At 68.7% G+C, this 48,136-nt stretch carries 48 protein-coding genes; 25 read left to right on the top strand and 23 right to left on the bottom strand.

What is annotated here, in order from left to right:
• The 7 genes from ABZW96_RS33820 to ABZW96_RS33790 all read left to right on the top strand — a co-directional run.
• Positions 1–945 (top strand): lytic transglycosylase (locus ABZW96_RS33820; protein ID WP_355080426.1); only part of this gene is annotated, 945 nt, incomplete at its 5' end.
• Positions 946–1,059: 114 nt separating this feature from the next.
• Positions 1,060–1,920: a lytic murein transglycosylase gene (locus ABZW96_RS33815; RefSeq protein WP_355080424.1), complete on the top strand. Its 861-nt coding sequence runs from the start codon at positions 1,060–1,062 to the stop codon at positions 1,918–1,920.
• 19 nt (positions 1,921–1,939) lie between these two features.
• Positions 1,940–3,076, top strand: coding sequence for an Mrp/NBP35 family ATP-binding protein (locus ABZW96_RS33810; protein ID WP_355080423.1), 1,137 nt, complete (start codon positions 1,940–1,942; stop codon positions 3,074–3,076).
• A 48-nt stretch (positions 3,077–3,124) separates the two neighbouring features.
• The gene (locus tag ABZW96_RS33805; RefSeq protein WP_039800550.1) at positions 3,125–3,445 is read left to right on the top strand and encodes a DivIVA domain-containing protein; all 321 of its coding nucleotides are present in this window, start codon (positions 3,125–3,127) and stop codon (positions 3,443–3,445) included.
• A complete protein-coding gene (locus ABZW96_RS33800; RefSeq protein ID WP_355080421.1) occupies positions 3,442–4,035 on the top strand; it encodes a DNA-3-methyladenine glycosylase I in 594 nt (197 codons plus the stop codon). Before ABZW96_RS33805 ends, ABZW96_RS33800 begins: the two co-directional genes overlap by 4 nt.
• A 139-nt stretch (positions 4,036–4,174) precedes the next feature.
• A complete protein-coding gene (locus ABZW96_RS33795; RefSeq protein ID WP_011211259.1) occupies positions 4,175–4,342 on the top strand; it encodes a DUF3117 domain-containing protein in 168 nt (55 codons plus the stop codon).
• Between the two features lie 63 nt (positions 4,343–4,405).
• On the top strand, positions 4,406–5,218 hold the full coding sequence (locus ABZW96_RS33790; RefSeq protein WP_355080432.1) for a putative RNA methyltransferase: 813 nt from the start codon (positions 4,406–4,408) through the stop codon (positions 5,216–5,218).
• A gap of 9 nt (positions 5,219–5,227) precedes the next feature.
• Here the strand turns inward: ABZW96_RS33790 and glgA are convergent, their stop codons facing one another.
• Positions 5,228–6,382, bottom strand: a complete 1,155-nt coding sequence (glgA, locus tag ABZW96_RS33785) for a glycogen synthase (RefSeq protein WP_355080430.1) — start codon at positions 6,380–6,382, stop codon at positions 5,228–5,230.
• Between the two features lie 137 nt (positions 6,383–6,519).
• Here glgA and glgC point away from each other — a divergent pair, with 137 nt between their 5' ends.
• Positions 6,520–7,734: a glucose-1-phosphate adenylyltransferase gene (gene glgC / locus ABZW96_RS33780; protein WP_355080419.1), complete on the top strand. Its 1,215-nt coding sequence runs from the start codon at positions 6,520–6,522 to the stop codon at positions 7,732–7,734.
• A 16-nt stretch (positions 7,735–7,750) separates the two neighbouring features.
• On the opposite strand, the gene ABZW96_RS33775 is transcribed toward glgC, so the two are convergent.
• The 3 genes from ABZW96_RS33775 to ABZW96_RS33765 all read right to left on the bottom strand — a co-directional run bounded on the left by ABZW96_RS33775 (position 7,751) and on the right by ABZW96_RS33765 (position 9,155).
• Positions 7,751–7,981, bottom strand: a complete 231-nt coding sequence (locus ABZW96_RS33775; protein WP_355080418.1) for a hypothetical protein — start codon at positions 7,979–7,981, stop codon at positions 7,751–7,753.
• Between the two features lie 225 nt (positions 7,982–8,206).
• Complete coding sequence (locus ABZW96_RS33770) at positions 8,207–8,407, bottom strand: hypothetical protein (protein ID WP_355080416.1); 201 nt, start codon at positions 8,405–8,407, stop codon at positions 8,207–8,209.
• Positions 8,408–8,516: 109 nt separating this feature from the next.
• Positions 8,517–9,155, bottom strand: a complete 639-nt coding sequence (locus tag ABZW96_RS33765; RefSeq protein ID WP_355080428.1) for an O-methyltransferase — start codon at positions 9,153–9,155, stop codon at positions 8,517–8,519.
• Between the two features lie 282 nt (positions 9,156–9,437).
• Here ABZW96_RS33765 and sigE point away from each other — a divergent pair, with 282 nt between their 5' ends.
• The 8 genes from sigE (at position 9,438) to ABZW96_RS33725 (ending at position 15,530) form a co-directional block, all read left to right on the top strand.
• Positions 9,438–10,097, top strand: a complete 660-nt coding sequence (sigE, locus tag ABZW96_RS33760; protein ID WP_355080414.1) for an RNA polymerase sigma factor SigE — start codon at positions 9,438–9,440, stop codon at positions 10,095–10,097.
• Between the two features lie 61 nt (positions 10,098–10,158).
• Positions 10,159–10,557 (top strand): hypothetical protein, encoded by a 399-nt coding sequence (locus tag ABZW96_RS33755; protein ID WP_355080412.1) that lies wholly within the window; start codon positions 10,159–10,161, stop codon positions 10,555–10,557.
• 10 nt (positions 10,558–10,567) lie between these two features.
• The gene (locus ABZW96_RS33750) at positions 10,568–12,106 is read left to right on the top strand and encodes a trypsin-like peptidase domain-containing protein (protein WP_355080411.1); all 1,539 of its coding nucleotides are present in this window, start codon (positions 10,568–10,570) and stop codon (positions 12,104–12,106) included.
• Positions 12,107–12,219: 113 nt separating this feature from the next.
• A complete protein-coding gene (locus ABZW96_RS33745) occupies positions 12,220–12,435 on the top strand; it encodes a hypothetical protein (RefSeq protein ID WP_355080409.1) in 216 nt (71 codons plus the stop codon).
• 124 nt (positions 12,436–12,559) lie between these two features.
• The gene (gene tatB, locus ABZW96_RS33740; RefSeq protein WP_067804157.1) at positions 12,560–12,976 is read left to right on the top strand and encodes a Sec-independent protein translocase protein TatB; all 417 of its coding nucleotides are present in this window, start codon (positions 12,560–12,562) and stop codon (positions 12,974–12,976) included.
• 51 nt (positions 12,977–13,027) lie between these two features.
• Positions 13,028–13,885 (top strand): hypothetical protein, encoded by an 858-nt coding sequence (locus ABZW96_RS33735; protein ID WP_355080407.1) that lies wholly within the window; start codon positions 13,028–13,030, stop codon positions 13,883–13,885.
• 340 nt (positions 13,886–14,225) lie between these two features.
• Entirely contained in the window at positions 14,226–14,579 is a 354-nt protein-coding gene (locus ABZW96_RS33730; protein ID WP_355080405.1) for a hypothetical protein, read from the top strand.
• 615 nt (positions 14,580–15,194) lie between these two features.
• Positions 15,195–15,530, top strand: a complete 336-nt coding sequence (locus ABZW96_RS33725; RefSeq protein ID WP_355080404.1) for a hypothetical protein — start codon at positions 15,195–15,197, stop codon at positions 15,528–15,530.
• Positions 15,531–15,558: 28 nt separating this feature from the next.
• Here the strand turns inward: ABZW96_RS33725 and ABZW96_RS33720 are convergent, their stop codons facing one another.
• The 6 genes from ABZW96_RS33720 to dapE all read right to left on the bottom strand — a co-directional run bounded on the left by ABZW96_RS33720 (position 15,559) and on the right by dapE (position 22,308).
• Positions 15,559–16,497: a glucosyl-3-phosphoglycerate synthase gene (locus tag ABZW96_RS33720; RefSeq protein ID WP_355080402.1), complete on the bottom strand. Its 939-nt coding sequence runs from the start codon at positions 16,495–16,497 to the stop codon at positions 15,559–15,561.
• Complete coding sequence (gene folP, locus ABZW96_RS33715) at positions 16,494–17,378, bottom strand: dihydropteroate synthase (RefSeq protein WP_355080400.1); 885 nt, start codon at positions 17,376–17,378, stop codon at positions 16,494–16,496. Before folP ends, ABZW96_RS33720 begins: the two co-directional genes overlap by 4 nt.
• A gap of 229 nt (positions 17,379–17,607) precedes the next feature.
• Complete coding sequence (locus ABZW96_RS33710) at positions 17,608–19,377, bottom strand: long-chain-acyl-CoA synthetase (protein WP_355080398.1); 1,770 nt, start codon at positions 19,375–19,377, stop codon at positions 17,608–17,610.
• 4 nt (positions 19,378–19,381) lie between these two features.
• Positions 19,382–19,948 carry a TIGR00730 family Rossman fold protein gene (locus tag ABZW96_RS33705; RefSeq protein ID WP_355080396.1) on the bottom strand — a complete coding sequence of 189 codons (567 nt, stop codon included), beginning with the start codon at positions 19,946–19,948 and terminating at the stop codon, positions 19,382–19,384.
• Complete coding sequence (locus ABZW96_RS33700; protein ID WP_355080394.1) at positions 19,945–20,754, bottom strand: TIGR00730 family Rossman fold protein; 810 nt, start codon at positions 20,752–20,754, stop codon at positions 19,945–19,947. Before ABZW96_RS33700 ends, ABZW96_RS33705 begins: the two co-directional genes overlap by 4 nt.
• A 450-nt stretch (positions 20,755–21,204) precedes the next feature.
• Positions 21,205–22,308, bottom strand: coding sequence for a succinyl-diaminopimelate desuccinylase (dapE, locus tag ABZW96_RS33695; protein WP_355080392.1), 1,104 nt, complete (start codon positions 22,306–22,308; stop codon positions 21,205–21,207).
• Between the two features lie 347 nt (positions 22,309–22,655).
• Between dapE and dapD the strand changes: the two genes are divergently transcribed.
• Complete coding sequence (gene dapD, locus ABZW96_RS33690; protein ID WP_355080390.1) at positions 22,656–23,603, top strand: 2,3,4,5-tetrahydropyridine-2,6-dicarboxylate N-succinyltransferase; 948 nt, start codon at positions 22,656–22,658, stop codon at positions 23,601–23,603.
• A gap of 45 nt (positions 23,604–23,648) precedes the next feature.
• Here the strand turns inward: dapD and ABZW96_RS33685 are convergent, their stop codons facing one another.
• Positions 23,649–24,035, bottom strand: a complete 387-nt coding sequence (locus ABZW96_RS33685; RefSeq protein ID WP_355080388.1) for a PPOX class F420-dependent oxidoreductase — start codon at positions 24,033–24,035, stop codon at positions 23,649–23,651.
• 45 nt (positions 24,036–24,080) lie between these two features.
• Positions 24,081–25,499: an acyl-CoA synthetase gene (locus ABZW96_RS33680; protein WP_355080386.1), complete on the bottom strand. Its 1,419-nt coding sequence runs from the start codon at positions 25,497–25,499 to the stop codon at positions 24,081–24,083.
• A gap of 137 nt (positions 25,500–25,636) precedes the next feature.
• Here ABZW96_RS33680 and ABZW96_RS33675 point away from each other — a divergent pair, with 137 nt between their 5' ends.
• Positions 25,637–26,488: an oxygenase MpaB family protein gene (locus tag ABZW96_RS33675; RefSeq protein WP_355080385.1), complete on the top strand. Its 852-nt coding sequence runs from the start codon at positions 25,637–25,639 to the stop codon at positions 26,486–26,488.
• A 111-nt stretch (positions 26,489–26,599) separates the two neighbouring features.
• Entirely contained in the window at positions 26,600–27,319 is a 720-nt protein-coding gene (locus tag ABZW96_RS33670) for a hypothetical protein (protein WP_355080383.1), read from the top strand.
• 2 nt (positions 27,320–27,321) lie between these two features.
• On the opposite strand, the gene ABZW96_RS33665 is transcribed toward ABZW96_RS33670, so the two are convergent.
• Positions 27,322–27,954, bottom strand: coding sequence for a TetR/AcrR family transcriptional regulator (locus tag ABZW96_RS33665; protein WP_355080381.1), 633 nt, complete (start codon positions 27,952–27,954; stop codon positions 27,322–27,324).
• A gap of 171 nt (positions 27,955–28,125) precedes the next feature.
• On the opposite strand from ABZW96_RS33665, the gene ABZW96_RS33660 reads away from it, so the two are divergent.
• Positions 28,126–28,989, top strand: a complete 864-nt coding sequence (locus ABZW96_RS33660) for an oxygenase MpaB family protein (RefSeq protein WP_355080379.1) — start codon at positions 28,126–28,128, stop codon at positions 28,987–28,989.
• On the opposite strand, the gene pruA is transcribed toward ABZW96_RS33660, so the two are convergent.
• The 4 genes from pruA to ABZW96_RS33640 all read right to left on the bottom strand — a co-directional run bounded on the left by pruA (position 28,990) and on the right by ABZW96_RS33640 (position 35,106).
• The gene (gene pruA, locus ABZW96_RS33655) at positions 28,990–30,624 is read right to left on the bottom strand and encodes an L-glutamate gamma-semialdehyde dehydrogenase (RefSeq protein ID WP_355080377.1); all 1,635 of its coding nucleotides are present in this window, start codon (positions 30,622–30,624) and stop codon (positions 28,990–28,992) included.
• Positions 30,625–30,741: 117 nt separating this feature from the next.
• Complete coding sequence (gene dapC / locus ABZW96_RS33650; RefSeq protein WP_355080375.1) at positions 30,742–31,863, bottom strand: succinyldiaminopimelate transaminase; 1,122 nt, start codon at positions 31,861–31,863, stop codon at positions 30,742–30,744.
• Positions 31,860–32,183, bottom strand: coding sequence for a ferredoxin (gene fdxA, locus ABZW96_RS33645; RefSeq protein WP_014987978.1), 324 nt, complete (start codon positions 32,181–32,183; stop codon positions 31,860–31,862). Before fdxA ends, dapC begins: the two co-directional genes overlap by 4 nt.
• Positions 32,184–32,490: 307 nt before the next feature.
• A complete protein-coding gene (locus tag ABZW96_RS33640) occupies positions 32,491–35,106 on the bottom strand; it encodes a bifunctional FO biosynthesis protein CofGH (RefSeq protein WP_355080373.1) in 2,616 nt (871 codons plus the stop codon).
• Positions 35,107–35,533: 427 nt separating this feature from the next.
• Here ABZW96_RS33640 and ABZW96_RS33635 point away from each other — a divergent pair, with 427 nt between their 5' ends.
• Genes ABZW96_RS33635 through ABZW96_RS33625 form a run of 3 tightly spaced genes read left to right on the top strand, consistent with a single transcriptional unit; the run spans position 35,534 to position 39,525 of the window.
• Complete coding sequence (locus tag ABZW96_RS33635) at positions 35,534–36,031, top strand: PH domain-containing protein (RefSeq protein WP_355080371.1); 498 nt, start codon at positions 35,534–35,536, stop codon at positions 36,029–36,031.
• Entirely contained in the window at positions 36,028–37,632 is a 1,605-nt protein-coding gene (locus ABZW96_RS33630; protein WP_355080369.1) for a PH domain-containing protein, read from the top strand. The genes ABZW96_RS33635 and ABZW96_RS33630 overlap by 4 nt, the downstream gene beginning before the upstream one ends.
• A 48-nt stretch (positions 37,633–37,680) precedes the next feature.
• Positions 37,681–39,525, top strand: coding sequence for an amino acid permease (locus tag ABZW96_RS33625; protein WP_355080367.1), 1,845 nt, complete (start codon positions 37,681–37,683; stop codon positions 39,523–39,525).
• A 1-nt stretch (position 39,526) separates the two neighbouring features.
• Here the strand turns inward: ABZW96_RS33625 and ABZW96_RS33620 are convergent, their stop codons facing one another.
• The 6 genes from ABZW96_RS33620 to typA all read right to left on the bottom strand — a co-directional run bounded on the left by ABZW96_RS33620 (position 39,527) and on the right by typA (position 47,250).
• Positions 39,527–39,964, bottom strand: coding sequence for a hypothetical protein (locus tag ABZW96_RS33620; protein ID WP_355080365.1), 438 nt, complete (start codon positions 39,962–39,964; stop codon positions 39,527–39,529).
• The gene (locus tag ABZW96_RS33615; protein WP_169332723.1) at positions 39,961–40,119 is read right to left on the bottom strand and encodes a hypothetical protein; all 159 of its coding nucleotides are present in this window, start codon (positions 40,117–40,119) and stop codon (positions 39,961–39,963) included. The genes ABZW96_RS33620 and ABZW96_RS33615 overlap by 4 nt, the downstream gene beginning before the upstream one ends.
• A 36-nt stretch (positions 40,120–40,155) precedes the next feature.
• Positions 40,156–41,625, bottom strand: a complete 1,470-nt coding sequence (locus ABZW96_RS33610) for an amino acid permease (protein WP_355080363.1) — start codon at positions 41,623–41,625, stop codon at positions 40,156–40,158.
• A 189-nt stretch (positions 41,626–41,814) separates the two neighbouring features.
• Complete coding sequence (mshB, locus tag ABZW96_RS33605) at positions 41,815–42,699, bottom strand: N-acetyl-1-D-myo-inositol-2-amino-2-deoxy-alpha-D-glucopyranoside deacetylase (protein ID WP_355080361.1); 885 nt, start codon at positions 42,697–42,699, stop codon at positions 41,815–41,817.
• Positions 42,696–44,423, bottom strand: a complete 1,728-nt coding sequence (locus tag ABZW96_RS33600; RefSeq protein WP_355080359.1) for an ABC transporter family substrate-binding protein — start codon at positions 44,421–44,423, stop codon at positions 42,696–42,698. The genes mshB and ABZW96_RS33600 overlap by 4 nt, the downstream gene beginning before the upstream one ends.
• A 928-nt stretch (positions 44,424–45,351) precedes the next feature.
• Entirely contained in the window at positions 45,352–47,250 is a 1,899-nt protein-coding gene (gene typA / locus ABZW96_RS33595) for a translational GTPase TypA (protein ID WP_355080358.1), read from the bottom strand.
• Between the two features lie 230 nt (positions 47,251–47,480).
• Here typA and ABZW96_RS33590 point away from each other — a divergent pair, with 230 nt between their 5' ends.
• Positions 47,481–47,657, top strand: coding sequence for a hypothetical protein (locus ABZW96_RS33590; protein ID WP_355080356.1), 177 nt, complete (start codon positions 47,481–47,483; stop codon positions 47,655–47,657).
• Positions 47,658–47,709: 52 nt separating this feature from the next.
• Positions 47,710–47,997, top strand: a complete 288-nt coding sequence (locus ABZW96_RS33585; protein WP_355080355.1) for a 4a-hydroxytetrahydrobiopterin dehydratase — start codon at positions 47,710–47,712, stop codon at positions 47,995–47,997.
• Positions 47,998–48,136: the final 139 nt, after the last annotated feature.

The following is a 48,136-nucleotide window of genomic DNA, read 5'->3' as shown; positions in this document are numbered from 1 at the left end:
ATGCAGTTCTTGCCGGGGACGTGGGGGGCTTATGCGGCGGATGGTAACGGGGACGGGGTGGCCGATCCGCACAATGTGTTCGATGCGGCGTTGGCGGCGGGGAAGTATTTGTGTTCGGGGGGTTTGGATCTGCGGGATCCGGCGCAGGAGTTGCGGGCGGTGTTGCGGTACAACAACTCGATGGCGTACGCGGCGAATGTGTTGAGCTGGGCTCGGGCGTATCGGTCGGGTGGTTCGCCGACGCAGGTGCGGGTGTCGCCGGATCTGGTGGCGCCGGGGTCGTTGCCGCCGGTGGGGCCGGGCACGGACATGACCGCGGTGCGCACCACCACCCCGACCACGGATCCGGCCGGACAGTATCGAGCGCCCCGGCCGCGACCGCAGCCGACGCAGGTGATGATCACGCTTCCCGGTCTGCCGCCGATCCCGTGCGGGATCTTCTGCCCGGCTCCAGCGCCGGTGAATCCCTGTGTCGGGCAATCGGTTCCCGCTCCGATGCCGTTCCCGGACCTACCCGGAACCGCCCGCGTACCGCTCGCACCGCAGCAGCCTTACAGCGCCACACCGGCCGAGCCGCGCAACCCGGGTTCCACCGATCCCGCCGGGGCGGACAAACCCGCGGAGGCCGCTACAGCGGGACAACCCGGCACCGCAGGACAGCCCGCTCCCGCAGGACAACCCGGCACACAGGACCAGCTCGCCGCCGGATGCGGACAGCCGGACACCACGCTCGCCACCGCCGAACCTGCCCCCATCCCGGGCGACCTACCCGCCCGCGACAACGAGTCTCGCCGCGAATCCGAACCCGCCGCCACCACCACACCACCCGCACCGGAACCCGAATCGGCGACCGCCGCCGAACCCACACCCACGCCGCCGCCCGGAATCACCCTGCCGTTCGGCATCGTCATCCCCCTTCCCGCGCCACCCGCGCCCCAGCAGTGATTCAAACCTGGCATCAGATCACGAAGCAGTAACAAAAAGATCTCGGATGCGGTACCCTTCCTCTTGGTTCCGTAACAAAGGGCTCACAGCGAGCCATGGGAGGGTCACCACACCGTGGGGCGTCATCGAAAACAACCGCCTGCCACCGTTCGACGGAGTTCCGTCATCGCGTTGACCGGATTGGTTCCCGCAGGGCTCGTATCCGTCACGGCCGCCTCCGAGGTAGGCGAGGCAGCGCCGCTCGCGACCGCCGTCCATACGCCGGAGGGCCAGGACGTTCAGGGCGCCGCGCAATCGATGGTCGAGCCTGTCGCCGGGACCGAATTCCTCGCTCACGCAATGGCCAAGGCCGCGCCCACGGCGACGCCCGTGGTGAAAACCGTTGCGCTGCCCAGTGGTCGGCAGGCCGCCGCCATGCAGGCCGGGCCGCTCGGCGTCCCCGGCATCGCCGTCGCCGCCTATCAGAACGCGGAACGGGTCCTGGCCGCCGAGAACCCCGTGTGCGGCATGCCGTGGTCGCTGCTGGCCGGTATCGGCCGGGTCGAGTCCACCCACGCGTACGGCGGCAAAGCCGACGCCGACGGCAACCCGCTCAGCCCCGTCTACGGCCCCGTGCTGGACGGTTCGCTCAACGGCAACCACGTCGTCCGGGATTCCGACGACGGCGCGCTGGACGGCTTGGACAGCTACGACCGCGCGATCGGCCCGATGCAGTTCCTGCCCGACACTTGGAAGCGCTACGGGGCCGACGGCAACGGCGACGGCATCGCCGATCCGCAGAACCTCTTCGACGCCGCGCTGACGGCGGGGAGGTACCTCTGCGACGGCGGCCTGAACATGCGCGACCTGGCGCAACAGTCCAAGGCGATCCTGCGCTACAACCACTCCATGGCCTATGTCGCGAACGTCATGGCATGGGAGACCTCCTACAGCACGGGGGTCGCACCCCGGGCCGGAGACCTGCCCAAAATTTGACACGCCTAAAATTCCGGCCATGCCAGTGGTTACGGAATCGGATGTGCGGGGTGCCCTCGCGAAGGTCGACGACCCGGAGATCCGCAAGCCGATCACCGAACTGGGCATGGTGAAAAGCGTCGTCATCGGCGCTGATAGCGATGTCCACGTGGAGATCTATTTGACGACGGCGGGCTGCCCCCTGCGCACCGAGATCACGCAGCGGGTGAGCAAGGCCATCGCCGACGTGCCTGGTGTGGGCGCCGTCAGCGTCGACCTCGACGTGATGGACGACGAGCAGCGCACCGCACTGCGCAAGCAGCTGCGCGGCGACTCCGCCGATCCGGTCATCCCCTTCGCCCAGCCCGGCTCGCTGACCCGCGTCTACGCCGTCGCCTCCGGAAAGGGCGGCGTCGGCAAGTCCAGCGTGACGGTCAACCTTGCCGCGGCCATGGCCGCGCGTGGCCTGTCGGTCGGCGTGCTGGACGCCGACATCTACGGTCATTCCATCCCGCGCATGCTCGGCACCGACGCCAGGCCGACGCAGGTGGAGCGGATGATCATGCCGCCGGTCGCGCACGACGTGAAGATGATCTCGATCGCGCAGTTCACCCAGGGAAACACCCCCGTGGTCTGGCGCGGCCCGATGCTGCACCGGGCGTTGCAGCAGTTCCTCGCCGACGTGTTCTGGGGCGACCTCGACATCCTTTTGCTGGATCTGCCGCCGGGCACCGGCGACGTCGCGATCTCCATCGCACAGCTGATCCCGAACGCCGAGATCCTGGTCGTCACCACCCCGCAGCCCGCCGCCGCGGAGGTGGCCGAGCGAGCGGGCGCGATCGCGTTGCAGACCCGGCAGCGCATCGCGGGCGTGGTGGAGAACATGTCCTGGCTGGACCTGCCGGACGGCACCCGGATGGACCTGTACGGCTCCGGCGGCGGGCAGGCCGTCGCCGACCGGCTCACCCGCGCCGTCGGTGCGACCGTGCCGCTGCTCGGCCAGATCCCCATCGAACAGGCGCTGCGCGAAGCGGGCGACGAAGGTACTCCGATCGTGCTGCGCGATCCGGAGAACTCGGCCGCCAAGGCCCTGCTGGAGGTCGCCGACAAGCTCGCCGTCCGACGTCGCGGCCTCGCGGGCATGTCGCTCGGCATCGACACCACCCGGCATTTGTAGGGCCACGCGCGAGCCCGACTGTCGGTGCTCGCTAATAAGCTCGGTCCCATGCTCACCATGCTGTTGTACGTGCTGATCGTCGGCTTGGTCGCCGCGGTGCTGTTCCTACTGGCCAGTGCGGTGTTCGGGCGGGCAGAGGAACTCGGGCCGCTGCCGGAGGGTACGACGGCCACCGTGCTGCCGGTGGAAGGGATCACCGGGGCGGACGTGCGCGCGTTGCGATTCCAGCAGGTGGTGCGCGGCTACAAAGCCGGAGAGGTGGATTGGGCGCTGGCCCGGCTGGCCGCGCGGATCGATGAGCTCCAGCACCAACTGGCCGAGGCGCAGGCCGCGCGATGGCAGACGCCGATCGCGCCGGAGTCGAAATGAGCGCCCTCGCCGACGACGGACTGATCCGCTGCGCGTGGCCGTTGGATTCCCAGCTCTACCGGGACTATCACGACTACGAGTGGGGCAAGCCCCTGCACGGCGACGACGCGTTGTTCGAACGGCTCTGCTTGGAGGCGTTCCAATCCGGGTTGTCCTGGCTGACCATCCTGCGCAAACGCCCGGCCTTCCGCGCGGCGTTCGCAGATTTCTCGATCGCGCGAGTCGCGGAGTTCGGTGACGACGACGTCGCCCGGCTGATGGCCGACGCCGGCATCGTCCGCAACCGCCTCAAGATCGACGCGGCCATCGCCAACGCACGCGTCGCGCGTGACCTCGACGTCGGCTTGGACGCGTTGCTCTGGTCGTTCGCCCCGCTGCCGCGCCCGCGCCCGCGCTCCGGCGCCGACGTGCCCGCCACCACGCCCGAATCCACCGCCATGGCAAAAGAATTGAAACGGCGTGGATTCCGGTTCGTCGGACCGACCACGGCGTACGCCCTGATGCAGGCGACCGGAATGGTCGATGATCATGTGGCCGACTGCTGGGTGGGCAGCGCCCGGCCCGAGACGGGCCGACCGGTCACTTTTTGAACTCAGCTATCCGTCCCTATCGGCGATAGGGAAGAATGGGACGGGTGTAGCTCGCCAAACGCCGGCGAGCTCGCTGGTTGGTGACAACTGGAGTTCCAAAAAGTGCGCAAGGACCGCGCAGATCTGGAGGGAGCAGAGGATGGCGGCCATGAAGCCCCGTACCGGGGACGGTCCCCTCGAGGCAACCAAAGAAGGGCGTGGAATCGTCATGCGGGTTCCACTCGAGGGTGGCGGGCGTCTGGTCGTCGAGCTCACGCCGGACGAAGCAGCGGCGCTCGGTGACGAACTGAAGAGCGTCACGAGCTGAGTGGCCCCGGCTGAGCACTCGGCCCTCGCCGACGCGGCCGACGTCCTGGCCTGCCCGGAATGCCTGCGGGCGCACCGGGACGCCGCGTCGCTCGCGCTCGAACCGCGGGATCGAGCACTGCGCTGCGGTCGCGGCCACAGTTTCGACGTCGCCAGGCAGGGTTACGTCAGCCTGCTGACCGGTGCGTCGACCAAGATGACCGGGGACACCGCGGCCATGCTCGACGCCCGCGCCGCCTTCCAGAGCGAGGGCCACTTCAGGCCGATCGCGGACGCTGTGGCGCGCGCCGCCACGGCGCGCCGGACGGACGGTCCGGTGCTGGAGGTCGGCGCGGGCACCGGCTACTACCTCGCTCGGGCACTCGACGCCGCTCCCCCGGCTGTCGGCATCGGGCTGGACGTGGCCAAACCCGCCGTCCGGCGGTGCGCCCGCGCGCACCCGCGCGCCGCGGCGGTGCTGGCCGACGCATGGCGCGGGTTACCGATCCGCGACGGCGCGCTCGCCTGCGTACTCTCCGTCTTCGCCCCGCGCAATCCCGGCGAGATCGCCAGGGTGCTCACCGAGGACGGTCGCTTCGTTGTAGCCACACCCACCGAGCGCCACTTGGGCGAACTGATCGAGCCGCTGGACATGGTGCGGGTCGACCCCGACAAGAACAGCAGGCTCGACGCCGCGATGACGGGACATCTCGAACCCGTGGACCGGACATTGATCGAGTATCCGATGACGCTCGCCAGAACCGATGTCGAACATGTGGTCGGCATGGGTCCGTCCGCGCATCACGCGGCCGCCGGAGCGGAGCGTCTCGCGCGGCTGCCGGAGACCGTCGAGGTCACCGCGTCGGTCGTCGTCGGCACCTACCGCCGAGCGGCCTGATCGCCCGGCTCAGCCTTTTCTGACCTCGTCGTAGACCGCGACCGTGCGCGCCGCGATGCGTGACCAGTCGAATTCGGAGATCGCGCGCTCGCGCCCCGCGGCGCCCAGCCGAGCGGACAGCTCCGGATCACCGGCCACTTCGTTCACGGCGGCGGCGAGTCCGTGCTCGTAGTCCTCGGCTGCGCCCGCGTCGTAGTGCACCAGTCGGCCGTTGCGGTCGTCGACCACCTCGGGGATGCCGCCCACGTCGGAGGCGACCACCGCGGTCGCGCAGGCCATCGCCTCCAGATTGACGATGCCCAGCGGCTCGTACACCGACGGGCACACGAACAGTGCCGACGCGGCGAGAATCTGCCGGATCCGCTCGGTCGGCAGCATCTCGCGCACCCAGAACACCCCACCGCGCCGCTGTCGCAGCTCCTGGACGGCCGTGGCGACCTCGTGCTCCAGCTCCGGCGTGTCCGGCGCGCCCGCGCACAGCACGAGCTGGATGTCGGGGTCGAAGTCGCGGGCGGCCGCCAGCAGGTGGCCGACGCCCTTCTGGCGCGTGATGCGGCCGACGAAGGCGACGAGGGGAAGGTCGGCCCGCACGCCGAGTTCGGTGAGCACCGACGGCTCGCCGCCCGCCGGGGGGCCGGGATGCCAGACCGCCCCGTCGATGCCGTTGTGCACCACATGCACGCGGTCCGGGTCCACCGCGGGGTAGGCGTCGAGCACGTCGTGGCGCATGCCCTCGCTCACCGCGATGACGGCGTCGGCGTGCTCGACGGCGTTGCGCTCCGACCAGGACGAGAGCCGGTAGCCGCCGCCGAGCTGCTCGGCCTTCCACGGCCTGCGCGGCTCCAGGGAATGGGCGGTCAGCACGTGCGGGACGCCGTAGAGGGCCGCGGCCAGATGGCCGGCCAGGCCGCTGTACCAGGTATGCGAGTGCACCACGTCCACATCGCCCACCGCGTCGGCCATCCGCAACTGGGCGGACATCATCTGCAGCGCGGCGTTGGCGGCGTAGAGCGACGGATCTGGTTGGTGGACCACGGCATCGGCGCGGTCGACACCCATGCAATGCACGGTCACCTCGCACAGTTGACGCAAATGCGCCGTCAACTGCGTGACGTGCACCCCGGCCCCCCCGTACACCTCGGGCGGATACTCACGGGTCAGCATCGCGACGCGAAGCCGGTCCCGTTCGCCGGAATCCACCGGCGAACGTCCGCCATCCGTGCCGAAACTCACCGATCCAAACTAAACGTTCGCGTCCGCGGCGGCCACTCACGGGCGCTTCACCCGGTAGTTTGGCAGGTGTGAGGAGCCAGCCGCACGTACTCGGAATCGTGCTCGCCGGTGGTGAGGGCAAGCGACTCTTTCCACTCACGGCCGACCGCGCCAAGCCCGCCGTCCCGTTCGGCGGCGCCTACCGTCTCATCGATTTCGTACTCAGCAATCTGGTCAACGCGGGTTTCCTGCGGCTGTGCGTGCTCACCCAGTACAAGTCGCATTCGCTCGACCGGCACATCTCGCAGACCTGGCGGTTGTCCGGTTTCGCGGGCGAGTACATCACCCCCGTGCCCGCCCAGCAGCGGCTGGGACCGCGCTGGTACACCGGCAGCGCGGACGCGATCCTGCAATCACTGAACCTGATCTACGACGAGGACCCGGAATACATCGCGGTTTTCGGCGCCGATCACGTCTACCGGATGGACCCGGAGCAGATGGTGCGCCATCACATCGATTCCGGTGCCGGTGTAACCGTGGCCGGCATCCGGGTGCCGCGCAGCCAGGCGAGCGCGTTCGGCTGCATCGATAGCGACGAGTCCGGCCGCATCACGCAGTTCCTGGAGAAGCCCGCGCATCCGCCCGGCACCCCGGACGACCCGAACGTCACCTTCGCGTCCATGGGCAACTACGTCTTCACCACCAAGGTGCTGGTGGACTCGATCCGGGCGGACGCGGACAACTCCGACTCCGACCACGACATGGGCGGCGACATCATCCCGGCCCTCGTCGCGGCGGGGCAGGCCGGTGTCTACGACTTCGCCGACAACGACGTGCCGGGCGCCACCGACCGCGACCGCGGCTACTGGCGCGATGTCGGGACCATCGACGCGTTCTACGACGCGCACATGGACCTGGTCTCGGTGCATCCGGTGTTCAATCTCTACAACCGTCACTGGCCGATCCGCGGGGCGACCGAGAACCTTCCGCCCGCCAAGTTCGCCCAGGGCGGCCTGGCGCAGGAATGCATCGTGGGCGCGGGCAGCATCCTGTCGGCCGCCACCGTCCGCAATTCGGTGCTCAGCGGCAACGTCATGGTCGACGACGGCGCCACTGTCGAGGGGTGCGTGCTCATGCCCGGCGTGCGGATCGGGCGCGGCGCGGTGGTCCGGCACGCCATTCTGGACAAGAACGTCGTCGTCGGCGAGGGCGAGATCATCGGAGTGGACCTGGCGCGCGACCGCAGCCGCTTCGCCGTGAGCAACGGCGGTGTCGTCACGGTCGGCAAGGGTGTCTGGGTGTAGTACCGCCTGGATCGGGCTAGGGCGCGCCCTGCTCGGGCGCGGGCGAATTGATGCAGAACGGCGCGCAAGGGCCCGGGGTGCGTGGCACGGTGGATTTCGAGGCGCCGCCGAAATCGGCGGTACTCACCAAATAGACCACCAGCACGGCGAACAACAGCACCGCGGCGAAAGCGATCATGGTCCGGCCCCAATGAATCGGCTTCGGACGACGCTCGTCTTCGTCCCAGAGAAACATCATCATCACCATGCCGCACCCGCCTCCGGATCCACTCGGAACATGACTTCCACCAGTATCGGGGATCTTCGGTCTTTCGCGGCATCATGCGCCGAACCGTGCTCGTTCGGTGGCTGTTTCGCGAACGCCGGCGGGTGGTGCGGCTGCGATGAAGAAACGGCACGGCGGCCAGGAATTCCGGAAAAACTTCGGCGGCAGGCCTATTCGGCCGGAGTACGCGCGCGGTCGACGGCGGGATTACGGGGCGGGCGGGGCGACGTTCTGGGTGCAGAACGGCTCACAGGGACCGGGGGTAGGCGTGGTTTTCGCCGGGCCGGTGTCGAAATCGGTGTTGCTCACCACCACCATCACCAGCACCGCTCCCAGAATCACGAGCAGCAGGGCCATCATCGTCGGCCGCAACCAACTCGTGCGCCGTTCGGTCACGACTTCCCCCATAGCCGCTACTTCGAGGGGTGTTAGTTCACGCATAACTGTTTTCCTCACTGAGTTCTTTCTCAGCGCATACCCCGGATTCCGGGGTGGAATCAGACTGCTCCGCGAATCGCTAACCGCGTGAGGCGCAAAGCAATCCGTCGCCGACCGGAATCAGCACGCAGGTGAGTTCCGGATTCTCCGCGATGGCGCGGGTGGCGGCGCGCACCGCCTGCGTGGCCGGATCACGTTGCGCCGGATCGGGTACGCGCCCGCCCAGCAGCGCGTTGTGCAGCAGGATGGCGCCGCCGTCGCGCAGCAGCCGCACGGCCTGAGCGACGTACTCCGGGTGCTCCAGCGGCGCGGCGTCGATGAAGACCAGGTCGTAGGCGCCGTCGGCCAGCCGGGGCAGCACGTCCAGCGCCCGCCCGTTGATCAGGCGGGTGCGCGCGGGCGGGATGTCGGCGGCGCGGAACGCCTCCTTGGCCGCGCGCTGGTGTTCCGGCTCCGAATCGATGGTGGTGAGCGTGCCGTCCTCGCGCATGCCGTCGAGCAGCCACAGGCCGCTGATGCCCGCGCCGGTGCCGACCTCGACCACCGCGCGCGCACCGAGCAACTGCGCGTACATGCTCAGCAGCGCACCCACCGAGGGCGGCACGGGTATCGCGCCGAGTTCGGTGGCCCGTTCCCGCGCGCTGACGAGGATTTCGTCTTCCACGACGGATTCCTCCACATAGGCGAGATTCCGCTCCAGATTCGATGCCACGGGTATGAGGCTAACGCCGGGCGGGTGATCTCGGCGTTCCGGACAACACGCGCCGCCCGCCATTTCCGCCGCCGGTTTTCTCAGGTGACCCTCAGCATCTCCATAACCCGGCCATATCAGGACCAGAAAGAGTATGGGCATCGCAAGACCACCGACCGTGCCTTAACACGGGACGCGGGAACAACGACATACCGGTTGTCGGTTGTATCCGTACGTGACGGACCGTAGACCCGGCCCCGAGCGAGTTCCCGACGTTTGCGGTCCCTAGTAGGAGGTAGCCCCATCCACATGGTCGATGCGGCGCGCGAATACGCCACCCTGCCCGAGCAGATCCTGCCGGTCGAGGCCGAGTCCGCCGAGGACGCGGTCGAGCTGACCGGGACTGCTGCCTTCGATGCCACCGGCGACCGGTCGGCGATGCCCACGTGGGACGAACTCGTCCGCGAGCACGCGGACCGGGTCTATCGCCTGGCCTACCGACTCTCCGGCGACGCACAGGACGCGGAGGACCTCACCCAGGAGACGTTCATCCGGGTGTTCCGTTCGCTGTCGAATTACCAGCCGGGCACCTTCGAGGGATGGCTGCACCGCATCACCACCAACCTGTTCCTGGACATGGTGCGCCGCCGCAACCGGATCAGGATGGAAGCGCTGCCCGAGGACTACGACCGGGTGCCCGCCGAGGGCCCGGGGCCGGAGCAGGCCTACCACGACGCCCGGCTGGATCCCGACCTGCAATCGGCTCTGGATTCGCTCGCGCCGGAGTTCCGCGCGGCCGTGGTCCTGTGCGATATCGAGGGGCTGTCCTACGAGGAGATCGGCGCTACGCTCGGCGTGAAGCTGGGCACTGTGCGCAGTCGGATCCACCGTGGACGCCAAGCCCTGCGCGACTACCTTGCGCATAATGGAAGTGAGCAGCGGTTCGCCGCTGACGCGAACATAGGGTGATTCGTCGGAAGCCGGCATCGCCCGAACATCGGTCGATGTCGGTTGGAAGGGTGAGCACCGAATGAGTGGCGACTTCAGCACGTCCGGTCGTCGTCCGCCCCGTTTTCGCCCCACCGAGCATCTGGCGAGCGAGGCGATCGCGGCGTACGTGGACGGTGAGTTGCGGATGAACGCCTACCTGCGTGCCGCTCAGCACCTCTCGCTGTGTCCCGAATGCGCGGCCGAGGTCGATGCCCAGCAACAGGCGCGCATCGCACTGCGGCACGCAGGCCAGGTCGCGATTCCGACCGGGCTGCACGACAGCCTGACCAGGATTCCCCTCGCGGAGTTGCCCGGCGGCACGTCCAGTGGCCGGACGCCGTCCTCGACCTCCGGTCAGTCCGGGCGTAACGACGCGGTTTTCGGGTTTCTGACCGATTCGTTCACCGCGACCCGGTGGACCACGTGGTGGCGCAAGTAGAGTTTCCCGAGTGACCACCGAATCGACGAATTCCGGATCGGCCGACACCTCGGATTCGGCGGCCAACCGCGGGAATCTCCGTCCTCCGGACGCACCCGTGCTCGGTCCGCGCCCGGTCTACCGGCCCCATGTCGACACGCACACGGCGCGGGCCTTCCGCAGACCGTCCGGCCTGTCCGGTTCGTTCGCCGAGCCGCTGCCGCTCCGTAAGGCGGGCGCGGCGCCGCAATCCGGTCCCGAACTGCAGAACCGTCCGCCCGACGCGGTGCTGGCCGAGGCTTTCGGCCGTCCAGAAGGCTCCAGCGAACTCCTGCAGCGCGATCCCGACGCGGCCGGTGGCCAGGCTCCCGCTGCCGGACCGGCCGATCCATGGCGCGACCCGGAGGCGGTCGCCCGCCTCGGAGCCCCCGCGGTGCCCACACCCAAACCGCAGGCGCTGCCGCAGGCCGAGAAGCTCAGCGCCCGCGAAGTGCTGTTCGGCTCTCGAGTCGCGCCCAAGGCGCTGGCCCTGCTCGCGCTCGTCGCACTCGTCATCGGCCTGCTCGGCGGGCTGGTCGGCCGCCTGACCGCGGAAACCGCCTCGACGCTCACCTCCCGCAAGGTGGCCCTCGAACAGGGCGGCGACGGCAACCGCCCGCACGGCCTGATCGCACAGGTCGCCAACGCCGTGTTGCCCTCGGTCGTCTCCATCCGCGTGACCGTCGGTGAGAACGGCGCCACCGGCTCCGGCGTGGTGATCGACGGCGGCGGCTACGTCGTCACCAACAACCACGTCGTCTCGATGGCCGCCCAAGACAAGACCAACCGATCCGCGATCCAGGTGCAGTTCTCCGACGGCACCAGGGTGCCCGCCCAGATCGTCGGCCGCGACCCGAAGACCGACCTGGCCGTCCTGAAGGTCGATGTGAAGAATCTCACCGTCGCTCAGCTCGGCAAATCCGGCAACGTACAGGTCGGCGACGACGTGCTGGCCATCGGATCGCCGCTCGGCCTGAGCAAGACCGTCACCTCCGGCATCGTCAGCGCCTTGCACCGCCCGGTGAAACTGGAGGGCGAGGGCAGCGACACGAAGGCCGTGATCGACGCCGTGCAGACCGACGCGTCGATCAACCCCGGTAACTCCGGTGGCGCTCTGGTGGACATGGACGGCCGGGTCATCGGCATCAACACCGCCATCCGCAGCGAGACCGGCGGCTCGGTCGGCCTCGGCTTCGCCATCCCGGTGGACAAGATGACCGAGGTCGCGCAGACCTTGATCCGTGACGGTGTGGTGCACCATCCGACCATGGGTCTGTCCCTCCGCACCAAGACGGTCGCCAATGACGTCATGAGCGGAGCCGCGGTGGCCGACGTGTCGCCGAACGGCCCGGCCGCGCGGGCGGGCATCGTCGAAGGCGATGTCATCGTGCGCGTCGGCGATCGGGAGGTCACCAGCTCCGACGAGTTCACGGTGGCCGAACAGTCCAGCAAGATCGGCCAGACCGTGGTCGTCCAGCTCATCCGCGACGGCCGCCGAGTCGACGTCCCGGTGACCCTGGAATCCGACTAGCAGTTCCCTGCGCCAACTAATAACGCAGAACCCCAATTATTTTCGCTAGACGCCGCAAAACCGCGGCGGATAGAGTCACGCTGTCGAAATCCAGCAGCACGGGGAGGGCTGTGATGCGTCATCTCGCCATTTTCATTCTCGGATCCACTATGGCGGCGGTCGCCACCGTGGGGCTGTCCGCGGCACCGGCCGGCGCTACCACGAACGACACTTACGTCGACTGGTTCGACTGCCGCCCGGGTGGAGGGCACACCGCGGTCGCGACGGACGGCGTGGAGTACTGCTACGGCGGAATACACAACGGCAAGATTGTGATCTACCCCACATAGATTCCTTTTCTTGTACGTGCGGTGGGTGCTGCACGGCCTGGAAAAGCCCGGACAACACCCACCGTTCATTTCCCGGTCGGCTATCAATGGACGACCCGCTGACCGGGCCAGGTAGCCTGGTTACGTGTTCAGCAACATCGGCTGGAGCGAGATGGTCATCCTGCTCGTCGCCGCCCTCGTGATTCTCGGCCCGGAGCGCTTGCCCGGTGCCGTGCGCTGGACCACGCGCAGCCTGCGGCAGGTGCGTGATTACGCGAGTGGCGCCACGTCTCAGCTGAAAGAGGAATTGGGGCCGGAGTTCGAGGATCTGCGTAAACCGCTGGCCGACCTGAACCAACTGCGCGGTATGACGCCGCGGGCGATGGTGACCAAACATCTTCTCAACGGCGATGATTCGCTGTTCCGGGATTTCGACAGCGCGCTGCCCGATCCCAAGGACCTGTACAGCACGAACAGCGGGATGCCGGACTATCCGATGCCCAAGTTGGATAAGCCGTTGGAGCGCAACGAACGTCCTCCGATCGACACCGACGCCACCTGAACGTCAAGAAGACTAGACACATTGAGCTGTTCAGCTGTCTAGACTTCGCACATGTCGGCCGATGACGTGGCGCGCGTGTTCGCGATCGAGGACAAGGTCGAGCGACTGAAGGCGGCCACCGACGGGGTGGCGGCGGCCCAGCAGACCATCAACGAACTGACCAGGATTCGGCGTGCCGTGATCCGGGAGCTCCATGCCGAAGGCTGGACGTTCGCCAGAATCGGTGCGGCGGCCGGGCTTTCCCGGGCCCGTATCCACCAGGTGAGTACGCAGGGACCCGCGCCGGAAGGACTGTTCTTCGGGCACGGCTCGCTCACCGTGCTCGTCCCGGAGGTGCGCGCAGGGCGGGTGATCGGCGCGCCGGATCCCGCGGCGCCGCAACGATTGGCCGAGCTGCTACGCGAACTCGGTTTCAGCGTGGCGGTCGAGCATTTCCTACCGGGCCGTCCGGTCGATTTGCGGCGGGACGGCTTGATCGTGCTGGGCGGGCCGGAACTGTCCCCGAGCTTGCGTCAGTTGGTCGCCGCAGACCCACGATTGCGCCGCGCCGTAGCCAGAATGGGTGACGCGCGCCGGGGCATCGAGGACCGGGCGGCCCGACGGGTCTACCGGCCGGGCGGACCCGAACCGCACGACATCGCCTACCTGGGCAGGCTTCCCAGGCCCGACGGGCGGGGCAGCGTATTGATGATCGACGGCATGCATCCGCCGGGCTCGCTCGGCGCGATCCGGCTGCTCGCCACCCGGCTGGCCACCCTGCACGAACGAGCGAGCAATCACCTGTTCTCCGTGCTGATCGCCTGTCGCTTCGACCGTGCCACCGGCGAACCGCTGGAGGCCGAGCTGCTCACGCCGGTCTACCGCCACGATCCCGAGAACAGATCGCCCGCAACGGGTCTGCGCCGCTGAGCCGCGACCCGGGTGAAGGCGCTGCGGATCCGCCCCGAGATGCCCGGCGCGTCGGACATACCGAGACAACGGATTTCAGCAAATATCTGGTCATCATGACCGAGCGCAGAACGCGCGCAATCAGCGCAGCAGAAAAATGACTCGAGCCGCCGAACGGGCACCACTAGCTCCGCTGATCACCTGTTCACAGCGACTCTCTCGACTTAAAAAGCAGCCGCACATTATGTGCCCCAGGTCACCACCCCTCCCCCGAGTGCGTTCATACGCGGATGATTGAATAGCTGGACGATAACCGCTCTCCGAGAAACGGCCGCGTGAGGCGTCCGGCAAGGAGGAAATCGTGAATCCGCTATTGCTGATCGGCGGGGCCGTCCTGGCGGTGGGCCTGGTCGGCCTGATCATCAGTGTGCTGCTGCGGCCGACCGGGTCGAAGGCTCATGTGACCGTCGCCGATCTCCAGGCCCGGCTCGCGCGGGAGCAGTCGGCTCCGTCGCCCGAGGCGGACGGCCCGGTGGACGGTGAACCGGAATCCGGCTCGCCGAATACCGACGCCGAGTCGGTCGATCCCGGGCGCGAGGAACGCGAGCAATCCGGCACCGAGGCCGACGAGCCCCGTGACGCTGCCGCGGATTCGGCGACCGAGGACGATGCGAACCAGGTACTGCTGCCGGATCATCGTCGCCGCAACCAATAGCCTTCGGTTAACCAGCGGCCGACACAGCGGAAATTCACCGATTTCTCGGGCTCAACGCGCTGCGGCCGGACCCGATGCGCGAAGCGCCGGCGCCAAGCGCGCGGCACTCGGGTAATTGCTCACCCTGCTGTCACACGAGTCGGTCACGTCGGCACACGTGGTGGAACGGACCCCGTTCGAAGCCGCGTTGACCGGTCCAGCGCCCACGGCCACAGGCCGTCGGATACGCCGAGGCAGTCGTCCTGACGTCGGGGCATACAGTGCGGAACAGCGACGGGGACTCGGCGCGGACGAGACGGCCATCTCCATCGTCGCCCAGATTCCGGCCGAGCGCGGCGGCACTCCACTTCCCCGATGCAGCGGATCGAGGGGACCCATTCACCGGCTGATCAGCTCGAAGTTCGTACGTGGGGCGGATTGGACCGCCGGTCGGCGGGAATACCGGCCCCAGAGCCGCAACTACCGGTCGGCGGCGCGTCCAATCCCACTTGCACGACGCGCTCACTCGGCCCACACTTGATTTGCTGAAAATTAACTGCACGTTGGTGACGGTGCGTTGCGCTTCGGCCCCGCCACGTTCTGCCCGGCCCGCCCCACCGAGAGGAGAAATGCGCCGTGACCGCCACCCAGATCGCCGTCCTCTGCTCGCTCGTCGGCGCGGCGAGCCTGCTCGCCACCATCGGGTTGCTGCACGGACCGGCGAACCGGCGGCGCCGGGTCGGCGTCACCGAGCACGTGATCGCGGAACAACTGCCCGCCCCCGCGCTCCCGGTCTGTCCGATCGGCAGGCCGCAGCGACTACCCGTCGAGCCCTTGACGGTGGCGGAGGCGCACGAACTCATGCAGCGCCACCGGATCTGTGAACCCTCCGAGTGCGTCTACAAGTACGCGGCCTTCCGGACTCTGATCGAGGCGGGATACATGCGCGACCCGCATGCGGAAGGGGCCTGACCGCATCCGCATGCGGCGCGAGAACGGATCAGGCCGCAGCGCAGGCCGGCCGGAGGGTGTTCATCGGCGGGCGGTCCAGCAGGGAGACCTCGGTGCGGTGCGCGGTGAACTCGTCGCCGATCAGCGGGAACTGGGTCAGCGCGGCGCCGGAGTCCTGGATACCGCTGCGACCGAGCACGGTGCCGAGGATCTGGCGGCTCATCACCCCCAGGTCGGCCAGCGGACGGTTGCGATGTGTGCGCACACCCAGGTTGACCTGGCCGATCGCGGACATGCCGAGCCGGTCGTAGGTGTCGAGCAACAGCCCGATCTCCACCCCGTAGCCCGGGGCGAACGGCACCGAGGTGAGCAGTTCGCGGGTGCCCGCGTACTCGCCGCCGAGCGGCTGCAACACCTGCGACAGCTCCGGTCGCAGCGCGGCCAGGAGGGGCCGGGCGACCAGTTCGGTGACGCGGCCGCCGCCATGCGCGTCCACCGCGCCGCCTTGCCGCAACGGCCTGCGGTAATACGCTTTGGCCAGGTGCATGTCGTCCACCGTGAGCAGCGGACCGAGCAGCTTCGGCACGAAGGCGGGATCCGGGTCGATGAGGTCGGAGTCGACGAAGGCGATCAGATCGCCGCTGGTCACCGCCAGCGAGCGCCACAGCACTTCGCCCTTGCCCGCAACCGGCTCCAGCTCCGGAACCGCCTGCTCGCGGCTGATCACCTCGGCGCCCGCGGCGCGGGCCCGCTCCGCGGTGGCGTCGGTCGAGCCGGAGTCCAGCACGATCAGCTCGTCCACCAGTGTGCCGAGCAGCGGCCGGATGCTGGCCACCACGTCGGCCACGGTCCGTTCTTCGTTCAGCGCGGGCAGCACCACCGACACGGTGCGCCCGGCTTTAGCGGAGACGAGTTCGTCCACGCGCCAGTTCGGGGTGTCCCAGGTATTGGTCGTCGCCCAGGCGGGCTCACGGTGTTGAAATGTCATGCCAGACCTCGCAAGGTTCGTGCGGGGGGCCGGATGCCCTGGATAGCGGCGATCATGTCCACGACCCGCCGGGTCGCTGCGACTTCGTGGACACGAAAAACTCTGGCGCCTGCCGCCGCCGACCACGCTGTCGCCGCCAAAGTGCCCTCCAGCCGTTCGGAAAGACCGACACCTAGAGTCTCCCCGATGAAATCCTTGTTGCTCAGCGCCATCAAGACTGGCCATCCGGTTTTTACAAGAACGTCGACTCGGCGCAACAGTTCGAGACCGTGATAAGTGTTTTTGCCGAAATCATGCGTCGGATCGATCAGGATCGAATCCCGGCGCACTCCCGCGGCGAGCGCTTCCTCGGCGGCCCGCACCACGGTTCCGGTGACCTCCTCCACCACGTCGGTGTAGCGGACGCGGTGCGGCCTGGTGCGCGGCACCGCGCCACCGGTATGGCTGCACACCACACCCGCACCGTGCGCGGCGGCCACCGGAACGAGATCGGGGTCGGCGCCGGCCCAGGTGTCGTTGATCAGATCCGCCCCCTCGCCCACCGCCGCCAACGCAACATCGGCGCGCCAGGTGTCGACGCTGATCAGTAGCTGCGGGTACTTCGCGCGAATGGCCGCGACGAACGGCACCACCCGGCGCGTCTCCTCGGCCGCGTCCACCGAATCACCCGGCCCGGCTTTCACCCCGCCGATGTCGACGAGATCGGCGCCCTCGTCCACCGCGCGCGCCACGGCATCCATGGCCGCCGCATCGGTGAACGTGGCGCCGCGGTCGTAGAACGAGTCCGGGGTGCGGTTCACGATCGCCATCACGAGCGCCCGATCCGTCGCCACCGGCCGCCCGCACAGCGTGGGAAGCGGGGCCGCGGTCGAGCTGAACATGTCGCTCTCCCGCCTCTCCGCGAATCAGGCCGTACAAATCAGGAGACAGGGATCGCGGACAGGTCGTGTCGCCGGGGCTTGGGCGTACCCCACGAGTGACCCGTGTGCTCACGAAAGCAGTGGTCTCCTAATTCTCAGACCGTACCAGTCGAGTGCCACAAGATCAGCCAGCAGTCCTCTGGCGGAGGTGGGGGAACCACCGCCACCAGCTCTTTTCCGCAGATGGCCGTCAGTTCTTCGGGGCGCGGCCCGCGGCTACGTCGGCGGCGTAATCGGCGTAGGCGGGGATGTATCCCTCGGTGCGGCCCGCGAGCACGTACAGCGTGCTGTCGGGATCGTCGGCGTAGCCCTGCTTGCGCAGGTCCACCTTGCGGCTCTTGAACGTCGAAGTCTGTTCCAGCTCGTGCACGATGCGAATGAACAGCGGCACGGCGTAACCCGGCAATTGGTCGTAGGCCAGCTTCGCCACCGCCGCACCGTCGAATTCCGCGCCCGGATGCAGCGTCACCGCGGCCATGCCCGCCTTGCCGTCGGTTCCGGGGATGTCCACGCCGTAGACCACCGCCTGCTCGATCGACTCCGCCTTGCTCAGCGCGCCCTCCACTTCGGTGGTCGCCACGTTCTCCCCCTTCCAGCGGAACGTGTCGCCGAGCCGGTCCACGAACGCGATGTGGTGCCAGCCCTGGTCGCGCACCAGGTCGCCGGTGTCGAACCAGACGTCCCCGGATTCGAAGCCGTCGCGCACCAGCTTGGCCTCGGAGGCGGCCTTGTCGGTGTAACCATCGAACGGGGAGCGGTCGGTGACCTTGGCCAACAGCAGGCCGACGCCACCGGCGCCGACCCGGCGCAGGCGGCCGTTCTTGTCGCGCTTCGCCTTTCCGGTCTCCTCGTCGTACTCCACGACGGCATACGGCAGCGGACCGAAACCCGCCGTCCGGTCCACGCCGAATGCGTTGACGAAGGCGATGTTCGCCTCGCTCGCACCGTAGAACTCCACGATGCGCTCGATGCCGAACCGGGACTTGAACTCGTCCCACAATTCCGGACGCAATCCGTTGCCGACGGCGAGCCGGATCAGGTGCTGCCGGTCGGTCGGCTCGGCCGGCTGGTTGATCAGGTAGCGGCACAGTTCGCCGATGTAGATGAACGCCGTGGCCTGTTCGCGAATGACCTCGTTCCAGAACCGGGACGCGGAGAAACTCCGGCCGAGGGCGAACGTGCCGCCCGCGGCCAGGACCGCGGACAACGCGACCGTGAGCGCGTTGTTGTGGTACAGCGGCAGGCAGCAGTACAGGGTGTCGTTGCCGCGCAAGCGGATTCCCAGGCCACCGAGTCCGCCCATGCTCTTGGTCCAGCGCAGGTGGGTCATCACGCTGGCCTTCGGCAGTCCGGTGGTGCCGGAGGTGAAGATGAGGAACGCCCGCTCGCGCGCGGTGACCTCCGCACAGCTCGGCGGGTCGCCGTCGTCGGCGTCGCGGGCCGCGTCGCGGAGTTCGTCGGCCGCGAGCACGTTGGCGGGCGGTTCGGGCAGCGAGTCGATCGCCTCGGCACACTCCGCGCCCACCACGTTCAGCACGCTGTCGAGCAGGCCGAGGCTGTGCGCCAGCACCTGGTCGCGCTGATGATGGTTGAGCAATCCGACGGTGGCCCCGAGCTTGACCGTCGCCAGCACGACGAACAGGGTTTCCGGCCGGTTGGTCATCAGCACGCCCACCACGTCGCCGCGCCGCACCCCGCGCGCGGCGAGCACGCTCGCGTACCGGTTCACCTCCGCGTTGGCCTCGCCGTAGGTGTAGCTCGCGCCCTCGAACCGCAGGAACAAGCGGTCCGGATGCCGGTGGGCGTTGCGCTGGAAATACAGCCCGACCGACGACTTGGAATCCGGCGTCACGAGCATGTTCAACGCGTTGCGGAGCATGCCGGGCGCGTCAAGGGCCATCGCGGGGAGATGCCGGGCGAGGTCGATCAAACTCACCGTCGAGCGGGCATCGGTGCTCACGTCTTCAGCTCTCCTCACGGGGTAGGCGCGCCTCCAACGCCGCGAAAGCGGACGGGAGATCGGTCACCACGGTAATCCGGGACAACGCTGTCTGGGGCACGAACTTCCGCTCGTACAACTCGTCCAGCCAGGAGAACAACCCGCGGAAGAATCCATTGGGATCCAGCACAACAACGGGTTTCTCGTGCTGTCCCAGATATCCGCCGGTCCAGGTTTCGAAGAACTCCTCGAGTGTGCCGATGCCGCCGGGCAGGGTGAGGAAGGCGTCGGCGCGGTCCTCCATCACCTGCTTGCGCTGGCGCATGGTGTCGGTGACGACCAGTTCGTCGGCGTCGACGTCGGCGACCTCCCGGTGCACCAGGTGCTTGGGGATCACACCGATGGTGTTCGCGCCGCCTGCGCGCGCCGCGGTGGCGATCGCGCCCATCATCGAGACGTGACCGCCGCCGGACACCAGTTGCCAACCGCGCCGGGCGATCTCGGTGCCCACCCGGGCGGCCAGCGAAAGATAGTCCTGGTCGGTCGTGCTCGCCGAACAGTAGACACAGACGGCGAAAGGCCGCTCGCTCACCACTGATCCTCCGTCCCGATCGCGTCCTCGGCGCCGCCCGCTATCGCGGCCGCCTGAATGATGTTCACGACCTCCTCGACGCTGTCGGTCACGTGCAGCAGTCCGAGGTCGCCCGGAGAGATCTTGCCGGACCCGCCCAGCGAATCGCGCAACCAATCGACCAGCCCGGACCAATACCTGGTGCCGAACAGGATGATCGGGAACCGGGTGATCTTGTGGGTCTGCACGAGCGTCAGCGCCTCGAACAACTCGTCGAGCGTGCCGAAGCCGCCGGGCAGGCAGATGAACGCCTGCGAGTACTTCACGAACATCGTCTTGCGGACGAAGAAGTACCGGAAATTGATGCCCAGGTCGACCCAGTCGTTGAGGCTCTGCTCGAACGGCAGCTCGATGCCGAGACCGATGGAGTAGCCGCCCGCCTCGCATGCTCCTCGGTTGGCGGCCTCCATCGCGCCGGGACCGCCGCCGGTGATCACCGCGAAACCCGCCCGCGCCAGCGCGGCGCCGATGGCGAGTCCGGCCTGGTACTCCGGGTGGTCGGCGGAGGTGCGCGCCGAACCGAAGACCGTCACCGCTCGGGGCACCTCGGCGAGAGCGCCGAAGCCCTCGACGAACTCGGCCTGGATGCGCAGCACGCGCCATGGATCGGTGTGCACCCAGTCCGTGTCGCCGCGCTTGTCCAGCAAATTCCGGTCGGCGGTGCTGACACCGTCGGCACGGTCGCGGCGGAACATGATCGGCCCGCGGAACTTCGGTCTCGACTTCGGTTCGGGGGCGACCTCACGGTCCGCGGCGTCGGTGGACATGCGTTCCACGCTACCGCCCGGCAAGAGGGACTCACGGGCCGGACGAGAGAAGTCGTCCGACGTTCAGCCGGACGCAGGCAGGGCGAGACACCATCGCAATCTCGGCGCTCGAGGCGCACGTCACCGTGCGAATCAGGCGGGCGGCGAGTCGGAGTCGGGCACCCGCGATCGCGGCCATCAGCGGGAATCGGGCCGCGTGGCCGGGTCGGCAGCAGCCGAACCTCCAGCCGCGCCGCTGCGCGCCCGAAGCCATCCAGGTGCACTCGGACGGGCTCGCCGGACCTCTTCGACCTCTGATCGACGCCGTCGCGGAGATCGCCACGAACGAGATCACGCGGACGGACGGGCGCGGGAAGTTCGTGCCCGGTCGATCACGCGCGCGGCGGCAGTACGGCGGTCGCGACGATCCCGGGCCGGATGCGGCGGCACCCGCGGCTTCGCACCCGCCGTTCAGTCCGGAGTGCCGCTCAGGTAGCCGCGCAGCATGGCGGTGACCGCGGTGATCTGGTCGACGGGAACGTGTTCGTCGCGCTTGTGCGCGAGGTTTGGATCGCCCGGACCGAAGTTGACGGCGGGGATGCCGCGGGCCGCGAAACGCGAGACGTCGGTCCAGCCGTACTTCGCGCGCACACCGCCGCCGCCGTGGCGCTGTACCGACGCGATCAGGTCCTTGGCCGCCGGAGCGGTCAGCCCCGGCAACGCGCCCGGCGCCGAGTCGGTCACTTCGAAGGACAACTCGAGCCCGGCGAAGACCTCGCGCACGTGCTCGACGGCTTGGTCGACGGTGCGGTCGGGCGCGAAACGGAAGTTGACGTCCAGTTCGGCGGCGTCCGGCACCACGTTGCCCGCCACGCCGCCGGCGACCCGGACCGCGGACAGTCCCTCGCGATAGACGCAGCCGTCGATGTCCACTTCCCGGGCGCGGTAGTCGGCGAGCCGCTGCAAGACCGGGGCCAAGCGGTGAATCGCGTTGTCCCCCAGCCATGCTCGCGCCGAGTGCGCGCGCACGCCCGAGGCGCTCAGCCGCACGCGCAGCGTGCCCTGGCAACCGGCCTCGATCCAGCCGCCGGACGGTTCGCCGAGCACCGCGAGGTCGCCGCTGAGCCAGTCGGGCAGGTCGCGTTCGATGTGCCCGAGGCCGTTGAACTCGGCGGCGATCTCCTCGCCGTCGTAGAAGATCAGGGTCAGGTCGTGCACCGGATCGGCGACGGTGGCGGCCAGATGCAGGAAGACCGCGTCGCCGGATTTCATGTCCACCGAGCCACAGCCGTAGAAGACCTGTTCGCCTGTCGGGCCCACCGCGAACCGGCCGGGCACGTTGTCGGCGATCGGCACGGTGTCCAAGTGCCCGGCCAGGATCACCCGGGTCGGCAACCCGCGGTGGGTGCGTGCCAGCACCACGTTCCCGTGCCGGAGGATCTCGAAGCCCGTCGTCTGCTCCACCAGTGCCCGCTCCACCGCGTCGGCGATGGCGGCCTCGTCGCGCGAGACGCTCGGGATGTCGACGAGGGCGGCGGTCAGTGTGATCGGGTCCGCATGCAGGTCGATGGTCACGCGCTTCACCCTACGACCGGTCACCCGCGAGGCCCGCCGGTACCGGTCGGTGTGCCGCCGCATCGTCCGGGACCGTCATCGTGCGCCGGCATCTCGCCGGAGTCGTCCAGGCGATGGTGCGGTCATTCTCGGCCCAGACACTGTTCGGCGTGCGACAGTGCGGCCACCGTTGCGCGTATCTCCGGTCGGCGCAGTGGTCTCGTTGATCGGGCGATCGAGCGTCGGCGCGACTGCTGACCAGCGCACTCGGCCGACCGGTTCTGGAGCTGGAGGCGTATCGAGCCTGGTGATCGCGCTCTCCGGAGCAGCCGCACCATTGCCGGTCGCGGGTCGGTAACCTCTAGGCCGTGAGTATCCAGGGAGCAGCAGCAATCGGTATCGCCAACGTGACCGCGGACGGGACCGTGCTGGACACGTGGTACCCGAACCCGCAGCTGGGCGAGTTCGCCGAGACCGGCAGCAAGCGGCTGGACGAGGCGCCCGCGGAGTACGCGGCTCTGCTCGGCTTCGACGACGCCCGCGGGGTCGACGTGATCGCGGTGCACACCACGATCGCCGACCTGTCCGCCGCCCCGGTGGACGCGCACGACGTCTACCTGCGCCTGCACCTGCTCTCGCACCGCCTGGTCAAGCCGCACGAGGTGAGCCTGGACGGCCAGTTCGGCCTGCTCACCAACGTGGTGTGGACCAACCACGGCCCCGCCGCGGTGGATGGCTTCGAGGCCACCCGCGCCAAGCTGCGCGCCCGCGGCCCCGTCACGGTGTACAGCGTGGACAAGTTCCCGCGCATGGTCGACTACGTGCTGCCCTCCGGCGTCCGCATCGGCGACGCCGACCGGGTCCGCCTCGGCGCGCACCTGGCCTCCGGCACCACCGTCATGCACGAGGGCTTCGTGAACTTCAACGCGGGCACCCTCGGCGCGTCCATGATCGAGGGCCGCGTCTCCGCGGGCGTCGTGGTCGGCGACGGCTCCGACATCGGCGGCGGCGCGTCCACCATGGGCACCCTCTCCGGCGGCGGCACCACGGTCATCTCCATCGGCGAACGGTCCCTGCTCGGCGCGAACTCCGGGCTCGGCATCCCCCTCGGCAACGACTGCGTCCTGGAGGCCGGCCTCTACCTCACCGCGGGCACGAAGGTCACCACACCCGACGGCACTCTGGTCAAGGCCGCCGAACTCGCAGGCCGCGACAACCTCCTCTTCCGCCGCAACTCCACCACCGGCGCCGTCGAAGTAGTCCCCCGCAAGGGCACCGGCATCGAACTCAACGCCGACCTCCACGCCAACGACTGAACGTTCCGCGAGTGGCACATGGTTGTGCCACTCGCGAAGTTCGGATCAGGCCGAAGGCGCTTCCGAGAGCCCGAAGGCGATGACTCGGTGGGGATGGATGCGGATCATTTCGCGGGAGACGCCGGGGATGTACGGGTCGACGTCGGTGAGTGCTTCGGCGGTGCCGCGGATCTCGAGGCAGCGGACGCGCCACGGTTGGACCGACGCGACGTCGTCGACGACGAAGGCGACGTGGTCGTTGGTGGCGAGGTTGCGGAATTTCCACGAGTCGCCCATGTTCCAGCCCGCGATGTCGATGGTGCCCAGGTCGGCGTTGTAGCGGAAGCCGACGGGGTTGTTCTGCGGGGTGCCGTCGGGCCGGACGGTGGCCAGCCGGCCCAACCGCTGGGTGTGCAGGTAGTCGATGTGTTCGGTGGTGAGAGTCGCAGTCATGCGCCGACCGTAGAACCTCTACCTAACTCGAGGTCAACCCCGCGGTCAGCCCAGCTTCTTCTTCTGCACCTTGCCCATGGCGTTGCGCGGCAGCGCGTCGACCACGCGGATCTCGCGCGGTCGTTTGTGCACCGAAAGTTCTTCGGCCACATGGTCGATCAACTCACGCTCGGTCGCGGCGACGCGCAGCACGACGAAGGCGGTGATGCGCTGGCCGAGATCGTCGTCGGGCAGGCCGACCACCGCGGCTTCCGCGACCGCGGGGTGACCGAGCAGCACCGTCTCGACCTCGCCCGCGCCGACCCGGTAACCACCGGACTTGATCAGATCCACCGATTCCCGGCCGACGATGCGATGAAAGCCTTCCGGGTCGATGGCGGCGACGTCGCCGGTCCGGAACCACCCGTCCTCGGTCCAGGTCCGCGCGGTCGCCTCCGGGCGATTCAGGTAACCGTCGAAGAGCATCGGTCCGGACACTTCCAAGCCCCCGATGCTCTCGCCGTCGTGCGGCACCGGAGCACCGGACTCGTCCCGGATCCGGGTGCGCACACCACGCACCGGCAATCCGACCCAGCCCGGTCTGCGCTCACCATCGGCCCGGGTGGACAGCGTGATCATGGTTTCGCTCATGCCGTAGCGCTCGACCGGCGCGTGTCCGGTCAACTCGCGCAATCGCTCGAACACCGGAACCGGCAGCGGCGCGCTACCGGAAACCAGCAGCCGCGCGTCGGCCAATTGCTTCGCCGCGTCGGGGTCGTCGACCACCCGCGACCACACGGTGGGCACGCCGAAGTACAGCGAACCCTTGGCCGCCGCGTACGCCTGTGGCGTCGGCTTACCGGTGTGGATCAGCGGACTGCCCACCCGCAGCGGACCGAGCAGGCCGAGGATCAGCCCGTGCACATGGAAAAATGGAAGCCCGTGCACCAGCGTGTCCCTCGCGGTCCAAGCCCATGCCTCGGCCAGGGCGTCCAGACCCGCGGCGATCGCGCCGCGACTGAGTAGCACGCCTTTGGGCAGGCCGGTGGTTCCCGAGGTGTACAGCACGAAAGCCGTGGTGGCCGGGTCGGGTTCGGGGTAGGTGTGCCATGACCTGGCGTGCCGCCGCACCGGCACCACGGGTAGGTCGGCGCCCTCCGGCGCTTTCCCCAGCCACGCCTGAGCGCTCGAATCGGCCAGGATGTGCGCCCGTTCCGCGGTTCCGGAGTCCGGGGGCACCGGAACCACCGTGACGCCCGCGATCAGGCAGCCGACCACCGCGAGCACGGTTTCCACGGTCGGCTCGGCGAACACCGCCACTCGTTCCGCGCGCGCGACGCGTTCGGCCACCGAAGTGGCGGCGCCCAGCAGATCGCTGCGGGAGAGGGTGGCGCCGTCGATGGTGACGGCGTCGGGGATGTCCGCTCCGCCTGCGACGGCGAGCGGGTTCAGGGAGCTGAGCAGCAGCGGCGGACCGAACGGCATTCGCTCACGCTACTTCGCCGGATCAGCGGCGGTGTCGCGGCATCCCGCGCCAGCCGGCGTCGAATGTGACGGTTGACACTCCCGCTGACGTGGTGAGAACGTTGGTGCATAGCTTTCTCAGCACTGCGAGGTCGACGATGACGAGGCCACTTTCCGCGACGCATCGTCCCGAATCGCCGGACTCCTTCGACATCGGGCGACACCTCGACGGCGTGGCCGGCCTGTTCGGCGGCGTCGCGAACGTCATCATGCAACTGAGCGCCCCTCCGGTCGGTTACGGCGTGCTGGAGAGCACCGTCGACAGCGGAAACGTCATGTTGCATCCGGTCAAACGGCTGCGCACCACGTTGACCTACCTTTCCGTAGCGATGCTCGGCACCGACGAGGAACGCGCCGCCTACCGAGAAGCGATCAACGTCTCGCATCGCCCGGTCCACTCCACCGACTCGAGCCCGGTGCACTACAACGCCTTCGATCCCACCTTGCAACTCTGGGTCGCGGCCTGCCTGCATTGGGGAGCGCGGGATCTGTACGAGCGCATGCACGGCCCGATGGACGAAGCGACGGCCGACGCGTTCTACCGTCTCGGCGCCAGGCTCGGCACCACCCTCCAGATGCCCGCAGCGATGTGGCCTCCAGACCGCCGCGCCTTCGCCGAGTACTGGAGCGCGAATCTCGCGGCGACCAGCATCGATCCGACGGTCCGTGCCTACTTCGACGACCTCATCGACCTACGCATGCTGCCGCGACCCGCGCAGCTGGCTTTCGGGCGCCTGCACCGCTTCTTCGTGACCGGATTGCTGCCCCGGCACCTGCGCGAAGAGATGGGGATGACCTGGACCGACCGCGACGAACGCGTACTCGGCCACCTTCTGCGCGCCGTCGGGGCCGCCGAGTCCCGGCTACCGCGAACGATCCGCGCATTCCCGCTGAACGCTTATCTCCTGGATATGCGCATCCGGCGTCGACTCGGCCTTCGTCTCGTCTGAGCCAACCCTCGTTTCATTCCAGTTACTGGTGGGCAATCGCATCTCGTATTGCTGATCGTGCCTGCACAGCGCCGTCCGACGCGACGTGACGCCACCAGCCAGGAGGAGACGATGGGCTACCGAACGACGTTGACCGCGCTGATCGCCTGCGGGTTCCTGGCGCTGGCCGCGCCGGTCGCCCTTGCCGAGGAATCCGCCGAAACCGAAGTGGCCGCGGTGCCGCCGCGCACGGCGATCTCCGTACGCACCTCGGTCGGCATCGGCTGGGGAACACCGAACGAACACGAGTCACGCTCGAGTCTGTCGCTGTCGAAGCTCTTCCTTGCCGACTACGCCCTGCGCCACGGCGACGGCTCGGCCGAGGACCGCATGCTGGGCGAGCAAATGATCCGCTACTCAGACGATGGAGCCGCGACCGTGATGGAGGCCAAGTATCCACAGGCCATCGCGGCCATCGCCGCCGAATACGGCCTCGCCCAGACGGTGCCAGGACCCAGTTGGGGCGCGGGGGCGACCAGCACGGCGAACGTGTCCGACTTCCTCGCCACCAAATTGCGCACCGATCCCGGATCACCGATCTTCGGATGGATGGCCGCAGCGGGATCGACGGCCCGAGACGGCACCGAGCAGAACTGGGGCACGGCACGATGGCCCTTCGTCCAGGGCAGCAAATGGGGCTGGTCGGATTTCGGCGAGCCGGAGGTCGCCTCGACGTCCTACGGCCCCGGTTTCGCGGTGACCGCGCACACCCACGGCACCGCGGCCGAGCAGACCGCGGATGTCATGGCCGCGCTCGGGGCGATGCTCTTCGGCCTTCCGCAGCACCGCTGAAGTCAGCGCACCCGGAAGGACACCACGACGTGGTCGCGGGCGAACTGCCGGATCGATGCGTCGTCGCCGAGCGGGATCACGGTCTGCGGGGTCAGCGCCAGTGAGAGCGCGGTGCGAGCGATCATCTCGGCCAGCGGCTCCGGATCGTATTCCGGCAACTTGCCTTCCCGCTGCAACCGTGTGATGAACTCGGCCAGGTAATCCCGGCCGAGTTCGATGACCGGCGCGCCCTGGGTGGTGAGGTACGGCAGCACGAGTTCGGGCTCGGTGGCCAGCAGCCGGTGGATCAGCTGGTTTCCTCGTAGGCCGTTGATGAACGCGGCGAACAGTTCGACGATCTGGTCCTCGGCGCTCGCGTCGCGATCGACCTGACGCTGGAGCGCGGCGTCGACCTCCTCGATGAAGTCGCGCGTCTGCCGCAGTCCGACGGCCCGGATCAGATCGGATTTGCTCGCGAAGCGGCGGTAGAGCGTGGCCAGCGACAATCCGCCGCGACGCGCCACTTCCACCATGCTGGTGCGCTTGATACCGAAGTCGAGGAACGCCAGCAGCGCCGCGTCCAGTACCCGCGCCTGGTTGCGATCCTCCGGGGCGGCGCTGCGCACCAGCGGCAGCAGCCTGGTCAGCCTGGCCATACCTCAACCCTATCCGCGACAGCGACACGATGACACTTTCAGCATTGCACACCATCACCGCCGCCTACCCGCGGCGATTGACAGCTCACCGAGTCGATGAGAAAGTTAGGGCATTATCTTCTCATCGACCGATTCTCTGGGATCGGGCGGACACGAAAGACGAGGTCGACGATGACCGCGCCGCTGCGCACCGCCGAGCACGAACCGGATCCGAGCCAGACCCTCACCCCCGAGACGGTCGCGCAGTACGTCGACGGCGTCGCCGCGTTCCTCGGCGGCGCGGCGAACGTCATCATGCAATTGAGCCTGCGCCCGGTCGGCCGCGGCGTGCTGGAGAGCACCGTCGACAGCGGCAAGGTCACACTGCACCCGATCAAGCGGCTGCGCACCACCCTCACCTATATCGCCGTGGCGCTGCTCGGCTCGGATGACGAACGCGACGCCTACCGGGAGGCCGTCAACGTATCGCACCGGTCGGTGCGCTCCACCGCCGCGAGCCCGGTCAAGTACAACGCCTTCGACCCGAATCTCCAGCTGTGGGTCGCCGCGTGCCTGTACTGGGGCATCGATGACCTCTACACGCGGATGCACGGCCCGATGGACGACGCGACCGCCGACGCCTTCTACACCTACGCCGCCCGCCTGGGCACCACCCTGCAGATGCGGCCGGAGATGTGGCCGGCGAATCGCACGGAGTTCCAGCGGTACTGGGACGAGAACCTGAAGCAGCGCGGCATCGAGCCGGAGCTTCGGGACTACTTCAACGGTCTGATCGACCTGAAGATGATGCCGCGACCGGTGCAGGTGGTCTTCGCCGGATTGCAGCGCTTTATCGTCACCGGCTTGCTTCCGCAGCACCTGCGCGACGAGATGGGCATGACCTGGACCGACCGCGACCAGCGGCGGTTGGACCGGCTGCTGCGGATCCTCGGAGCCGTGCACGGTCGGCTGCCCGCGGCGGCACGCATGTTCCCGCTCAACGCCTATCTGTTCGACCTGCGCAGGCGCCTGCGGCAGGGAAAGCCGCTGGTCTGATCACCTCTCCATGTGCGGGTAGCGGAAGTCGACGGGCGGCACGAAGGTCTCCTTGATCGTCCGCGGCGCGACCCAGCGCAGCAGGTTCAACGGCGAGCCCGCCTTGTCGTCGGTGCCGGAGGCGCGTGCGCCGCCGAACGGCTGCTGCCCCACCACCGCACCCGTGGGCTTGTCGTTGACGTAGAAGTTGCCCGCCGCGAAACGCAGTGCGGCGTCGGCCTCTTCGATCGCGTACCGGTCCTGCGCGAACACCGCTCCGGTCAGCGCGTAAGGCGCAGCCGACTCGACTTCGGCGAGTATCGCACTGTAGGAGCCGGGTTCGGCGTCGTCGTAGACGTACACCGAAAGGATCGGGCCGAAGTACTCGGTGGCGAACGATTCGTCGTGCGGATTGTCGGTCAGGAATACGGTCGGCCGGACGAACCAGCCTTCGCTGTCGTCGTAGGTTCCGCCGACCGGGATGGTGACGCCCGCGTCCGCGGCGCGCCGGATGGCCGCCGCATTCTTGTCGTACGCGCGCCGATCGATCAGCGCTCCACCGAAATTCGACAGATCCGCGACGTCGCCGTAGCTCAGCCGGTCGGCGTCGTGCAGGAACTCGTCGCCCATCGCGCGCCAGACCGACCGCGCGATGTAGGCACGTGAGGCCGCCGAGCACTTCTGACCCTGATACTCGTAGGCGCCGCGAATCAGGGCGGTGCGCAGCGCGCCGGGGTCGGCCGAGGAGTGCGCGACGATGAAGTCCTTGCCGCCGGTCTCCCCCACCAGGCGCGGATAGCCCTGATACCGACCGATATTCGCGCCCACTTGCTGCCAGAGGTACTGGAACGTCTTGGTGGAACCGGTGAAATGGATACCGGCCAGCCGCGGATCGGCCAAGGCCACCTCCGACAGTTGCACCCCGTCGCCGGTGACCATGTTGATCACGCCGGGCGGCAAGCCCGCCGCCTCCAGCAGCCGCATCGTGTGGAACGCCGACAACGTCTGCGTCGGCGACGGCTTCCACACCACCGTGTTGCCCATCAGCGCGGGCGCGGTCGGCAGATTCCCGGCGATGGCGGTGAAGTTGAACGGTGTGATGGCGTAGACGAACCCTTCCAGCGGCCGATAGTCCATCCGGTTCCACACCCCGGCGCTGGAGCCGGGCTGTTGCTCCAGGATCTCCCGCGCGAACGCGACGTTGAACCGCCAGAAGTCGACCAGCTCGCACGGCGCATCGATCTCGGCTTGCTGGGCCGACTTCGACTGCCCGAGCATGGTGGCCGCGGCGATCGTCTCCCGCCACGGCCCGGCCAGCAGGTCCGCGGCGCGCAGCAGCACCGCGGCGCGCTCCTCGAACGGCAGCGCCCGCCACCCCGGGGCGGCGGCCGTCGCGGCGTCGATGGCTCCGTGCGCTTCCGAATGGGTGGTGTCGGTGTAGGTCCCCAGCACGTGCCGATGCCGATGCGGTGTGACGATGTCGTGCCGTTCGCCGAGGCCGGGTCGATGCTTGCCGCCGATGACCAGCGGCACGTCGACGGGTTCCGCGGACAGCTCGGCCAGCTTGCCGAGGAGTAACTCCCGTTCGGGGCTTCCGGGCGCGTAGGAGTGCACCGGCTCGTTGCCGGGCGTGGGGACAACCGTGACAGCGTCCATACCTCAGGCTAGCTCGCCGGGCAGGGCGGGCGCGGACGCCGACACGCCTCGCTGTGCCCGTTGCGCGACCGCGGCCTCGAGCGATGGCCGCGCCCGCGCACAGCGGCGACGAAGGTGTCAGCCCGCGGCGAGCCGTTCGGCCGCCGCCCCGATCCGCTCGTCGGTCGCGGTCAGCGCGATCCGCACGTGCTCGCTCGCGCCGGGGCCGTAGAAGTCGCCGGGCGCGGCGAGGATGCCGCGATCGGCCAGCCATTCCAACGTGGTCCGGCACGGCTCACCACGCGTCGACCACAGATACAGGCCCGCCTCGGAGTGATCGATCCGGAAACCCGCGGCCTGCAAAGCCTTTCGCAACACGTCGCGTCGGGCGCGGTACCGCTCGCGCTGACGCGCCTCGTGCGCGTCGTCGCTGAGCGCGGCGGTCATCGCGGCCTGGATCGGGAACGGCACCATCATGCCCGCGTGCTTGCGCACTTCGAGCAGTTCCGCGACCAGCTCCGGGTCGCCCGTCACGAATCCGGCGCGATAGCTGGCCAGGTTGGAGGTCTTGGACAACGAATGCACGGCCAGCAGGTTGGTGTGGTCGCCGTCGCATACTTCGGGGTCGAGCAAGGAGACGCCGCGACCCTCCCAGGTCAGTCCCAGGTAGCACTCGTCGGAGGCGACGATCACGCCGCGCTCTCGCGCGAAGGCGACCACCTTGCGCAGATGTTCGACGCCGAGTATCCGGCCGGTCGGGTTGGACGGCGAGTTCACGTAGATCAGCGCGGGCGTCTGCGGACCGAGCCGGGTCAGTCCGTCCGCGCGCAGCACCTGCGCGCCCGCCAGCAGCGCGCCGACCTCGTAGGTGGGGTAGGCGACCTCGGGGATGACGACCAGGTCGCCCGAGCCGAGCCCGAGCAGCCGGGGCAGCCCCGCGATCAGCTCTTTGGTGCCGATCGCGGGCAGCACCGCCGCTGGCTCGAGTCCGGTGATCCCGTAGCGCCGCTTCAGCGCGTCGACCGCGGCCGCGCGGAGCTCGGGGGTGCCATGCGTGGTCGGGTAACCGGGGACCGCCGCGACGGAGTTCAGCGCCGTCCGGATCAGCGGGTCGACCGGGTCGACCGGAGTGCCGACGGACAGGTCGACGATCCCGCCGGGGTGGGCGGCCGCCTTCACCTTCACCGAAGCGATGGTGTCCCAGGGGAAATCGGGCAGCAGACTGCTGACCCGGCCACGCGGTGACACGTCAGGTCTCACTCACTCGCCATCGGGGGCAGTTCCTTGATGAACGGCGGGTCGTAGTCGACCTTGCCGACCTTGGTCGCGCCGCCGGGCGAGCCCAGCTCGTCGAAGAAATCGACGTTGGCGTTGACGTATCCGCTCCACTGGTCCGGGGTGTCGTCTTCGTAGAAGATCGCCTCCACCGGGCACACCGGCTCACATGCACCACAGTCCACGCATTCGTCGGGATGGATGTACAGCATGCGACCACCCTCGTAGATGCAGTCCACGGGGCATTCCTCGATGCATGCCTTGTCCTTCACGTCAACGCACGGTTCAGCGATGATGTACGGCACTGCCGCTCTCCTAGTCTGTCCTCGCCTGCGGGATAGTCCGCCCGGCGAAACCCTATCCCGGCAACCACACGTTACTACTGGTCAGCCTGCCCTAACTTCGGGGATCGCGCACGCCGACGCGAGGCCCGATTCGACTCCGCCACCCGAGGTACGCGCTGGGGGCCGCGTTGTGGGAGGTAGCGCCGGAGCGTGCCACGGCGGGTCCGGTATTGCGCCGGTCCCGGCTGCCCGCGGCCGACCGGAAATCCGATCGCACCGCGGGCTGGAACCTATCGCCGTCGCCGCGCCGCCCGGCGCAGCTCCCTCGTCAGTCGACCAATACCGCCTGAAGCCCCGGAGCGGCCGACAACCGCTTGTGCTTCGGGACGCCGTAGGTCGTCGTCCGTTCCCGGGCCGGTCGTCCGATGCCGGAGGCGATCTCCACCAACTCGGCGACCGTCTTGGCCGAGCCGTGCTGCGAGCCCGCCATCCGGGAGATGGTCTCCTCCATCAACGTGCCGCCCAGATCGTTGGCGCCACTGTTGAGCATCACCCGCGTTCCGGTGGTGCCCAGCTTGACCCAGCTGGTCTGGATGTTGTGGATCCGGCCGTGCAGCATGATCCTGGCCAGCGCGTGCGCGGCGCGGTTGTCCCGGTTGGTCGGCCCGGGCCGCGCGGCGCCCGCCAAGTACAGCGGCGCGCTCTGGTGCACGAACGGCAGCAGCACGAACTCGGTGAAACCGCCGGTCTCGTCCTGGATTCCACGCAGCACCCGCAGATGCCCGACCCAGTGCTTCGGGTTGTCCACGTGGCCGTACATCATGGTCGAACTGGACCGGATGCCCACCTGGTGCGCCGTGGTGATCACCTCGATCCACGCCGAGGTGGGCAGTTTGCCCTTGGTGAGCACCCAGCGCACCTCGTCGTCCAGGATCTCCGCGGCGGTGCCTGGGATGGTGTCCAGACCCGCCTCCTTCAGGGCGACCAGCCACTCCCGGACGCTCTGGCCGCCGCGCGAGGCGCCGTTCACGATCTCCATCGGGCTGAAGGCGTGCACATGCATCGACGGCACCCGCTGCTTGACCGCCCGCACCAGATCCGCGTACCCGGTGACCGGCAGGTCGGGGTCGATGCCGCCCTGCATGCACACCTCGGTGGCGCCGTCGACATGCGCCTCCCAGGCCCGGTCGGCCACCTCGTGCGTGCTCAGGGTGAACGCGTCCGCGTCGCCCTTACGCTGGGCGAACGCGCAGAACCGGCACCCGGTGTAGCAGATGTTGGTGAAGTTGATGTTCCGGTTCACCACGTAGGTGACGTCGTCGCCGACGGTGTCGCGGCGCAGTTGATCGGCCAGCGCGGCGACCGCGTCCAGCTCCGCGCCGTCCGCCGTGGCCAGCGCCAGATACTCGGCGTCGCCGAGCCCGGCCGGATCGCGTTCGGCGGCGCGCAGCGCGGCGAGCACGTCGGAGTCCAGCCGCTGCGGAACGGCGACGGCGAGATCGCGGGCCTGTTCACGAATGGTGTCCCAGTCGCCGAAGGCGCCCACGATGTCCTGCCCGAGGGCAGCGTCGCTGCGGGCCTCGGTGTTGCGGCCCTCGGTGTCGATGGCGGTGTTGAGGTCGACGCGTCCGGCCGACTCCCAGGACTCGTCCGGCTCCTGCCAGGGCAGGCCGACCGGGATCGCGTCCGGATTCGCCAGCCCCGTCACCGGGTCGGTGAGCGCGGCGACGTGCGCGCCGATCCGCGGATCGACCCACGGATTACCCGCTCGCACGTACTTCGGGTGCGCGGAAGTCCGCTCGACCAGCTGATAGCCCGCCGCCTCGGTGATCTCCCGCAACGTGTCCAGGTTCGGCCACGGCCGCTCCGGGTTCACGTGGTCGGGCGTCACCGGCGAGACGCCGCCCCAGTCGTCGATGCCCGCGTCGATCAGCGCGCGGCACTCGGCGTGCGAGACCAGGTTCGGCGGCGCCTGCACCGGCACGTCCGGCCCGAGCAGCACGCGGGTGACCGCGATGGTGGCGAGGAATTCGTCCAGGCCCGCGTCCGGCACGTCCCGCATGGCGGTGTCGTCCTTGGCGCGGAAGTTCTGCACGATGACTTCCTGGATGTGCCCGAAAGCCTTGTGCTGCTTGCGAATCGCCATGATCGACTCGGCCCGCTCCGCCATCGTCTCACCGATGCCGACCAGGATCCCGGTGGTATAGGGCACCGAGAGCCGTCCCGCGTCGGTGATCGCCCGCAGCCGCACGGCCGGGTCCTTGTCGGGGCTGCCGTAATGGCAGTTGCCCTTCTCGGTGAACAACCGGGCCGAGGTGGTCTCCAGCATCATGCCCATGGACTGCGCCACCGGCTTGAGCCGCGCGATCTCCTCCCACGACATCACGCCCGGGTTCAGGTGCGGCAGCAGGCCGGTCTCCTCCAGCACCATGATCGACACGGCGCGCAGGTAGTCCAGCGTGGAGTCGTAGCCGCGCTCGTCGAGCCACTGCGCGGCCTCCGGCCAGCGATCCTCGGGCCGGTCACCCAGCGTGAACAGCGCCTCTTTGCAGCCGAGGGCAGCGCCCCTGCGTGCGATGTCGAGCACCTCGTCGGGTTCGAGGAACATGCCCTTGCCCTCGGCGCGCAACTTGCCGGGCACCGTGACGAAGGTGCAGTAGTGGCACTTGTCCCGGCACAGCCTGGTCAACGGGATGAAGACGTTGCGGGAATAGCTGATCGTCTTCGGACGCCCCGCGGACGCCAGCCCGGCGTCGCGCACCCGCGCGGCGCTGCGACAGAGGTCGGCCAGGTCGTCGCCGGTCGCGTGCAGCAGCACCGCGGCCTCGTCCACGTTCAACGTGACACCGTCGCGGGCCCTGCGCAGCGCCCGGCGCATGGCCGATGGACTGGGCGGCGCGGATGGGACGCTCGGGTTCGGTAGGTCGGTCACGCCCTCGATCATGCGCTACACATCCGGAACTGTCTCCCTCCAGTGCTGGTTGCGACGAAGCGGACGAGTCACGGCTCCGCTCGCCACGGAGCCCACACGGGGACGTGGAGCACCGTTGAGCGTTGACAACTGTGCGGTACCCGAGGCTATTCCGGGGCACCCGCGCCGCGCGGCCCGCGTTCGGTCGTCGAGCGTGGCCTCGGTGAGCGCCGCCGATTCGACCGTTCCGGCACACCAGACCCGCGCAGGTGAGGCCGGGGGCCAACTCCTCGGCGACCGCCCGATGCGCCCGAAACGGTTGTCACACAACGAGGCTCATTCCCGGTAGAAAGCCCTCTGCGACCCTCGCGCTCACCCGTCCGCCGGGTCCGCGCCGTCGCGGTAGGCCGCTCACCATCGACCGCGACGGCGACCGCGTGATCGTGCAACGATTGGCGGCATGTCGCAGCCGCGCACGATCATGGCCGATCCGGCCTGGCGCCCCAGTCCGAAGGCGAAGCTCCTGTGGACTGTGCAGGCCGTCCTGACGTGGGTGATCCCGTTCGCGGCCCTGCTGGTGTGGGCGGTGGTCGACTCCGCGCATCGCGGGTGGCAGCTGGGATTCTTCCTGGTCGCGCTCGTGCCCGCCGCGCTGAACATCGGTGTCGCGCCGTGGTGGCGGTACGCGGTGCACCGCTGGGAGGTCACCGACGATGCGGTCTACACCCGGGTCGGCTGGCTCACCCAGGAGAGCCGGGTCGCGCCGATCTCCCGCGTGCAGACCGTCGACACCGAACGCGGTCCGCTCGAACGCCTGCTCGGATTGGCGACCGTCACCGTGACCACCGCGTCCTCCGCGGGCGCGGTGCAGATCGGCGCGCTCGACCTTCCGGTCGCCGAGGAAACCGTGGCCCGGCTCACCCGGATCGCCGCCCAGCACCGCGGAGACGCGACATGAGCCCCGAGACGACCGGCGCCGAGCAGGACGGGCCGCCCTGGCAGCGGCTGGACAAGCGGATGCTGCTGGTCCATCCGATCACCGAAGTGGTGAAGTTCATCCCGGTGCTGATCGGTTCGGTGATCCTCGGGACCAGCAGCGGCAACCACGTGTGGAGCGTCATCCCGCTCGCGTTGATCGTCGGGTTCGCGCTGACCCGCTGGTTCACCACGACGTATCGGGTCGGGCCCACACACGTGGAATTGCGCACCGGGCTGCTGGAACGCAAGAAACTGTCGGTGCCGCGGTCGCGGATCCGATCGGTGGACATCGAAGCGGACCTGCTGCATCGGGCTCTCGGCCTGGCGGTGCTGGCGATCGGGACCGGCCAGCATGCCGAATCGGGCGAGAAGTTCAAGCTCGACGCCCTGGATGCCCGCGTCGTCCCGCCGTTGCGCGCCGCGCTGCTCGCCCATACCGCGGCCAGGGTGGGTCCGGACGAAGAACGAAAAGAGCCGCAGCAGAACAGCTCCGGTGGTTTCACGGCCCCGCGTACCCGGGCGGGAGAGATCGGGCACTGGAGTCCGGCGTGGGTGCGCTACGCCCCGTTGTCGCTGACCGGGTTCGCGATCATCGCGCCGATCGTCGGCTTCGCGCTGCAATACGGGCTCGGTGAGATCGTTTTCCGGTCCGACGCGGTGCACGACGTGGAAGACGGCGGCGTGCTCGTCCTCGCGCTCGCCGCGGCCGCGCTGCTGGGCGTCATCGTCGTCGTGGTCAGCGCTGCCGCGTGCGCGCACTATCTGACCACGTATTTCGGGTTGCGCGTCCGCGACGACGGCAAGACCTTGCAGCTGCGCCACGGCCTGTTCACCACCCGCCAGATCACCCTCGATCGAGCCCGGCTGCGCGGAGCGACGGTCTCCGAACCGCTGCTGCTGCGCCTTGCGGGCGGCGCCGAACTCGAGGCGATCATGACCGGGCAGAACCCGCGGCAGCGAATCCTTCCGCAGGCCCCGCGTAGCGCCGTGGAGCACACCCTCGGCCATCTGCTCGCCCCAGAGGAAGTGCGAGACAACGAGTTTCCTGTCCAGCCGGAGGCGAGGCCCACCGGTTCGGGCGCGGCGGACGCGCACACCGTCCCGGCGCCGGGCAGCGCCCCGCTGATCGCGCACGGTCCGGCCGCACGGCGACGCAGGCATACCCGCGCGCTCGCGCCGGTCGTGCTCATCGCCGCCGCGCTGGTCGTCATCTTCCTTGCTGGACAGCACTATTCGCCGTGGTGGTGGCTACTGCCGGGCCTCACGCTCGCCCTCGCGCTCGCCCTCGCCGAGGACCGCTATCGCGGCCTCGGACACGCGGTACTGCCCCGCACAACCACCAGCCCAACCTGGCTGATCACCCGGTCCGGATCACTCGACCGCGACCGCGACTGCCTCGAGGCCCCAGGCATCATCGGCTGGACAGTGCGTCGAACCTTCTTCCAACGGCGTGCCGGGGTCGCTACGGTCGTCGCGGCCACCGCGGCGGGCAAGAAGCACTACTCCGTGGTCGACCTCCCCGCCGACCGAGCATGGGAACTCATCCAAGCCGTCACACCAGGGCTGCCCGGCACCCGCTGAACCCGCCCCCAGTGTCGCTGATCGGTTGCCGAGCGGCGGCGGAGTTCAATGGACGCTGTGGTGACCAAGACCGAGCCGCACCATACGGAGCCGCGGATCGCCGACCGCCGGGTTCGGCAGATGCAGCGAGCGGACAAGTTCCGTTTGACCGCGGTGGGCGGGCTCGCCGCGCTCTCCCTGGACGCGTTGTCCAGCGTGGCCTACGGACCAGAGGCGATCGTGCTGGTGCTGGTCGCGGCGGGCGCGGCGGCCGTCTCCTGGACGCTGCCGGTTGCCTGCGCGATCGCCGCGCTGTTGCTGGTACTGGTGCTCTCCTACCGGCAAGTGATCGCCGTGCACCCGGACGGCGGCGGCGCGTACGCGGTCGCCAAGAAGCAGCTCGGCAGGCCCGCCGCGCTGCTCGCGGCCGCCAGCCTGGTCGTGGACTACGTGCTGACCGTCGCGGTGAGCCTCGCCGCCGGCGCGGCCAGCCTGGCCAGCGCCTTTCCCGCCCTGGCCCACGAACTGCTACCGATGACGCTGATCGGCCTCGCGGCGCTGACCGTGATCAACCTGATCGGAGTGGCGGAATCCGCGCGGGTGCTGATGGGGCCGACGATCCTGTTCGTCGTCCTGATCGGCGGTGTGATCGTTGTCGGGCTGCTTCGGCCGGAGCCGGTCGCGATGATCGGCGGCGACCCGGGTCCGATCGAGCCGGTCGAGGCGCTCGGAATCGTCCTGCTGCTCAAGGCCTTCGCGGCGGGATGCTCGTCGCTGACCGGTGTGGAAGCGATCGCCAACGCCGTGCCCGCTTTCCGCACCCCCGCGGTGCGCCGCGCGCAGCACACCGAGGTGGCGCTGGGCATCCTGCTCGGCGCGATGCTGCTCGGCCTGGCCGTGCTGATCCGCGAGCACCACGTCACGCCGCGCCCGGATGTGACCATCTTGGCCCAGCTGGCGGCGGCCGCGTTCGGCACCGGCTGGCTGTTCTACCTCACCAATCTCGCGGTCACCGCGGTGCTGCTGCTCGCGGCGAACACCAGTTTCGGCGGGCTCCCGGTGCTGCTGGCGCTGCTGGCCAAGGACCACAGGGCGCCGTCGCTGTTCGCGCTGCGGTCGGAGCGTCCGGTCTTCCGGTACGGGGTCACGGCACTCGCCTTGCTGGCCGGGCTGGTGCTGCTGGCGGTCGACGCCGAAACCCACCGGCTGCTGCCGGTTTTCGCGATCGGCGTCTTCATCGGGTTCACCATCAGCCAGACCGGTCTGGTGCTGCACTGGTGGCGAGTGCGCGACCGCGGGTGGTTGCCGCGCGCACTGCTGAACGGATTCGGCGCGACGCTCACCGCCGTCGCGGGCGTCGTCTTGCTCGCGGAGAAGTTCACCGAGGGCGCGTGGCTGCTGCTGCTCATCATTCCCGCGCTGGTTGGCCTCTTCTTCCGGATCGAGAACTACTACGCCGGCGTCGCGCGTCAGCTGCGACTGCGTGAAATCCCGCCGCCGCCGAGACCCGCGCCGGAGGCCAAGGAGTTGGTGGTCGTCCCGGTGGTCACCATGAGCGAGGTGACCTATCGCGCCTTGGAAGCCGCGCTGCGCATGCGGGGCGAGATCGTCGCGGTGGCCGCGGACATCGATCCGGCCACGACCAAACGGCTCAGCGCCCAATGGAAGGAGTGGGATCCCGGTGTGCCGCTCGCGGTGCTCCCCTGCCCGCATCGCAGCCTGGTGTCGACGCTCGTCGGCTACGTCCGCAAGCAGACCGCCGCCGGGCTGGGTGTCACCGTGCTGCTGGCGCATGTCGAAGCCCGGCACTGGTGGCAACGCCCGCTGCACAATCCGCGCGGACCGGTGCTCACAGCCGCGCTGCGCGTTCGCACCGAGGCCGTGATCGCGACCCTGGCGGTCCGGCTCGCGTGAGTCAGCGGCGGCCGAAGACGTGTGCGTTCGCCTGGATGTAGAGGTAGGCCAGCGGCGGCAGCAGCCCGGCGAACAGCAACAGCGCCGTCCGCCAATCACTGCCGAGCAGAATGTCACCGCCGGGCCCGGCGCTCGCACAGACCAGGAAGCCGAACGCCCATGCGACCAGCGGAAGGCCCAGCAGCGCGGGACGCCGGGTCACTGTTCGCGCACCCGCGACGAGCAGCACGTTCACCACTCCCGCCACCGCGGCGGAGACCGGGAAAACGACCGAGCCCAGATAGGTCGGCAGGTAGAGCACCTCGAGCGCAAGGGTGAGCAGGGCATCCACGATCAGGATCGCGAGGATCACCGAGCCGAGGAGGCCTACGGGGATACGGGTGGCGCCGGATGCCACGGGAGCGCGATCGCCTGCGTGGTCGTCGATCTTCGTCGTCACGGCACCGGCGGGTAGCCGAGGAGGGTCAACAAGTGGCTCTGCATGTCGGCGAACGCGTACAGCACCGTCATATACAGGTCGTGCTGCTCCTGCCAGTGCGGCCGCATGCTGTCGACGAACGCCGCGATCGCGTTCTGGACCTCCCAGTTGTACATACTGCCGAGTCTATTCCGGCGCGATCGGGCGCACGATCAGTTCTCCCGGTCGGCAGGCAGGGCGGCGACCACCGGAGGTTCGCCGGTCGGGTCGCCACGCTGCGCCGCTATGGCCAGCACTCGTTTACGCGCGGCGAACCAGCCGACGATCAGCGCGGGGACGATCAGGGCGATGGTCGCGACGGTCCAGGTCCCCACCGGATAGTCGAACCCCGTCAGCACGACGACGAAGAACAGGAACACCAGCGTGAGCAAACCGGTGTAGGGCGCGCCGAACATGCGGAAGGCGGGCCGCTGGATGCGTCCCCGGGTGGACCAGCGCCACAACTGCAGCTGGCACAACACGATGGTGGCCCAGGAGGCGACGATGCCGAGCGACGCCATGTTCAGCACGATCTCGAACGCCTGATCCGGGACGATGCCGTTGAGCGCGATGCCGACCAACGCGATCAGGCTGGTGAGCAGGATGCCGCCGTAGGGAACGCCGTTGCTGCCCATCACCCCGGTGAATTTCGGCGCGCTGCCGTTGATCGACATCGACCGCAGGATGCGGCCGGTCGAGTAGAGGCCGGCGTTCAGGCTGGAGAACGCCGCGGTCAGCACCACGAGATTCATCACGCTGCCGATGCCAGGGACGCCGAGCATGGTGAAGAAGGTGACGAACGGACTCTCGTCGGCCGTGTACCGCGTGTACGGCAGCAGCAATCCGAGCAGGACCAGCGAACCGACGTAGAAGACGGCGATCCGGACGATCACCGAATTGATCGCCCGTGGCATGACCTGCTCCGGATGCTCCGTCTCCCCCGCCGCGGTGCCGACCAATTCAACAGCGGCATAAGCGAATACGACACCGGACACCACCACGACCAGCGGCATGACGCCGGTCGGGAACAGGCCGCCGTGATCGGCGATCACGCTGGTCCCGGTCGCGGCGCCCTGCACCGTGAAGCGGCCGAGCAAGAAGATCGTGCCGACGATCAGGAACGCGCTGAGCGCGAATACCTTCACCAGCGCGGCCCAGAACTCCATCTCACCGAACCACTTCACCGAGATCAGGTTGACGCCCAGCACGAGGACCAGCGCGATCAGCGCGAGCAACCATTGCGGAACGGCGGAGAACCCGGACCAATAGTGGAAGTACTGCGCGATCGCGGTGGTGTCGGCGATGCCGGTCATCGACCAGTTCAGGAAGTACATCCAGCCCGCGACGAACGCCGCCTTCTCACCGAAGAACTCGCGCGCGTAGGAGACGAACGACCCGGACGACGGCCGGTGCAGGACCAATTCGCCGAGCGCGCGCAGGATGAGGAACGCGAAGAACCCGCACACGCCGTAGACCAGGAACAACCCGGGTCCGGCACTGGCCAGCCGCCCACCGGCGCCGAGGAACAGGCCGGTGCCGATGGCGCCGCCGATCGCGATCATCTGTAGCTGGCGCGGCTTCAGACTCTTGTGGTATCCGTGGTCCTCGATGCTGAGGTGGGCGTTGTCGCCGCGCGCTGTCATGAACCGACGGATCCTCCGTTTCGATGTGCCGAGATCACGCCGAACCGTACCCGCCGCGCCGATACCGCCAACTGCCAGCCCTGGGGGTACAGGAGCTCGCTGCCCGGACAAGTTCCGAAAACGGCGGGCGAATTATGTGAAATGTCCGGAAATCGCGGGTAGCGGACGCACCGCCGCCGGCGGGATCCGTCACTCCGGGGCGGCGAACAAATCGTGCTCCCGCCCGTCCGGACCGAGCGGACCGCGCCGACCCCGCACCAGGATGAAGTGCTCCTCGGGCAACACCGGCTGAGCGATACCGTTCGACAAGGCGAATTCCCGGCCGGACGGCGCGACCGTGACCTGTGTGGCGTGCGCCCGCAGCGCGGCGCGCTTGGCCGAAAGCACCTCGGAGACGTCGATCGTGGTGGTCACCGCGTCGCTGGGCACGCTCGCCAGTTCGCCCTCGGCGGGCAGTCGCCAACCGGGCGGCAGCGCGCCGGGCAGGCCCGCGGCCGTGCGCCGGGCCAGCGCCGCGGTGTGCAGACGCAGCATGTCGGCGTCGGTGACGGTCCAGTAGTACTTCGGGACATCCCAGCCTTCGCCGGCGGCGGCGTGCACGGCGGCCGTGGTGATCTCGTGCGCCCGGATGTGGTCCGGATGGCCGTAGCCGCCGTTCGGGTCGTAACCGACGACCACGCGCGGCCGCAGACGAAGGACGACGTCCGTGAGAGCCCGCACCGCCTCGTCTCCGGAGCGCACGAAGACGCGCGGCTTGTTCGCGGCGGGTGTGCCCGCCATTCCGGAGTCACGCCAGCGTCCCGCGCCCCCGAGCAAGTGCGGCGGACCCGCGCCCAGCGCGTCCAGCGCGCGGGTCAGCTCCAGAATGCGATAGCCGCCGAGCTGGTCGGCGTGATCCGCCGCGAGCAGCGCCCAGTCGTCGCCGATCACCTCGCCCTCCTCACCGAGGGTGCAGGTGATCACGGTGACCGGCACGCCGCGACGGCGGTAGTGCGCGATCGTGCCGCCGGTGGTGATGGACTCGTCGTCCGGGTGGGCGTGTACCAGAAGCAGCCCACCGGTCTCCGCGGTCACGGGATCCTGCGCCACATGGACGCGTCGCCGAAGATCCCGACCTGGATCGCGCCGCTGAGCGAGGCGCCGTCCAGCCGAGGACCGGACGCGGCGACGGCGTTGTCCTGCACGATCGGCAGCACGGTCGCCATGGCCCACAGTTTGGGTTCGGCCTCGGCGAGCACCCGTCCCACGTCGCCGCCCCGCAGGGCGTCGTCGATCGCGGGTTGCAGGGTCGGATCGCACACGCCGGACAGGTTGCTCGGCGCCCGCTGCGCCGCCTCGGCGATGGCCTGCGCCGGGCCGGTGACTCCTGGCAGCGCGGGCGGCGGGCAGCCATACCTGGAAGCCAGCACGGTCGCCGGATCGGAACCGGCCACCTCCCAGCCGACGATCGCGTCGACCGTGCCCTCGAGCAGTTCCTTGCCGTACAACTCGTCGGCGGCGACACTGCGCACCGTGGCGTCGATGCCCGCGCTGCGCAGCTGGTCGGCGGCGGTATTGGCCACGGCCAAGGCGGTGGCGTCCCGGTCGACCGCGCCGATGCGCACGGCCAGCGGCTTGCCGTCCTTGCCGACGGTGCGCGGCTGCGGGGCGGGCGAGGTCGGGGAGGTCGCCGGCGGCGGCTCCGGCGCCCGGCCGTACCCCGCGGCGGCGAGCAGCGCGAACGCCTCCTCCGCCGATGGACGCGGCGGAGCGGTCGGGGCGTATCCGGGATCGGATGGTGCGAGCACCTGCGCGCGCGCCGGTTCCACCCAGTTGCCGGTCTGCGCGCCGACCGTGGCCAGCAGGGCAGGGTCCAGCAGGGCCAGCACGCCCGAGCGGACCCGGGGATCGCTCAAGTCGCCTTTGCGTCCGTTGAGCGCCATCTGCAGCACTCGCGACTGCGGCATGATCGTGGTGCGCACGGAGGGAATCGCCCCCAGTTGCGCCTGGGTCGCCACGCCCCCGTGGACCAGCGCCATCTGCACGTCGCCGGTGCGCAGCGAGCCCGCCAGCTGCGCGGTGGTGCCGCCGCGGCGGAGCAGGATCTGGCCCGGCATCGCCGGTGTGCCCCAGAAGCGGTCGTTGCGTTCCAGCAGCATCTCGTCACGGCCCGGGTCCGCCGAGCGGATCCCGAACGGCCCCCCGGACACCCGGACACCGCTGACCTGACCGTTCATCCCCCTGGCGAATCCGCCGGGCGCGTCCTTGAGCAGATGAGACGGCAGCAGATCGGTGAACAGCTCCCGCCAGCCGGGGTAGGGCTGCGTCATCACGACGGTGACCGTCTTGCCGCCCGCCGACGAATTGACGTCCGAGATCATCCGGTAGCCGGCCGGGTCGACGACGCCCGGCTCGGAGATCATCTCCTGCCACAGGTAGCGGAAGTCCTCGGCCGCGATCGGCGCGCCATCCGACCAGGACGCTTCGTTGCGCAATTTGTAGGTGATCGTGAACGGTTCCTGCGCGGTGACTTCGGCGGAGACCAGCAGCGACGAATCCGGCACCCAGGCCGTCGTCCCCGGCCGCGCCGGATCGAGCACCGGCCGGAACGGACTCGGCAGGACCAGGGAGGCGATCGCCGAGGTCGCGGCGGATTGGTCCGAGCGCAGATGCGGGTTGAACGCGGTGCCGATGGTGTCCAAAGCGACGACGACGGTCGTCTCCGCGGGCTTGACCGGTGTGGTCTTCGGACTGTCGGTGCTCTCGATGGGCGGCGGCGGATTCGCCGCACAGCTGCTGATCAAGGTCAGCACTGCCACGGCCGGCAACAACGTGCGCCACGCTGCGCGTTTTCCTGCGCCCACTTTCACGCTCGGGAACTCTACCGTACGGTCGAGTCCGTTCCCAGATTCCTGCTGACCAGCGCGGAAACAACGCGGTCGAACGGATATGCGTAGCGGGGAAACACAGCAGCGTCGCAGGGTCGTGACATCACCCATACAAACCGTGTCGAACCTCGGCAAATATTCGGCGTACCGTCGCGGCACAATAGCCCGCCGCACCCGACGCACCGCAATCCGTATGCGCATCGGTGTCGTTTAGGCAACCACACGCGCTACCGACTCGGACATGAAGTGAACATTTGCGCCGACACGCCGAACGGGAGACGAATCTTTTCGTCGAAGCACCATCCGGCCAACACGGCGACAACCCACACAGGCGCTGGCCCGCCCGCGCGTCGAGGCCCCTCGATAGCATGAGAAAGCTCATTGCGTGCACAGCTCTGGATGACCACGGGTGCCGACAATATAAAACAGGCGCACGGCACAGCCAATTATTTTCACCCGCCACCACTACCCCATGACGGGTAGTGGTCGACAATTACCAAATTTTCCCACCAGCCGTCGCCTCGGAAACTTATTCCACGCGAACGAACCGATTTCGGACCCGCATACCAAGGGCCGAGACGATCACAAATCGAAATTACCGACAACGAAACCGATCAGCCCTCGAATATGTGGCACCGGACTTCACCACCGCACGCATCACGGGGCCGTCTCGAATTTCTCCCGATTGCCACCATGCCTGGTGATGCGAGGAATTGCGATCACACCCGAGGAGCCCGAGTCGAACGCGAGGCTGGCGGTACACCCGCACGATGCGAGCGCCCGCGACTGCCCGACCAGCGGTTCTGCCCGGTATTCGGTGCCACCCGCGGTGACACCGAATACCGTGGCACACAAGTTGTTACAGCGCCGCGCGGTCGCGCGCCTTGCGCCGGGACAGTTCCCGTGCGCGCTCGTTCTGCCCGAGGACCACCTTGCGCACCCGGACCACCTCCGGGGTGACCTCAACGCACTCGTCGGCGGCGCAGAACTCCATGGCGCCTTCGAGATCCAGCTGCAACGGCTTGGCCAAGGTCTCGATCACGTCGGCGGTGGAGCTGCGCATGTTGGTCAGCTTCTTCTCGCGCGTGACGTTGATGTCCAGATCCTCCGCGCGCGGATTGACGCCGACGACATGCCCCTCGTAGGTGTCCGCGCCCGGCTCCACGAAGAACTGCCCGCGGTCGGCCAGCTGGATCATCGCGAACGGCGTCACCGAGCCCGACCGGTCGGAGACCAGCGAGCCGGTGTGCCTGGCCCGGATCTCGCCCGCCCACGGCGCGTAGCCGTGCGACACGGCGTTGGCGATGCCGGTGCCGCGGGTCTCGGTGAGGAAGTCGGTGCGGAAACCGATCAGGCCACGGGAGGGAACGATGAACTCCATCCGCACCCAGCCCGCGGCGTGGTTGCTCATCTGCACCATCTTGCCCTTGCGGGCGGCCAGCAACTGGGTGATCGCGCCGAGGTACTCCTCGGGGCAGTCGATGGTCAGCTCCTCGTACGGCTCGTGCACCTTGCCGTCGACCTGCTTGGTGACCACCTGCGGCTTGCCGACGGTCAGCTCGAAGCCCTCCCGGCGCATGGTCTCGACCAGGATGGCCAGCGCCAGCTCACCGCGGCCCTGCACCTCCCAGGCGTCCGGGCGCCCGATGTCGAGCACGCGCAGCGACACGTTGCCGACCAGCTCCTGGTCCAGGCGCGCCTTCACCATGCGGGCGGTCAACTTGTGCCCTTGCACCCGGCCGACCAGCGGCGAGGTGTTGGTGCCGATGGTGACCGAGATGGCGGGCTCGTCGACGGTGATGCGCGGCAGCGCGACCGGATCATCGATGTCGGCGAGGGTGTCGCCGATCATGATGTCCGGAATGCCCGCGATGGCGACGATGTCGCCCGCCACCGCCAGCTCGCCCGGCTTGCGCTCCACGCCGACGGTCTGCAGCAGTTCGGTGATCTTCACCTGCTTGACGCCGTCGGCGTGCATCCACGCGACGTTCTGCCCCTTGCGCAGTTCGCCGTTGTGGATGCGGACCAGCGCGAGACGACCCAGGAACGCCGAGGCGTCCAGGTTGGTGACGTGCGCCTGCAGCGGCGCGGACGCATCACCCTTCGGCGCGGGGATGTATTCCAGCAGCACGTCGAACAGCGCGTCCAGATTCTCCGCGGCCGGGGCGTTGCCGTTCTCCGGACGCTCCTTGGACGCCTTGCCCTCACGACCGGAGGCGTACAGCACCGGAAGGTCGAGCGCGAGCTCGGCGGCCTCGGCGGCGGCGTCGTCGAGATCGGAGGCCAGGTCCAGCAGTAGGTCGTGGCTCTCCTCGACGACCTCTTCGATGCGGGCGTCGGGGCGGTCGGTCTTGTTCACGACCAGGATCACCGGCAGCGACGCGGCCAGCGCCTTGCGCAGCACGAACCGGGTCTGCGGCAGCGGCCCCTCGGACGCGTCCACCAGCAGCACCACGCCGTCCACCATGGACAGGCCGCGCTCGACCTCGCCACCGAAGTCGGCGTGGCCGGGGGTGTCGATGACGTTGATCACGGTGACCGAGCCGTCCGGGTGATGCCGGTGCACCGCCGTGTTCTTGGCGAGAATGGTGATGCCCTTCTCGCGTTCCAGGTCGCCGGAGTCCATCACCCGATCGACGGGCTCGGCCCGCTCGGCGAAGGCGCCCGACTGGCGCAGCATGGCGTCGACCAGGGTCGTCTTGCCGTGGTCGACGTGAGCCACGATGGCGACGTTGCGAAAATCGCGTGCAGACGACACGCCTGAATCCTCCTGCTGTTCGGTGTTGGAGCCGACGGTGCTCGGTGTCCGGCGTGCACGGACTCTCCGTGATTACGCAGGCTGCCGCCTCCGGGGCCTGACGCACACGCCGGTCTCCCTGCGAACAGGTGGAGAATCGAAACTCACCAGGCATCGCGGCGAGCTATACCCTACCGGCAGTCGGTTCGAGGCACCGTTTCAGCCTTTGTACTAAGGGTATGCTAACCGCCGTGGGCAAGGTCAAAGCCAAGAAGGTTTCGAGCCTGAAACCGAAGAAGAAGTGCTGTCGGAAGAAGACGCGCTGCGTGAAGTGCCCCGTGGTCATCATGCGGATGAAGAAGTGCGAAGCGCCCGGTGTCACCGGTAAGGATCTGAAGAAGGCACTCAAGCAGGCGCGCGCTGCCTGACCCCCGCCGCCACCCTTTCCGGGGCGGCCCGAGGCGAGTAGTAAGGAGTGTTATGGCGCAGCAGGCACTGCTCTCCGAACCCGAAATCGTAGACGCTCTCACCGAATTGCCGGAGTGGTCCAGGTCAGGGGACAACCTGACGCGCACCGTCGAGGCGGCCACCTTCCCCGCGGGCATCGAACTGGTGCGCCGCGTCGCCGAAGTCGCGGAGGAGGCGAATCATCACCCCGACATCGATATCCGCTGGCGCAAGGTCACATTCAGCTTGTCGACACACTCGGCGGGCGGGCTCACCGCGCTGGATGTAGCACTGGCACATGAAATAGACCGGCTCTGTTGATTTTGCAGCGCCTTCGGCGCTGCGTGTTCGCGGCCCTCTTATGGCTCGCGTCCGAGCGACCGCCGCTGGCGACTGCGTCGCGGAGGCGGCGGCCGCTCGGGGCCGGGGCCGGGCGCGGACGGCGCCTGAGCGGGGAGGG

Source organism: Nocardia sp. NPDC004168 (assembly GCF_040610355.1).
Lineage (GTDB): Bacteria > Actinomycetota > Actinomycetes > Mycobacteriales > Mycobacteriaceae > Nocardia > Nocardia sichangensis.
This window is presented reverse-complemented; position numbering and strand designations above follow the sequence as displayed.

Bases quoted from the DNA above. Each gene is read 5' to 3' on its own strand.
- folP (WP_355080400.1), bottom strand. From the start codon at position 17,378: ATGTTCAGCTCGACCGCGGCCCCGCTTCCCACGCTGTGCGGGCGGCCG.
- ABZW96_RS33665 (WP_355080381.1), bottom strand. From the start codon at position 27,954: ATGGCCAGGCTGACCAGGCTGCTGCCGCTGGTGCGCAGCGCCGCCCCG.
- ABZW96_RS33640 (WP_355080373.1), bottom strand. From the start codon at position 35,106: ATGATCGAGGGCGTGACCGACCTACCGAACCCGAGCGTCCCATCCGCG.
- ABZW96_RS33680 (WP_355080386.1), bottom strand. From the start codon at position 25,499: ATGCCGTTCGGTCCGCCGCTGCTGCTCAGCTCCCTGAACCCGCTCGCC.
- ABZW96_RS33630 (WP_355080369.1), top strand. From the start codon at position 36,028: ATGAGCCCCGAGACGACCGGCGCCGAGCAGGACGGGCCGCCCTGGCAG.
- ABZW96_RS33800 (WP_355080421.1), top strand. From the start codon at position 3,442: ATGAGCGCCCTCGCCGACGACGGACTGATCCGCTGCGCGTGGCCGTTG.
- ABZW96_RS33810 (WP_355080423.1), top strand. From the start codon at position 1,940: ATGCCAGTGGTTACGGAATCGGATGTGCGGGGTGCCCTCGCGAAGGTC.
- ABZW96_RS33770 (WP_355080416.1), bottom strand. From the start codon at position 8,407: ATGGGGGAAGTCGTGACCGAACGGCGCACGAGTTGGTTGCGGCCGACG.
- pruA (WP_355080377.1), bottom strand. From the start codon at position 30,624: ATGGACGCTGTCACGGTTGTCCCCACGCCCGGCAACGAGCCGGTGCAC.
- ABZW96_RS33735 (WP_355080407.1), top strand. From the start codon at position 13,028: ATGTCGGCCGATGACGTGGCGCGCGTGTTCGCGATCGAGGACAAGGTC.
- ABZW96_RS33660 (WP_355080379.1), top strand. From the start codon at position 28,126: ATGACCGCGCCGCTGCGCACCGCCGAGCACGAACCGGATCCGAGCCAG.
- ABZW96_RS33805 (WP_039800550.1), top strand. From the start codon at position 3,125: ATGCTCACCATGCTGTTGTACGTGCTGATCGTCGGCTTGGTCGCCGCG.
- ABZW96_RS33585 (WP_355080355.1), top strand. From the start codon at position 47,710: ATGGCGCAGCAGGCACTGCTCTCCGAACCCGAAATCGTAGACGCTCTC.
- ABZW96_RS33720 (WP_355080402.1), bottom strand. From the start codon at position 16,497: ATGACATTTCAACACCGTGAGCCCGCCTGGGCGACGACCAATACCTGG.
- glgA (WP_355080430.1), bottom strand. From the start codon at position 6,382: ATGCTGACCCGTGAGTATCCGCCCGAGGTGTACGGGGGGGCCGGGGTG.
- ABZW96_RS33675 (WP_355080385.1), top strand. From the start codon at position 25,637: ATGACGAGGCCACTTTCCGCGACGCATCGTCCCGAATCGCCGGACTCC.
- ABZW96_RS33615 (WP_169332723.1), bottom strand. From the start codon at position 40,119: ATGTACAACTGGGAGGTCCAGAACGCGATCGCGGCGTTCGTCGACAGC.
- sigE (WP_355080414.1), top strand. From the start codon at position 9,438: ATGGTCGATGCGGCGCGCGAATACGCCACCCTGCCCGAGCAGATCCTG.
- ABZW96_RS33775 (WP_355080418.1), bottom strand. From the start codon at position 7,981: ATGGTGATGATGATGTTTCTCTGGGACGAAGACGAGCGTCGTCCGAAG.
- ABZW96_RS33610 (WP_355080363.1), bottom strand. From the start codon at position 41,625: ATGACAGCGCGCGGCGACAACGCCCACCTCAGCATCGAGGACCACGGA.
- ABZW96_RS33685 (WP_355080388.1), bottom strand. From the start codon at position 24,035: ATGACTGCGACTCTCACCACCGAACACATCGACTACCTGCACACCCAG.
- ABZW96_RS33635 (WP_355080371.1), top strand. From the start codon at position 35,534: ATGTCGCAGCCGCGCACGATCATGGCCGATCCGGCCTGGCGCCCCAGT.
- ABZW96_RS33755 (WP_355080412.1), top strand. From the start codon at position 10,159: ATGAGTGGCGACTTCAGCACGTCCGGTCGTCGTCCGCCCCGTTTTCGC.
- ABZW96_RS33700 (WP_355080394.1), bottom strand. From the start codon at position 20,754: ATGTCCACCGACGCCGCGGACCGTGAGGTCGCCCCCGAACCGAAGTCG.
- ABZW96_RS33670 (WP_355080383.1), top strand. From the start codon at position 26,600: ATGGGCTACCGAACGACGTTGACCGCGCTGATCGCCTGCGGGTTCCTG.
- ABZW96_RS33795 (WP_011211259.1), top strand. From the start codon at position 4,175: ATGGCGGCCATGAAGCCCCGTACCGGGGACGGTCCCCTCGAGGCAACC.
- ABZW96_RS33745 (WP_355080409.1), top strand. From the start codon at position 12,220: ATGCGTCATCTCGCCATTTTCATTCTCGGATCCACTATGGCGGCGGTC.
- ABZW96_RS33625 (WP_355080367.1), top strand. From the start codon at position 37,681: ATGGACGCTGTGGTGACCAAGACCGAGCCGCACCATACGGAGCCGCGG.